The organism is Streptomyces sp. NBC_00223, from assembly GCF_036199905.1.
Taxonomy (GTDB): Bacteria; Actinomycetota; Actinomycetes; order Streptomycetales; family Streptomycetaceae; genus Actinacidiphila.
In genome coordinates this window covers 974407-1032077 of the sequence record NZ_CP108109.1, presented here as the reverse complement: position 1 = coordinate 1032077, position 57671 = coordinate 974407, and the positions used below count along the sequence as shown (strand labels likewise).

Here is a 57671-nt window from a genome sequence, read left to right as displayed (position 1 = left end):
CCGCCGGCGAGTCCTCCGCCTGCCCGGCGCTGGCCCTGGACTGGCCACATCACCACAGCCCTCGACCGCCCACCCAACTGCCCGACCCAGGCTGACCAGCGAATTCCCCGTTGCTCGTCCGAAGTGGTACTGCCGGTAGACGTTCACGTCCGCGACCAACCGGCGGGCGGGCGGTACGCGGGCAGCGGATTGCCCTTCAGTTGCCCGTAGAATTGCCGATGACGGTACACCGCAACTCGTACTCTCCATGAGGTGACTGGAGAGAACAGATCGTATCGGGAGATCGAGAAGGAACTCTGCGACATCTGGAAGGGTGTCCTCGGGGTCCCTGTCCAGCCGTACGACGACTTCTTCGATCACGGCGGGGATTCGCTGAGGGTGATCGACGTCGTTATTGCCGCACGGAGGCGCGGAATTCCGGTGCGCAGTTCGGCGGTGTTCCGGAACTCTTCGCCTGCACGACTCGCCGAGAGCCTGACCCTCGGCGTTCCGGATGTCCGGGCGCCGGTGCCGCGGGTGTTGCGGGCCGCAAGCGGCGGCGACCCCGGCAACGGTCCGGTGGTGCCGCTGGCCGTGGACGGGACTGCGGAACCGTTGTTCGTCGTGTTGTCTGAGCAATACGTCGAGGCGGAGCGTGAGGCCGCGCGGACCTGGGGCAACGGACGTGCGGTGTACGGGCTGTCGCTGCGGAGCAATTCGGGGGTAATGCCATGGTCGGCGACCATTCCGGACCTCGCCGAGGATCTGCTTGGTGCCCTGCTGGAGGTTCAGCCGCGGGGCCCGTATCTCCTGGCAGGAGTCGGCTCGGGGGCGGTGCTGGCCTTTGAGCTGGCTCGGTGGCTGCGGCGGCTCGGGCACGAGGTAGCCCGGCTGATGCTGGTGAAGCCACCTGCTTTGCCAGCCGAGCCCGTGAAGTTCGACGATGCGCTGGACCGGCGGCTGGCGCTGGTCGTGGCCCGGTTCGGTCTGGCCGGCGACGAGGAGGGCGAGCGGGTACTGGCGCTGCTGCGCGAGGCAGGCTGGTACGACGACGACACGACCCCGGGGGATCTGTCCCGCCTGCAGCGGATCGCAGCGGGCCTGGACTGGGCGCTGAGCCGTTACCGGCCGACGGCCCATGACGGTCCTTTGGTGCTCCTCGCCGACGAGCGGGACGCTGGCTCGGCCGGACTTGCCTGGAGCCGCTTGGCGTCCGATGTCCGGGCGCACCGGTTCGACTACGGCCTCGACTGGTTCGGCCCGCTGGTGGCTGATCCTGGAGTGACCGATGTCATGAAGTCGGAGTTGGTGAAGTGAAGAACGCGCAGCGGATCCCGGAAGGTCCGATACCTCGCTGCATCAACCGTCACGAGGCGGAGCACCTGCAGGGGGAGGCCATCGAGGACGGCGAAATGTTCGTGGTAACGTCCACGAACTTTTCGAGAACTCCTGGGACAACCGTTCCCGGCCATTCGGTGGGCACTGCCTTGGGACGCCGGGGACCCGCCCGTCACGCGCAGTACCCGGTAATGGGTGAGAGCAGGGAACTACCCGTCAGCCCGCTCGAGGAGGTCTGCAAAGACTTCCGTGGAATAAAGGGCGCAGGCCGGTCGGCCGGGGTGGTGGCGCCGTTCACCGGCCATGGCGTGCATGCCGTCGTGACGCAGTTCGCCGGGTGCCGGTGCACCGACGGATACACCCCGTCCGCATGGAGGAGGCCGTGAGAGGGGCGCTGGTCAACCGCAAGTGGGTGGTCCGGCCTCGGCCGGTCGCCACACCGGAAGTGCGCGTGATCTGCTTCCCCCACATCGGGGCCGGCGCCTCGGTTTTCACCGGCTGGGCCGACCGGCTGCCGGCCAGTGTCGAATTGTGCGCCGTACGCTTCCCCGCTCGGGAGAACCGGCTCGACGAGCCGCCGATCGAGGACATGCCCGAGCTGCTGGACACGCTGTGCAGTGTGCTGGCGCCGCTGATGCGCGACCGTTTCGTCCTGTTCGGGCACTGCTCCGGCAGTGTGGTGGCGTTCGAGCTGGCCCGCCGACTCCGCGAGACCGGCGGACCGCGGCCCGAGCTGCTGGCCGTCTCCGGGATCGAGGCACCCTCGGTCCGCTCCGTCGCCTCGCCGTTCCACCTGCTGCCCCGCGACGAGTTGTTCGCGAAAGTCGCGGAGTTCGGCGGGGTCGCGCCGGAAGTGCTCGGCGATCCCGACCTGATGGAGATGTTCGAGCCGGTGCTGCGGGCCGACTACCGGCTGATCGAGCGTACCGGCTACGTACCCGGACCACCGCTGGACGTGCCGATCGTCGTGGTCGGCGGCCTGCACGACCTCAACGTGAGCTACGAGGCGATAGCGGCCTGGCGCTGGGAGACCAGTCGGTCATTTTCGCTGTACATGTACCCGACCAGCCATTTCGTGCTGGACGAGTCCTCGTACCTCCTCGCGGATCTTCTGGGCGGCGAGCCGAGTCGGGACTGCGGGGGACCTCGATGACGACGCGGACAGGCCGTGCGCCCGCCCGTGGAAGGAAGACAGACGGATGACGATCATTCTCACTGACCAGGACGTCCGCCGGACGGTCGACGTGCAGGGCGCGCTCGATGCCCTGGAGTCCGCCTACCGGGAGGAATGGGCCGGCCGTACGGAGATCACCGAGCGGGTCAACCTGCGCTTCGAGGGCGGCTGGCTGCGGCTGATGGCAGCGGCCCTGCCGGGCCTGGGTGTGGTCGGCTACAAGGAGTTCCACCTGGTCGACGGCGTGGTCAGGTTCCAGGTGAACCTGTTCGACATCGTGACCGGCGAGTTCCTCGCCGCGGTCGACGGCAACTACCTGACGGTGCTGCGCACTGCGTCCACCGCCTGTCTGGCCGCGGCGAAACTGGCGCCGCACGCCCGGCGGATCGGTGTGATCGGCTCCGGCGCCGAGGCCCGCATGCAGGCCACCGTCATCAGCGGACTGCTGGACGTGGAGCGGATCCGGGTGCACAGCCCGCGTGCCGAGCGTCGCGAGGGCTTCGCCCGGGAGCTGAGCGAACGGCTCGGCATGCGGATCGACCCGGTCGCGGACGCGGCCGAGGCGGTCGCTGACGCCGACCTGGTCCTGGTCGCCACCAACACCGCCGGCAACGGGCCGGCGTTCTTCGCGGACCGGCTTCCCGCCCGCGTCCACATCAGCTCCACCGGTTCCACCCTGCCCGAGGAGCGCGAACTGGACACCGGCGTGTGGGCAACACCCGGACTCGTGGTCGTCGACCGGCTGCAGGCCCTGGAGGAATCCGGTGATGCCGTCGCCGCGCTCCGGGCCGGGACCCTGGACCGCGAGCGGGTGATCACCCTCGCCGAGCTGTGCGGCCGGACCTCCGACACCCCGCCACCGGCCCGCACCCTGTTCAAGTCCGTGGGCTCCCCGCTGCAGGACGTTGCGGTCGCTGCGTACGCCCACCGGCGCGCCCGCGCGGAGGGGCTGGGCACCGAGCTGTCCGGGTTCCCGTCCACGAAGGGCAGCGTGCCCGTCCCGGCCCTGTTCGGCGGCGCCCGGTGAGCCGCAGCAGCGCCCCCCGCACCGTCGAGGTGGACGACGGCGTCTACGCCTACATCCAGCCGGACGGGAGCTGGTTCCTCAACAACGCCGGCTTCCTGACCGGCCGCCAGGGCGTCACCGCCATCGACACCTGCGCCACCGAGGCCCGCACACACGCCTTCCTGGACGCGATCGGCGAGGTCACCCGCAGCCCGGTCCGCACCCTCGTCAACACGCACCACCACGCCGACCACACCTTCGGCAACCACCTCGTCCCCGGAGCCACCGTGGTCGGCCACGAACGCACCCGCGAGGAAGTGCTGGCCTTCGGCGAGCCGCGCAACCGCGGTATGTGGACCGAGATCGAGTACGGCGCGTTCACCCCTGCCCCGCCCTTCCTCACGTACCGGGACGGCGTCACCCTCTGGTCGGACGAGCTGCGCTGCGACATCACGCACGTCGGCCGGCCCGCGCACACCACCAACGATTCCGTCCTGCACCTCCCGGACCGCTCCGTGCTCTTCGCGGGCGACCTGCTCTTCAAGGGCGGCGCACCGTTCGTGCTCGCGGGGTCGCTCAGCGGCGCGATCGAGGTGCTGGAGCAGGTGGTGCGCCCGCTCGGCGCGCGCACCATCGTCCCCGGTCACGGGCCGGTCTGCGGACCCGAGGTGATCGACGAGGCCCTGGGCTACCTGCACTTCGTGCAGAAAACCGCCCGCGAAGCCCGCGACGCCGGACTCGGACCGCTGGAAGCGGCGCTCGAGACCGACCTCGGCGACTACCGCGAACTCCTCGATGTCGAACGGATCGTCGGCAACCTGCACCGCGCCTACGCCGAACTCGACGGCGCCGGCCCGGGCGCGCGGATCGACACCGCCGCCGCGTACCGCGACATGGTCGTCTACAACGGCGGCCGACCGCTCACCTGCCACGCCTGAGAAGCACCCGTGTCCGACCACTGCCCCCGGGAGGGGACCACCATGCCGCGACCCTGGCGCGTAGCCGTCGTCGGTGGCGGCCCGCGCGGCCTCGGCGTCATCGAGAGGCTCGCGGCCCGGCTCGGCGCCCACCCCGCAGGACCACCGGTCGAGCTGTACCTCATCGACGAAGTGGAAGTCGGGTGCGGCCGGATCTACCGCACCGACCAGCCGGAGTGGTTTGTGATGAACACCCCGGTCGGCCTGATCTCCGCGTTCTCCGGGCCGCCCGACGACGGGCCTGCCCGGGCGGGCGCCGGACCCTCCTTCGACCGGTGGTGGTCCGGGCCGGCCGGGCCTCCCGGCCACCCGGGTCCGCAGGGCTACGCACCGCGCGGCACCTACGGCCGCTACCTGCGCTTCGCCCTCGACGCGATCGAGGCCGGACTGCCCACCAGGGCCGGGCTGGAGCGCCTGCGCACCGCTGTCACCGACCTCGAACCTGTCGACGGCGGTTACCGCCTCACCCTGCGCGGGGGGCGCCGCCTCGACGCGGACCGGGTCGTCCTGGCGACCGGTCACGCAGCGCCCCCGCCCGCCGACGGCACGGAACGCGACCTGCTGGCCTTCGCCGTCGACCGTCCCGGGCTGAGCTGGACCCGCGGTGACTCGCCCGCCGAGATGCGCCTTGACGGCATCCCGCCCGGTGCGTCCGTCGGCGTCCTCGGCCTCGGCCTCTCGTTCTACGACGTGATGGCCGCTCTCACCGTCGGCCGCGGCGGCCGGTTCAGCCGCAGGGCCGACGGCAGCCTGCGCTATCGGCCGAGCGGCCGGGAACCCGTCGTGGCAGCCGGTTCCCGCAGCGGTCTGCCGCTGCTCGCCAAGGGCGACAACCACAGGTCTGCCGGGCAGCCGTTCCGGCCCGTCCTGTTCACCCCGGACCGGGTGCGCCGGCACGCGGCCGGGCGGGTCCTCGACTTCACCGCCGACGTCCTGCCCTGGCTGACCGCCGAGATCGAACTCGCCTACGAAGCCTGCGGACTGCGCCGCACCCGAGGCGCCGCGGTCGCCGAGGCGTTCACCGCCGAAGCGGCCGGCGCCGACGTCCTTCCCGACATCGCCGCGCTGGCCGCCCGGCACGGCAGCTGTCTCCCGCGGATCGACCTGCACGTCATGGCGCGCCCGTTCGATGGACAAGGCTTCGCCGACCCCGCCGCGTTCGCCCGGGCGCTCGCCGCGATATTGCGCGCCAGCGTCCGTGAGGCGGAGCGTGGAAACGTCGACTCGCCGTTGATGGCAGCCCTCGACGTGGTCCGCGACACGCGATGGGTGGTGCGCGAGTGCGTCGACTTCGGCGGACTCCACCCGGCCTCGCACCGCGATGCCTTCCTCGGGTCCTTCGTGCCGATCAGCAGTCTGCTGGTCGCCGGCCCGCCGCCGGTGCGGCTGCGGCAGGCGCTCGCCCTGATGGACGCCGGAGTGCTCCGGGTCGTCGGACCGGGGGTGCGCGTCGCGGCCGACCCCGGGCTCGGCTGCTTCACCGTCTCCTCGCCGCAGGTGGCCGGCTCGCTCGGACGCGTCGATCACGTGATCGACGCGCGGGTCCCCGTGCCGCACCTGGAGCGCGATCCGGCGGCACTCACCCGCAACCTGCGTGCCCGCGGCGTGTGGACCGAGTTCGTCAACCGGGACGCCGACCAGACCTTCCGCACCGGCGGGGTGGCCGTCACCCCCAGCCCGTTCCACCCGGTCGACCGCACCGGGCGTATCGACGCCGGCCTGTACGTCATCGGCGTGCCCACCGAGAACACCCGCTGGTTCACCCAGGTCGGCTTCGGGCGGCCCGGTCCGTGGGGCGACTTCGTCCGCGACGCCGACGCGATTGCCGCGCACGCGCTCCCCGGCCCCCGCCCCGGTGCCGAACCGTCAGTACCGGCGAGCGCAGCCCGCCCATAGCCGCATTCGTACCGACGCCGCCCTGCGACCACCAGGAGGGACCGCTGTGACCGTTTTCCTGACCCTGCCCACCGCCTGGCAGCCGGACACCGCCGCCGACGGGCCCCGCGGCGCAGCCGTCCCCCTCGACGACCTGGTCGAGGGCCTCGGCGCCCTGGCTGACGCTGCCGACGCGACCCGCTACGACCTGCTTCTCGCGGCGCACGTCAAGGTACTGACCGCCCTGACCGAGGACACCGGGACCTGCACCCGTGCCATCCCGCCCGGCGGCGGTCCCGCCGTGGCCGTCCCCATGGCAACGGCCGCGACGTGGTGCGAGCTGGTCCGGAGCACCTCCAAGGCTCTCCGCTCGGCCGACCCCGTTCGCCCCGGTCCCGGTGCACGGCGCGCCGACACGATCCTGTTCGGCGCCGGCGGCGGTGACGCCGGCGGGTACGGGTTGCATGCCGCACCGGTCGGCGCCGGGCTGCGGTTGGCCGCGGCCGCCGGGGCGATCACCGCCGAGCGGTTCGCCACCCTCGGCGCCATGTACCGCCTGGTGCTGGAAGCCATGGCGGCCGGCCCCGACGGTGACGCGCTCGCCGCCCCGCTGCCTGCCGCCGAACGCCAACTCGTGCTGCGTACCTGGGCCCGCGGAACCGACGCCCCCCGCGGGCCGGAGAGCGTCGACCGGCTGATCCGCGCCCAGGCCGCGCGCACCCCCGACGCTCCCGCGGTCCGCTGCGACCCCGGCGGCCTGACCTTCCGGCAGCTCGACGAACGCGCCGGTCGGCTCGCCCATCACCTGGCTGCCCTCGGCGCCGGACCGGATGACCTGGTCGGGGTCTGCCTGCGCCGCGGTCCGGACCTGCTGCCGGCCTTCCTCGGTGTGTGGCAGTCCGGCGCGGCCTGCCTCCCGCTCGACCCCGACCTGCCTCCGGAGCGGCTTCGCCTGATGGCCGAGTCTTCCGACTGCACCGTGGTGATCACCGACACCGCCCGGCTGCCGCTGCTCGACGGGGTGACCGGCCTGCGGCCCGTCCTGGTCGACGGGCACCGGGAGGAGATCGCCGCCCGGCCGTCCACCCCGCTCGCGCTGCCCGTACGGTCCGCAGACCTCGACCGCCTCGCCTACGTCATCTTCACCTCGGGCTCCACCGGGACCCCCAAGGGCGTCATGGTCGAGCACCGGGGGCTGGCCAACTACCTGCTGTGGACGGTGGCTGCCTACGCCGGCCGGGGGAGCGGCGGATCCGCCGCGTTCTCCTCGATCTCCTTCGACCTCGGCATCCCCAACCTCTTCACCCCGCTGCTGGCCGGCCAGACCGTCCACCTGCTGCCGGACCCGCTGCCCCCCGCCGAACTCGGCGAACGGCTCGTCGCCGGCGCGCCCTACAGCTTCCTGAAGATGACACCCGGTCAGCTCGACCTGCTGAGCCTGGACCTGACGCCCGAGGAGACCGGCGGCCTGGCAGGTCTGGTGATCGCCGCCGGCGACGCCTTCACCGCTGACCTCGCCGCCCGCTGGATCGAGGCAGCCGGGCCCGACGGGACCGCCGTCGCCACGGAGTACGGCCCCACCGAGATCACCGTCGGCAACTCCGGATCCGTGCTCACCCGGGTGCCCGCCAGAACCCTGGTGCCGCTCGGCGCCCCGATCCCCAACACGACCATGTACGTGCTCACCGGGCAGTTGGAGCCCGTGCCGGTCGGCGTTCCCGGCGAGGTCCACATCGGCGGGGCGGGAGTCGCCCGCGGATACCTGGGCCGGCCGCGCCTTACCGGGCAACGGTTCCTCGCCGACCCGTACGGCCCGCCCGGGTCCCGGCTGTATCGCACGGGCGACCGGGCCCGGTGGCTGACCGACGGCTCACTGGAGTTCCTCGGACGTGTGGACCACCAGATCAAGGTCCGCGGCTACCGGGTGGAGCCCGGCGAGGTCCAGGAGCAGCTGCGCAGCCATCCCGGCGTCGCCGAGGCGGTGGTGCTCGCGCACGGCGACGGCCGTGCCCAGGGCCTGGCGGCCTTCCTGCTGCCCGCGCCCGGCGCCGAGCCGACCGGCGCGGAGCTGCGGGCCCACCTCGACGGACGACTGCCCGGCTACATGATTCCGGCTCGTTTCGTGACGGTCGACCGCCTGCCGCTGACCGCGAACGGCAAGGTCGACGTCCGGGACCTGCGAAGCCGGCTCGAACAGTGATCCCACCGCGTAACCCGACGAGAGGCAGCAGCGTGACCGCCCCGACATCCGCCCCGGCCCCCGTCGACGTCCTCCGCCTGGAACTCGGCCCCCAGGAGCGAGCCGACGTCCGCGCTCTCGCCGAGGAGCTGACAGCCGCTCCGCCCGGTCTGCTGGACGACCCCGACTGGCTGGCCGAGGCCCGCCGGATCGCCTGCCGGCTACCGGTGCGACTCGCCGAGGCACTGCGCGCCCTGCGCCACGACCCCGGCGAGTCCGGCATCCTGTCTATCGCCGGACTGCCGGTCGACCTCGACACCCTGCCCGACACGCCAACGGTCCGGGACTCCGTACAGCGGGTGGCCGCCGTGCCCTCGGCGGTGGCCATGCTGCTTGGCCAGCACCTCGGCGAGGTCGTTGCCTACCGCAATGAGAAGCACGGCGCCCTGGTCCAGGATGTGGTGCCGGTCCGCTCGCTGGCCGCCTCGCAGAGCAACGCCGGCTCCGTCTCGCTGGAACTCCACACCGAGAACGCCTTCCACCCTTGCCGGCCCGACCTCGTCGGTCTGCTGTGCCTGCGCGCCGACCGCGACGGTGGGGCCGGCACCCTGGTATCCTCCGTCCGCCGGGCGCTGCCGCTGCTCGACGAGGAGGCCCTGGCCGTGCTCGGCAGCCCCCGCTTCGTCACCGAGGCCCCACCGTCCTTCGGCGCCGGCGGCGCCACCATGCCGCACCCGGTGCTCGGCGGCAGCGCCCACGATCCGGATTTGCGGGTCGACTTCAACGCCACCATCGCGCTCGACGACACCGCCCGCGCCGCCCTGGACCGCCTCTGCGAGGGCCTGACCAAGGTGTCCGCCCCGCTGGTCCTGGTACCCGGCGAGCTGGTCTTCCTCGACAACCGTCTGGTGGCCCACGGGCGCACCGACTTCACTCCGCGCTACGACGGCCGCGACCGCTGGCTGCACCGGGTGTACGTCCACCTCGACGCGCGGCGCGGCGCCGCCCACCGGACCGGACGCCGACCTGTCCTTGTCTGAGGAGCACCGGGCACAGGGCCGGTTGCCGGTGTCCTAGAAGACGAAGAAACTGGGGGTTTGGCATGAGTCACGGGGTCCGGACGACGATACTGTGCGAACTGGTCGCTAGAACCCTGGGATTGTCCCGGGTGACCGAGGAGGACGACTTCCTCGCGCTGGGCGGCGACTCCCTGACGGCCGTTCGGCTGGCCAACCTGATCCGGGCCGAAGTCGGCGCGGACATCACGGTGCGGGAGGTGATCGACCACCGGACGATCGGGGCCCTGCGTGCCGTGGTGGAACGGGCGCCCGCCGCAGCGGCGCCGGCCACCGCCGGTGACGGCGCGGGGCCGCGCCCGGCGCTCGCCCAGCGCAGCCTGCTCCTGCTGGCGCTGCTCGACGGCAATGCCGCCGCGCACACCGTCCCGCTCGCCTGGCACCTGTCCGGGCCGCTCGACCGGGCTGCGCTGCGCGCTGCTGCCGACGACCTGGCCGGGCGGCACGAGGTGCTGCGCACCCTCCACTCCGCCGTCGAGGGCGTCCCGGTTGCCAGGGGCGTCGACTTCAGGCCGGCCTTCCAGGTCGAGCAGATCGACGAGCGGGAGGCCGAGGAACGGCTGGACACCCTCACGGGGTACCGCTTCGACCTGGCCGTCGAGGCTCCGCTGCGGCTGTGGTTGCTCGCGCTCGGGCCTGCCGAACACCTGCTGCTCCTGCTCACCCACCGCGCCGCCGCCGACGAGGCGACCCTGGACGTGCTCACCCGCGACCTCGGCGCCGCGTACACCGCCCGCGTCGCCGGCCGACGTCTCCCCGGACCGGCTGCCCGGCCGGCCGGACAGGCCGACCTGGCCCTGCGCCAGGACGCGTTCCTGCAGGCCGGACCCGCCGCCGACCGGCTGCGGGCGAGGGCCGCGCTCCTCACCGGCATGCCCGACGAGCTGACCCTGCCCTACGACCGGCCGCGCTCCGCGGCGGGCAGCACCCGCGGCGCGGAGACCTTGCTGCGGGTGGACGCTGTCACCCACCGTGCGGTGCGCGAGCTGGCCGGGTCCGTCCGGGGCACCGTGTTCATGGTGGTCCAGGCGGCCGTCGCGGTGCTGCTGCACCGGCTCGGCGCCGGGGAGGACATCCCGCTCGGCACCCTGGCCGAGGGGCGTGGCGCGGCCGACCTGCACGAGACGGCCGGCCCGTTCTCCAATCCCCTGGTGCTGCGCACCGACCTGTCCGGCGCCCCGTCGTTCAGCGCGCTGCTGGCAAGGATCCGGCCGACCCTCCTGGATGCCATCGCCGACCTGGACATCCCCTTCGAGCTGCTGGTGGACGCCGTCAACCCGCCCCGGTCGCCGGCCCGGCACCCGCTGTTCCAGGTGCTGGTGACCGTCGGGTCCGCGGACCGGGCCAGGCTGCGGATGTCCGGCGTGCAGGCCCGTCCGCACCGCACCCCGCCGGCGCCCGTCCGGTACGACCTCGCCTTCGCCTTCACCGAGCGGTTCGCTCCCGGCGGCGCCCCGGACGGCATTGATCTGATGATCCGTCACCGGGCCGACCTGTTCGACGGGGCGACGGTGGCCGGGATCGGCGACCGGCTGCTGCGGGTGCTCGCCGCGACCACCGCCGACCCGGACCGCCCGGTCGGCGCCGTCGAGGTGCTCGCCCCGGCCGAGCGGCACCGCATCCTGGCCGAGTGGAGCAGCGCGCACCCCGCGTTCGAGGTACCTGCCACCACGCTGCCCGCGCTGCTGGAGGCACAGGCGGCCCGGTCCCCGGACCGGTCGGCCGTGCAGATGGGCGACACCGTGCTCACCTACGCCCAGCTGAACTCCCGGGCCAACCGCCTCGCCCGGTACCTGGTCGCCGAGGGCGTCGGCCCTGAGTCGGTGGTCGCACTGATGATGGAGCGCTCGGTCGACGTGATCGTGGCGCTGTGGGCCACACTCAAGGCCGGCGGTGCCTATCTGCCGATCGACCCCGCCTACCCGGGCGACCGGATCGCGTTCATGCGCACCGACGCCGCTCCGGTGCTCACCCTTACCGAGCCGGTCGGCGACGACCGGCTCGGGCACCTCCCGGCGACGGATCTGACCGACGCCGACCGGCTCGCCCCGCTGCGGCCCGGCCACCCTGTGTACGTCATCTACACCTCGGGTTCCACCGGCCGGCCCAAGGCCGTGATCATGCCGGGTTCCGCCATGGTCAGCCTGCTCGGCTGGTACGGGACCCATCTGACGCCCGGTCGGATGGCGCAGTACTCCTCGCTCAGTTTCGACACCTCGGCCTTCGAGGTGCTGTGGGCCACCACCAGCGGCGGCGCCCTGGTCGTCCCGCCGGAGGAGGCCCGCCGTGACGTGGACCTGTTCGCCTGCTGGCTGCGTGACCACGACGTGCACGACATGAACCTGCCCAACCTGGTGCTGGACGCGCTGTGCGAGTCCGCCGAGCGCACCGGTACTCGGCTGCCCGAACTGCGCATGATCGCCCAGGGCGGCGAAGCGCTGACCCTGTCCCCCCGCCTCAAGGCGTTCTTCGAAAACCCGCGGCGCCGCCTGGACAACTACTACGGCCCGACCGAGACCCACCTCGCCGTCGCCCACTCCTTCCCGGCCCGTGGCGCGGACTGGCCGGCCCGGGCACTGCTCGGCCGGCCGATCGGGAACATGCGTGGGTACGTGCTGGACGGCTGGCTGCGGCCGGTCCCGGCGGGGGTGGTCGGCGAGCTGTACCTGGCCGGCGCACAGCTCTCCCGCGGCTACCTCAACCGACCCGCCGCGACCGCCGAGCGCTTCGTCGCCAGTCCCTTCGACCGGCCGGGCAGCCGGATGTACCGCACCGGCGACCTGGTCCGCTGGACCGGTGACGGCTACCTGGTCTTCCTCGGCCGCGCCGACCAGCAGGTCAAGATCCGCGGCTACCGGATCGAACTCGGCGAGATCGAGTCCGTGCTGCGCCGCCACCCCGCGGTGGCCCAGGCGGTGGTGCTCGCCGCCCCGTCCCGGGCCGGGACGAAGCGGCTGGTCGCCTACGTGGTGCCGGCAGCCGGGCCGGTCGACGCGACGGCGCTGCGTGCACACGTGGCCGGGGCACTGCCCGACCACATGGTCCCGTGGGCGTTCGTGGGGCTCGAGCGGATGCCGCTCACCCCCAACCAGAAGCTGGACCGCGCGGCCCTGCCCGAGCAGTCCCGGGAGGCGGCCGGGCGGCCGCCGCGCACCGGCGCGGAGCGGACGCTGTGCCGGGTCTTCGGCGAAGTGCTGGGCGTTCCCGGGGTGGCGGCCGACGACAGCTTCTTCGCACTGGGCGGAAGCTCGCTGCGGGCCGCCGAACTGGCCGCCCGTCTCGCCACCGCCCTCGGCACCGAACCGCCGCTGCGGCTGCTGTTCGAGCAGCCGACCCCGGCCGGCCTGGCCGCTCACCTCTTCCCGGCCGAGCCGTCCGGTCCGGCCCCGGAGGCCGACCGGCGCTCCCGGTCGCACCGTCCCGAAATGCGGACGGAAACTTTGAGCAAGTTTTTCTCCGATCTCCTGGAATGTGGCAATGTGTCAGAACGGGACAATTTCTTCGCTTTGGGTGGCGATTCCCTCACCGCGACCCGGCTGCTCAACCGGATCAGGGACGAGTTCGAGGTCGAGGTCTCGCTGAAATCCCTGTTCGAAAACCCGACGCCTGCCGGAATGTCGGCCGTGCTGGACCAGGCCCGGCCTGCCCGTGCCCGGGCCGCCGTCGGAAGGCCGAAAGCGATCACGCGGCGGACTCATTCGTGAATGCGCCCGACGAATCCGATAAGCTGGGTCCCGGGTCGAGAGGCGCTGCAACGGGTTCTGTCCCGCCACGCTCGACCAGGGATTCCTTTCGGCCAAGGGCGCTTCCGATGGATTTTTTCTGTGGAGGTGGTCGAAGTGAAGGATTCTCGTGGGACCGGCGCTGCTGAGACGTTGCGGGGACTGATGAGCGAGCGGGTCCTGGTGCTGGACGGAGCCTGGGGCACGCTGTTGCAGCAGCTCGACCTTGGGCCGGCCGACTACCGGGGCGAGCTGATCGACGATCAGTGGCCGCAGGACGTGACGGGCGATCCGGACCTGCTGAATCTCACCCGTCCGGATCTGGTGCTGGACGTGCACCGGCGCTATCTCGCGGCGGGCGCGGACATCATCACCACCAATACGTTCACCGCGAACTCCCTGGGGCAGGCCGACTACGGCCTCACCCACCTGGTCCGCGAGATGAACGTGCGCGGTGCGCAGCTCGCCCGGCAGGCGGCCGACGAGGCCGGCGGCCGGTTCGTGGCAGGCTCGGTGGGTCCGCTGAACGTGACGCTCTCGCTGTCTCCGAACGTGGATGATCCGGCGTACCGGGCGGTTACGTTCGCGCAGGTCAAGGCGGCGTACGCCGAGCAGATGGCGGCTCTGGCCGAGGGCGGCGTGGACGTGCTGCAGATCGAGACGATCTTCGACACCCTCAATGCCAAGGCAGCGATCGCCGCAGCCCGCGAGGCCGCCCCCCACCTGCCGCTCTGGGTCTCGGTCACCATCGTGGACCTCAGCGGACGGACGCTGTCCGGCCAGACCGTGGAGGCCTTCTGGCGGTCCGTCGAGCGGGCCGAGCCGCTGATCGTCGGCGTGAACTGCGCCCTGGGCGCTGCCGAGGTGCGCCCGTACGTGGCGGAGCTGGCGCGGCTGGCCGGCGCGCACGTGGCCTGCCACCCGAACGCGGGCCTGCCGAACGCCTTCGGCGGCTACGACCAGACGGCGGAGGAGACCGGCCGGCTGATCGGCGAGTTCGCCGCGTCGGGTCTGGTGAACATCGTCGGTGGCTGCTGCGGCACTACTCCGGAGCACATCGAGCGGATCGCCGAGGCCGTCCGCGGTGTCGCACCACGCGTGGTGGCAGCGCCGCCGGCGGCGACCCGGTTCAGTGGTCTGGAGCCGTTCGAGATCGGCCCGGACACCGGGTTCGTGATGATCGGCGAGCGCACCAACGTCACCGGCTCGGCGAAGTTCCGCCGGCTGATCGAGGCCGAGGACTACCAGGCCGCGGTGGACGTGGCGCTCGACCAGGTCCGCGGGGGCGCCAACCTGCTCGACGTCAACATGGACGCCGACCTGCTCGACAGCGAGGAGGCGATGACCACCTTCCTCAACCTGATCGCGACGGAGCCGGAGGTGGCCCGGATCCCGATCATGATCGACAGCTCCCGGTGGAGCGTGATCGAGGCCGGCCTCGGCTGCGTCCAGGGCAAGGGCGTGGTCAACTCCATCAGTCTCAAGGAGGGCGAGGAACCCTTTCTGGCCCAGGCCCGGCAGATCCGTGACTTCGGCCTCGGGGCGGTGGTGATGGCCTTCGACGAGCAGGGCCAGGCCGACTCCACCGAGCGCAAGGTGGAGATCTGCGGGCGGGCCTACGATCTGCTGGTCGGCCGGGTCGGCTTCGCCCCCGAGGACATCATCTTCGACCCGAACGTGCTGGCCGTCGCCACCGGCATCCCCGAACACAACGGCTACGCCAAGGCGTTCATCGATGCGTTGCCGCTGATCAAGGAGCGCTGCCCCGGCGCTCGCACCAGCGGAGGCATCTCGAACCTGTCCTTCTCGTTCCGCGGCAACGACGTGGTCCGCGAGGCCATGCACTCGGCCTTCCTGTTCCACGTCGTCCGGGCAGGCCTGGACATGGGCATCGTGAACGCCGGCCAGCTGGCGGTCTACGAGGACATCCCGGCCGAGCTGCTGGAACTCATCGAGGACGTGCTCTTCGACCACCGACCTGACGCCACCGACCGGCTCGTGTCCTTCGCCTCCACCGTGACCGGTACCGCCAGCAAGCGCACCGTCGACCTGTCCTGGCGCCAGGGCTCGGTCCAGGAACGTCTCTCGCACGCGCTGGTGCACGGCGTCGTCGACTTCATCGAGGAGGACACGGAGGAGGCCCGGCACCTGCTCGGCCGCCCGCTCGACGTGATCGAGGGCCCCCTGATGGACGGCATGAAGATCGTCGGGGACCTGTTCGGCTCCGGGAAGATGTTCCTGCCCCAGGTGGTCAAGAGCGCCCGCGTGATGAAGCGCTCCGTCACCTACCTGGAGCCGTTCATGTCGGACGAGAAGACCGACCGGCCGGGCCGGGGCAAGGTGGTGCTCGCCACCGTCAAGGGCGATGTCCACGACATCGGCAAGAACATCGTCGGCGTCGTTCTCGGCTGCAACAACTACCAGGTGATCGACCTCGGCGTGATGGTCCCCGCGGCGAAGATCCTCGATACCGCGGCTGCCGAGGGCGCCGACGCGATCGGCCTGTCCGGGTTGATCACCCCGTCCCTGGACGAGATGGTCGGGGTCGCCGAGGAGATGCGCCGGCGCGGCCTGTCCGTCCCGCTGCTGATCGGCGGCGCCACCACCTCCAAGCAGCACACGGCGGTGCGGATCGCACCCGCCTACGACGGCTCGACCGTGCACGTGCTGGATGCGTCCCGGGTCGTCGGTGTGGTCAGCCACCTGCTCGATCCCGCCCGGGCGGCCGAACTGGACACCGACAACCGGGCCGATCAGCAGCGCCTGCGCGAACAGCACGAGAACCGCCGCCAGGTGGCCCGGCTCAGCCTTGCCCGGGCCCGTGCCAACCGTGAGGTGCCGGACTTCTCCGAGCTGCCGACGCCCGCCTTCACCGGCGTCCGGGCGATGGCGCCCGCCCTCGGCGAACTGCGCGAGCTGATCGACTGGCAGTTCCTGTTCCTGGCCTGGCAGCTCAAGGGCAAGTACCCGGCCATCCTCGACCAGCCGGTCGCCCGCGAGCTGTTCGACGACGCCCAGACCATGCTCGACAAGATCATCGCGGACGACGCCCTCCAGGCCCGGGGCGTCTACGGCTTCTGGCCCGCCCACTCCGACGGCGACGACCTCGTGGTCGACGGCGTCCGGCTGCCGATGCTCCGCCAGCAGACCGTCAAGCCCGACGGCCGGCCCAACCGCAGCCTGGCCGACTACGTCGCCCCGGCCGACGACCACCTGGGCGGCTTCGCGGTCGCCGTCCACGGCGCGGAGGAACTCGCCGACCGGTACCAGAGCGAAGGGGACGACTATCGGGCGATCATGGTCAAGGCACTCGCCGACCGGCTCGCGGAGGCATTCGCCGAGTTCATCCACCTGCGCGCCCGCCGCGACTGGTTCGAACCGGACGCCGACCCGCTGATCGGTGACCTGCACGCCGAACGGTTCCGCGGCATCCGCCCTGCCCTCGGCTACCCGGCCAGCCCCGACCACACCGAGAAGCGCGAACTCTTCGACCTGCTCGACGCCACGGCGCAGGGCATCGACCTCACCGAAACGTTCGCGATGACTCCCGCCGCCAGTGTGAGCGGCCTGATCTTCGCCCACCCCGCGGCCCGCTACTTCTCCATCGGCCGCATCGGTCCCGACCAGTTGGCCGACTACGCCGCCCGGCGCGGAGTGGACCTCGCCGAGGCCGAACGCCTGCTGCGGCCCCATGTGAGCTGACCCGACCGCGGTTGCCCGGGCGACGCCGGCCGCCGGCGCTCCGCGGCGCACAACCGCGGGGCCGTTGCGGTCGGCTGCGGAATCTGCCGCTCGCATGCCTCCGATGCTGCCGGTCGGCGGCGGGCGGGCCTCCTACGGTCGGTGACGTATCGCACAGGGCCGTTGCGAGCGGCGCAGCACACCGGAGGCAGGGTCAGTGAGCGCACTATTCGATGACGCGGACGGTGAGTTCCTCGTCCTGGTGAATGCGGAACGGCAGTACTCGCTGTGGCCGGCGGCCGTGGACGTCCCGGCGGGCTGGGAGCACGCGCACGGCGTGGACAGCCGCCAGAACTGCCTGGACTACGTCGAGGCGCACTGGACGGACATGCGCCCGGCGAGCCTGGCCACCGTCGACGGCGACGCACGGACGGGAGGCGGCGGTGGGTCCTGACAGCGCAGTTCCGCAGCGACCGCGCCGCCGTCCGCGGCGGACAGCATTCCGCACGGCGGCGGCCGGGACGGTTCGCCGTGGGCCGGGACCGGGACGGGCGGCGGGGCCGGCCGGTCGCGGCTGATGGCGGCGCGGTGTGCACGAACAGGATCCCGAGGAGCTGCAAAGTGAGCGGCGCTGTAGTGGTGTTGGCACGCGACCAGGTCGCCTCGTGCCTGGAGGGCCGGTCCGGGGACGTGCTGGCGGCGGTCCGTTCGGCGTACGAGGCGCACGCGGCGGGCGCGACCTCGGTGCCGCTGTCCGCCTTCCTCGCCGTCCCGTCCGATCCGAGCGCCAGGATCGTCGGCATGCCGGCGTACCTGGATGCGGGGGAGGAAGTGGCGGGCGTGAAGTGGAGTTCGTCCTTCCCCGGCAACGTGCGGGTGGGCAAGGACCGGGCATCCTCGGTCATCGTGCTGAACTCGCCCGCCGACGGGCGGGCGACCACCCTGATGGAGGCTTCCGCGGTCAACGTCCACCGTACCGGCGCGAGCGCCGCCCTCGCGGCCACGGCGCTGCACGGCGAGCAGGCCCCGGAGGTGGTCGGCGCGATCGGCTGCGGCCCGATCAACCTCTCGATCGTGCGCTACCTGCAAGCTGTGTACAGCCCGGTGCACCGGCTGCTGGTGTTCGATGTGATCGGGGAACGGGCACGTGTCTTCGCCGAGCAGGTGCACACCTTCGCCCCGGACCTGACGGTGGAGGCCGCCGCATCCGCCGAGGAGGTGCTGCGCGCGGCCCCGTTGGTGTCGATCGCCACCAACACCCGGGCGCCGCATCTCACTGACCTGTCGGGCTGCCCGGCCGGGGCGACTCTGCTGCACATGTCGGTGCGCGACATCCTGCCCGAGGAGATCGGACGGTACGACAACGTCGTGGACGACGTCGATCACGTGCTGCGCGTCAACACCTCGCTGCACCTGCTGGAACAGCGCCGCGGGCACAGAGAGTTCATCCGCACCACGCTCGGCGAGGTGCTGCGCGGTGACGCCCCGGCCCGCCGGCGCTCCGGGGAACTGCTGGTGTACTCGCAGTTCGGCCTCGGCATTCTCGATCTCGCGGTGGCAGAGCTGGTGCGGGTGACGGCAGAGAAGGCCGGCCTCGGCACCCTTGTCCCGGGTTTTCACGCCGGATGACGGCCCCGTCCCGGCGGCCCCGCGTTTGCCTCCGGTTTGCCGCCGGTGCTGCCCGTCCGGCTCGGGCGGCCCACCTATCGTAGGTGTCTCGCGGCCGAACCGCAGATATCCGGAACGATATTCCTCGCACCATCTCCCGGGTGAATTCCCGCCGTGCCGTTTCGGCCTCCCTCGCGGCGATCGCATTCCGCTGCGGCAAGACGAGTCAGTCAAGGAGTGAGCAATGCGAACGCAGTTGATCGGCAAGATCGACCTGGACCGGGCGAGGCTGGCGGAGGACCTGGAGCGCAGCCTCGGCATCAACTTCGCCGAGCCGTACGACGAGTTCGTCTGCGGGCGGCCGTGGAAGAGCGCGATGCTGATGACCCCGGGCGGCGGCGAGGGGTCCGTCCTGTCGCAGTTCGACCCCGCCGTCCCCGCGGACTTCACCAGCGACGGGGCGAAGCTGCCGTACGTCCAGGAACTGATCCGGAAGCACTTCGTCACCGAGCACATCACCTTCGCGCGGCTGGTGGCGCTCACCAACAGCGTGCTCGTCCCGCACTGCGACTACGTCGAACTGGCCGACGACCGGTCGAAGTCGCGGATCGCGCACCGGGTGCACATCGTGCTCGCCACCGGCGAGGACGCGATGTTCAACGAGTCCGACGCGGTCTACCGGATGAAGGAGGGCGAGGTCTGGTTCATCGACGTCACCAGGCCGCACAGCGCCGGTGTCGTCGGCGAGACCCGCCGCGTCCACCTGCTGGTCGACGTGGCCGACGTGCCCGCCGTCGACGACCTCTTCAGCTTCGGTCCGGAGCTGTCTGGCGGCATCCCGGACGCCAACCTCTGCGACCGGCCGGAGCTGGGTGCAACCGAGCGCGAGGATCTGCACGGTCTCGGGCGGGTGATCGACGAGGAGAACATCATGGAGGTGCTCGGCCTCGTCATCCGGAAGCACTACCGCACCGACGGCGGCCCGGACTTCGTCTGGAGCACGATGAGGGAGATCGCCCGGCTGAGCGACGACGAGCGGATCGTCAAGCGGGTGACGGACCTGTACCGCCACACCAATCTGCAGCGCATCGAGAAGTAGCGGACCGGGGGGAACGACGACTCCCGCACTCGGACAGCCCCACGGTGGTCGGGAACCCAGCGGGTGCCCGGCCACTGCCGCAGCCCCCGTGCCTCCGAACCGGGCGAGCGACAGGACTCATCAATGACCGTTCACCATCACCACATCGGTATACAGACTGCGGATCTGGACAACTGCCTGGCCTGGTATCTCGACTACTTCGGTGCCCGCGAGACCTGGACGCTCCACAGGTTCTCGGAGCTGACGCGCAGCCGGCTTCCGGGCATCACCCGGCTGACCGAGGTGCTGGTCGGGGACGCCCGGTTCCATCTGTTCGAGCGCACCGGCCAGGACGGGCGACCGCCCGGCGACAACACGGCCCGGTTCCAGCACACCTGTCTGGAGGCCGAGTCGCCCGAGCAGCTGCACAGCTGGCGCGAACGCTGGATCGAACTGCACGACAGCGGGCGCTACTCCTTCGCCAGATCCGAGGGCCCCACCCGGATCGACGTCGATGCCGACGGCGTCCAGAGCTTCTACACCTACGACGTCAACGGCCTCGAGTTCGAGTTCACCTACGTGCCGGACGCGTCGTGAGCATCAGCTTCGAGACCCTGTCGGCGCCCCTCCCGGCTCCTGCCAGGTGGACGTTCGGCGGCCGCCCCTACGGCCTCGAACCACTCATCCTCCCGACCGCCGCCGTCCCCGGCGAGGACCTTCAACGGCTGGGCCTGGAAACCGCCGACGGGACCGGCCCGGAGGCGCTTGCCCCCACCCTGCTCACCGGCGCCGCCCCGACCGTGCCCGGGTCCCGGGTCCCGGACGGCGACCCCCGGATCCCGTGGTTCCGCTGGATCACCGGTCATCAGATCTCCTTCGCCGTCTGGCGGCTGCTCGCCCAGGAGATCCGCACCGTCGCCCGCACGGAGGGCCACCGCCGGGCCGTCGCTGTCGACGCCGTCATCGCATATGTCCGCGGCTACTGCGCGATGCTGCTCTACACCGCCTCCTGCCCGCGCGAGGTGTACGAGGCGCTGATCCGTCCCTCCATGTTCCTGGCGCACCCCGGCTTCAGCGGCACCTGGGCCGCCGACTTCGCCGCCGTCCGCCCGGTCTTCCGCAGCCGCCAGCTCAGCTGGCTCGGCCGGGGCCCCGGCGCCGACGAGGTGCGCCGCACGGTCGCGGTCAGCCACCTGGTGCATGCCGGGGTGGCTGCCCGGCTCGTCCCCGAGGGCGGCTCGCTGCTCCAGGAGGCGCCCGTCGGCGCCCGCCGCCCCGCCCTGGCTGAAGTGCTGTACGACAGTTACTTCCTGACCACGCGGATGGCCGGCGCCGAGGCGCAAGTGGTCCCGCAGCTGCTCGGTCGCCTGGAGGCCGCCACCGCGGACCTCTGCGCATACGGCCTCGACCTCGGTGGCACCGGTGAGACCCTGCCGCCGGAGTTCCGGGACGAGTCGGTGCTCGCGATCGGGCGCGACCTGCCCGGCGTCCTGCGCCGGGTCGCCGAGCACGCCGCCGGGCCCGTCCCGAGCACCCTTGATCTGCAACCGCAAACGGTCTGAACGAGGAGAAGGAGGAGGAACGAACCGATGAGGTACGGTGTGCTGATCCTGCCCGACCGCCGCTGGGCCGTGTCGCAGGGGCGCTGGACCCGGGCCGAGGAACTCGGCTTCGACCATGCGTGGACCTACGACCACCTGATGTGGCGCTGGCTGCGCGACAAGCCGTGGTTCCCGGCGGTGCCCACACTGGCTGCCGCCGCCTGCGTGACCTCGCGGATCCGCCTCGGCACCATGGTCGCGAGCCCCTCCTTCCGACACCCCGTCACCTTCGCCAAGGAACTCATGGCGCTGGACGACCTCTCCGGGGGCCGGATCATCTGCGGTCTGGGCGCGGGGGCCGGGGCGTACGACGATGAGGCGACCGGCGGCGGCTCACCCGGCCCCGCCGAACGCGGGCGCCGCTTCGCGGAATTCACCGAACTGACCGACCGGCTGCTCCGCAACCCCGAGACCAGCCACCAGGGTGAGTTCTTCACTGCCCGGCAGGTGCACCTGCATCCCGGCTGCGTCCAGCGCCCCAGGCTGCCGTTCGCGGTCGCCGCGACCGGCCCGCGCGGCATGCGGGTGGCCGCCGAGCACGGCGACCTCTGGATAACCGCCGGCGAGGCCGGCAACTTCGAACGCCGGCCCTATGACCAGCTCCTGCCGTTGTTCCGCCGCCAGATGGACGCCCTCGACCGGGCCTGCGAACTGGCCGGCCGCGATCCGGCGACCCTCGGGCGGCTGCTGCTCACCGGCGGGATGGTCGACGGCACCACGGTGTCCGCCGATGACTTCTCCCGCGCCGCCGAGCTGTACGCCGGCATCGGCTTCACCGACATGGTCGTGCACTGGCCCCGCGAGGAGTTCCCCTACGAGGGCCGCGAGGAGGTCATGGACGAGATAGCCGCCCGGCTCCCGGGCGACCGCCCGGCCCCCGGGCTCCGGCCCGCCGCCGCAGCCCGCTGACGGGGCCGGGCGGACGGCCTTCGGTGTCCCGGGGCATCGAGGGGGGTGGCCGGTGCGGTCACGGGTACCGCCACCGGTCCAACCCGCCGACCCGCCCGGCGGCCGGCCGGTCCGCCGGCCCCCGCGGCGGTCAGCGGGCTGCTTCCGACGTGGTGAGGCTGCGCCGGTGCGGGCACTGCACCAGGATCGCCGAGGCGCTCTCCGCCCGGCTGCCGTCGCCCGCGCACCGCTCGCACCCGGTTCGCGGGGCCCGGGCGGCCGCGTCGACGTCCAGGACGTGCCGGACCACGTTCAGGATCACGAACTGCCCGCTCCCGTCCCCGGCGGCCTCCACCTTTCGGGCCAGGCCGCGGGCCTGCAGGGCGTGCAGGGTCTGAAAGGTTCCGTCCGGTGTGCCGGCCAGCAGTCTCAGGGCCTCGCGGGCGGTCCACGGCTCGGCGTGGGCGAGGTGACGCAGCGCCGCGGCTTCGGCTTCCGGCAGGGCGGCGACGATGTGCCGCAGCCAGTCGATCAACGATCCGTCCGGCTGGGCCGGGATGGTGCCGAGCATGCTGGTCAGCACGGCCGGCGAGCCGGCGATGATGGCCAGCAGGTCGGTGGGCTCGTGGACCTCCAGCCAGCTGGCGACAGTTGCCAGCGCGGCTGGGATGCCGTCCAGCAGGCGGCAGATGCCGTCGAGCGCGGCCGCCGCTGCGGCGTCGTCGGTGTCCTGGGCGTCTATCCGGGGGCAGCGCGAGCGCAGGAACTCGACCGCGGGACCGGCGTCGGCGCGGCCGGGGAGCAGGTCGGGGACGGCCAGCGGGCTGATCAGCAGCACCGGGTCGCCCGTCCCCTGCGTCGCGTCGAGCGTCTCGTACAGCACCCGCAGGCCGGGGCAGCGGTGCAGCAGGAGGCGCAGTTCCAGTTCGTCGTCCTCGTCGAGGTCGCGCGCGTCGACGGTGAGGAGCAGGTCGCCGGCGGCGACGGCGGCAGCCAGGTCGTCCTGGGTGGCACCGCAGCCCAGGGCGCCGGCGATCCGTTCGAGCAGCGTGCGGGGACGTCCGGCGCCCGGGGCGCTGTCCAGGCAGATCGCGGGCATCCGGCCGCTGCGGTGCAGGCCGGACGCGACCTCGTGGATGAGCCGGGTCTTCCCGACGCCGGGGATGCCCGACACCTTGACCAGCCGGTGGCCGGAGGACTCCGCAAGGGCGGCCAGCGCGGCTGACTCCTGGGCCCGGCCGATGATCGGGCCGAGCGGTGCGGACGGTGCGGTCAGTTTCTCGATGAGCAGTTCGCCGGCGAGGGGTCCGGCGGATGCCTCGAGCTCGGCCCGGCGGGCCTTGCTGAGCCGGAGGGCGTCGGCGAGCAGCCGGACGGTCTGGATCCGCGGGGCACGGGTGCGCTCGAGTTCGAGGTCGCGGATGGCCCGGAGGCTGACGGTGGAGAGTTCTGCGAGCTGGCGCTGCGTCATTCCGAGGCGATGCCGGGCGTTCCGGACGAGGACACTGAGCTTGGGATTCTGGATGTCGGTCGTGGATATTTTAAACACGCTCCAGATATTTCCGACCGGCCCGCTGGTACCGACAGGTCGCATTGACAGGGCAGGGGATTCAGTGCCCCCGTTCGCTCTGCCACGGTGCGAGCGCGGGGGACCGCGCCGCCGTGGTTGTCAAGAGAACTCCTCGGTGCCCGCAGCTCGTCCTGAGGGTGAGCCCCCAAAGGGGTCCGAGGCGGTCTGCGAAGGTTACGGTTGCGTCCCATATGAATCACAACATATATGGGCCGCCAGCGGAAGACTTGACTTTATGGTGGGAGAGGTGCCTGACCTGGGAGTCTGCGGGATTTCTCCGGCGAAAATGATTCCAGCCCCCTTTGTTTTGTCTGGTTTGACCCTGTCCGTGGTGTGTCGATCGGGGATGGGTTTCTCGCCCCCGATCGACATCCATATATTGGACAGTCCAATGCGCGTGCGCGCCGGGTAGCGTCGACAGGTGAGTCCGCGGTGCGTCTGCTCAAACTTTATCCGACTGCTCGGACATCGGCCGGTCATTTTCCACCCAGTCGGCCGAATGGAATTGGAGGCTCCGCTTTTATGTCCTGTCGGCGGCCGTTCGACTTTCTATCAGCGCGGCCAGGCCCTGGGGCGTCGGCCGGGCCACGAATTCCCGCACCGGCACCCTCACGGCGTACGCCCGGCGCACCCGCGCCAGCACCTGGGCCATGGACAGCGAATCACCGCCCAGGTGGAAGAAGGACACGTCCGCAGCCACCGACGGCAGCCCCAGCACGTCCCGGAACACCGCGGCCGCGAAGTCCGCGGGACCACCGGCCCCGTCGGGGGCGGCCGTCGGGGCCGGCGCGGGGCTGAGCAAGGGGGTCGCGACCGGGGACGGGGCGCCGGCCAGGTGCGCGGGCCAGTGCCGGACCCTCGCGAACGGGTAGGAAGGCAGGTGCACCTTGCCGCGCGGCTCGTGACGGTGCACCGCCGGCCAGTCGACCTCCGCGCCCGCCGTCCACACCGCCGCCAGCGCCCGCGCCATGGACAGGTCGGCCGCCTCGCCGGCTGCCGCGGCCGCCAGCGAGGTCACCACCAGTGGCCCGGGACCGGACTCCCCGGGTCGGCTCGCCGCGGCCGCCAGGTTCTCGTACGGCCCCACGCCCAGCAGCGTCGGCCGCGGCAGCAGCCGCAGCAATGAGATCGCATCGGCGAGGCGGACCGTACCGAGCAGGTGGTCCACCGCCCAGTACTCCGGATCGGTGGCCTGCTCCCCCGTGATCCAGCTGCCGGTGGCGCACGACACGAACGGGATCGTCGGCGGACGCAACTCGCACCTGGCGACCTCGGCGGTGTACTCCGCGCACATCGGCCGCAGCGCCTCGGAATGGAAGGCGCGGTCGGCCGCGACCCGCCGGGTCGAGACACCCTCCCCGTCGAGCACGGCGTGCAGCGCCTCGATCCGGTCGACCGTTCCCGAGACCACACAGCGGTCCGGTGCGGCGATCACCGCCAGGCTCAGCCCCGGGCCCAGCCGGGCGGCGAGCTCGGCCGGCCCGGTGGCGACCGCCAGCATCGCCCCCTCGGGGCACAGGCGCTCGGCCAGCCGGGCGCGTACCGTCAGCAGCCGCAGCGCGTCGCCCGGCGTCATGACGCCCGCCGCGGCCGCAGCCGCGTACTCGCCGAGGCTGTTGGCCGCCATCGCCGTGGGCTGCACACCCCAATGCCGCCACACCGCCGCCAGCGCGTACTCCTCGGCGAACAGCGCCGCGTGCGCGGTGCCCGGGTCCCGCGTCGCGGAACCGGCCGAGCCGTCCAGCGCGGCGCGCAGGTCGATACCGAGGCCGCCGGCGACCCCGGCGAGCCGATCCACCTCCGCCGCGAACGTCGGCTCCCGCTCCAGGAGCGCCGCCACCGCGCCGCGCCGCTGGGTGCCGAAACCGGGAAACACGAAGCACACGGAGGGCTCTCCCGCGGGCTCCCGCACCGAGCCCTCTTGGGGCCGGGTCCGCAGGCCGCTGAGATCCTCGCCCACCGTCGCCCAGCGATGGGCGAAGGCGGTGCGGCCCGTCTGCAGGGTGTGGGCGACCTCGGCCGGGTCGGCGTCGGGATGGGCGTCCGCCCAGCGGGCGAGAGCCTCGACCCGGTCCGCCAGCGCCTCCGGGCTGTTCGCGGACAGCGGCAGCACCTGCGGCCCGGACCCGGACGGACGGCATGCCCGCCCCGCAGACCGGTACTCCTCCAGCACCAGGTGCACGTTGGTCCCGCCTATACCGAACGAGCTGACCCCGGCGCGCCGCGGACCGTCCCGGCCGGGCCACGGCCTGGCCCGTACCGGGAAGTCGAACATCCCCGGCGGTGCGTCGAGTTCCGGGTTGGGCCCGGTGAAGTGCACCAGCGGCGGCAGCTCGGCGTGCCGCAGCGCCAGAGCCGTCTTGATCAACGCGGCGATGCCGGCCGCCGCACTGAGGTGGCCGATGTTCGCCTTCACACTGCCCAGGCTGAGCGGTGAGGTGCGGGGCGCCGAGCCGTACACCTGGCGCAGCGCGGCGATCTCCACCGGATCGCCGAGCGAGGTGCCGGTGCCGTGGGCCTCCACGTAGTCCACGCTCTCCGGAGCGCAGTCCGCGGCGGCGAGCGCGGCGCGGAGCACGCCGGCCTGGCCGCCCACACTGGGCGCGGTGAAACCGACCTTGTCGGAGCCGTCGTTGTTGACCGCGCTGCCCCGGATCACCGCGTGGACCGGGTCGCCGTCGGCGACGGCGTCCTCCAGCCGCCGCAGCACCACCGCGCCGACCCCGTCACCGCCGACGGTCCCCGCCGCGTGCCGGTCGAACGGCCGGCAGTGCCCGTCGGGCGCCAGGATGGACTCTGGGGTGTGCCGGTAACCGGTGATCAGCGGAAAGTGCACGGCCGTCGCTCCGGCGATCGCAACGTCGCACTCGCCGGCGAGCAGCGCCGAACACGCCAGGTGGACGGCTGTCAGCGCGCTGGAGCAGGCCGTGCCTACCGTCAGGCTGGGCCCGGTGAGGCCGAGCTTGTGGGACACCCGGGTCGACAGGTAGCTCAGGTCGTTGCCGATCGAGAACTGCATGTCCTGGAACTGGGCGCGCGGCCAGGGGGCGGCGTACTCGCCGTAGCCGGTGTTGTTGGCGCCGACGAACACGGCCACGGACAGCTGCGGACCGGGCGGGATCCCGGCGTCCTCCAGGGCCGCCCACGCGGTCTGCAGGAACAGCCGCTGCTGTGGATCGGTCAGCTCGGCGTCGCGCGGCGCGATGCCGAAGAACTCGTGGTCGAACAGATCGGCGTCGGCCAGGTAACCCTTGGCGGGCACGAACTCCGGGTCGTCAAGCAGGTCCCGGCCGAAGCCCGCTGCGGTGAGCGTCTCGTCGTCGAAGAAGGTGATCGACTCGACTCCGTCGCGGATGTTCGCCCAGAAGCGGTCCAGGTCGGCGGCGCCGGGGAACCGGCCGGCCATCCCGGTGATGGCCACCGCGAACTCGGACGGGTCTGCGTCCCGGGGCGCGGCGTCGGCGGGCTCAGTGCGGGTCATGGGAAACCTCCGGGACGGGCTCCGGGACAGGGGGAGCGGCGGTAGTCTGCGCCGGGCCGTCCTCGGTGAGCCGGGCCCGGCGGCGCAGCAGCCGGGAACGGTCCGGGCCTCGACCGGGCGGGGTGGCCGGTGCGGCCTGCGGCCCGGCTCCGTCGAGGTGCCGGGCCAGCCTCCGCACGGTCGGGTTCTGGAACAGGTCCACGTTGCGGAGCTTGGCCCCGAGGGTCCGCTCCAGCCGGGTCCTGGCCCGGACCAGCAGCAGCGAGTTGCCGCCGAGGTCGAAGAACCGGTCGTCGGGGCCGATCTCCGCCACCCCGAGCAATTCGGCCCAGACCGCTGCCACCGTCCGCTCGGTGTCGGTCAGGGGGCCGTGCGGTACGGGGCCGGCCGGTGCCTGGACGGTCGGGGCGGTGGGCTCCTCGCGGCGGATCGGCGCTTCGGGCCGCCCGTCGCCGGGCAGGAGGTGAGAGCCGATCGGCGCACCGGGCGCGGCCGCCGCCGCGGCGAGGAAGCGGACCAGCCGGTCGGCCAGGACCTGCACCGTCGGCGCGTCGTACAGTTCGGTGGCGTACTCGAGTTCACCGTCGAGTCCCGCCGGGGCGCCGGCCCCGTCCCGCCGCTCGGTGACCGACACGGTGAGGTCGAACTTGGCGGCGCCGGTGGGTACCGGCTCCAGGGCCGAGTCCAGGCCGGGCAGCCGGAGGTCTGCGGCCCGGTTGTTCTGCAGGACCAGGCTGACCTGGAACAGCGGGTGCCTGGCCCGCGAGCGCTGCGGCTGCAGGGCGTCGACCAGCCGCTCGAACGGCAGGTCCTGGTGGGCGAAAGCGGCCAGGTCGGCTTCCCGGACCCGGGCCAGCAGCTCGGCGAAGCCGGGGTCGCCGGACAGATCGGTGCGCAGTACCAGGGTGTTGAGGAAGCAGCCGACCAGCTCGTCCATGGCGTCGTCGGTGCGGCCCGCCACGGGCGCCCCGATCGGCACGTCCTCGCCCCCGCCGTAGCGGCCGAGGACTGCGGCCAGCGCCGCCTGCAGGACCATGAACAGGGTCACGCCGTGCTCGCGGGCCACGTCGAGCAGCGTGGCGTGCAGCTCCGGGGGGACGGCCAGGCGGACCGTGCCGCCGCCATGGCCGGGGGCGGCCGGCCGCCCCCGGTCCGGGCTGAGCGTCGCCTCGGCGGGCAGCCCGGCCAGTGCCTCGCGCCAGTACGACAGCTGCGCGGCGAGCAGGCTGTCCGGATCGTCCTGCGAACCGAGGACCCGGCGCTGCCACAGCGCGTAGTCGGCGTACTGCACGGGGAGCGGCGCCCACTCGGGGGGACCGCCGGCCAGGCGCGCGCTGTACGCTGTGGCGAGGTCGCGGACCAGCGGCCGCATCGACCAGCCGTCGCCGGCGATGTGGTGCACGGTCAGCAGCAGCGTGTGGTCCTCGGGTCCGGACTCCACCAGGGTGCAGGCGAGGGCCCGCTCGGTGAGGTCGAAGGCGCGCGCGGAGATCCGGGCGAGGACGGCCGGGAGGTCGGCGGCCGGGCAGTGCAGGGTCGGCAGCGTCAGCGGGAAGTCCGCCGTGTCGAGGACCACCTGCTCCGGGTCCCCATCGGTGGTCCGGTAGACCGTCCGCAGCACCTCGTGCCGTCCGATCACGTCCCGCAGCGCCGCGCCGAGCGCGCCGCGGTCGAGCGGCCCGCGCAGCCGCCAGGCGACCGGGATGTGGTAGGCGGTGCGGCCGTGGTCGATCTGGTCCAGCAGCCACAGCCGCAGCTGGGCGAAGGACAGCGGCAGCGCATCGGGGCGGTCCTGCGGGGCCAGCGCGGCACGCGGCGGCGCGCCGTCGTCGAGCCGCTCCGCCAGGGCGGCCGGCGTGGGCCACTGGAAGATGGTACGGATTGCCGGTTCCGTGCCCAGCACCGCCCTGATCCGGCTGATCAGACGGGTCGCGGCCAGCGAGTGGCCGCCGAGGGCGAAGAAGTCGTCGTGCGGGAGGACCTCGGGGACCTCCAGCACCTCGGCGAACAGAGCGCAGAGGATCTCCTCGCGCGGGGTGCGCGGTGCGCGGCGCTCCGTGCGTCCGACCGCCGCGGGGACATTGGTCCGGACCGTCCCCGGGGTCTTGCCGAGCAGGTCGAGTCCGCCGTCGTCGCGCCAGCGGGCCAGCTCGCCGGTGCGCCGGCCGTCGAGGTGCAGCTCGCCGGCCACGCCGAGCGGGACGGTCACGCCGTCCGCGTCCAGGACGGACACCATGGCGCCGACCGGCAGCACGTCGAGCCGGTCGAGCGGCAGGGCCGGGTCGGCGACGGCCTCCTCCAGGAGCCGCACCAGGCGCGCGGCCAGATCCTCCACGGTGGCCCGGTCGAACAGCGCGGGCGGGTACTCGACGGCGCCCTCCAGGCCGCCAGGGGCACCGTCGGGGGTGCGCGTCTGCGTGAGGACGAAGGTGAGGTCGAACTTCGAGGAGCCGGTGTGCAGCCGGTGCGGGACGGCGGTGATCCCGGGTAGGTGCAGGCCGGCGCCGGTCCCATCGGCGCCCTCCAGGGCGAGCATGGTCTGGAAGAGCGGGTGCCGGGCGGCGGAGCGTGCCGGGTTGAGGTGTTCCACCAGGCGGTCGAACGGCAGGTCCTGGTGGGTGAATGCGGCGAGGTCAATTTCCCGGACCCGGGCGAGGAGTTCGGCGAAGGTCGGGTTGCCGGAGGTGTCGGTGCGCAGCACCAGGGTGTTGACGAAGAACCCGACCACGTCGTGCAGGGCTTCTTCGGTACGGCCCGCGACGGGCGTGCCGATGGGGATGTCCTCGCCCGCGCCGGTGCGGGTGAGGACGGCGGCCAGCGCCGCCTGCACCGCCATGAACAAGGTCACGTCGTGCCGGCGGGCGAGGGCGGCGAGGGCGGTGTGCAGATCGGCACCGATCCGCAGGGCAGTGGTGGCGGCGGCCGCCGGCCCGGAACCGCGCGGCCGGTCGGCGGGCAGCGCCAGTTCGTCCGGCAGCCCGGCCAGCGTCCCCGCCCAGTGCGCGAGCTGGGCGGCGGCCGGGCCGTCCTCCCGGTCCTCGTCGAGGAGTTCGCGCTGCCAGAGGGTGTAGTCGGCGTACTGGACCGGCAGCGGCGCCCACTCCGGGGGGCGGCCGGTGAGTCGGGATGCGTAGGCGTCGGCGAGGTCGCGCTGCAGCGGGTCCAGCGACCAGCTGTCGCTGGCGATGTGGTGGAGCGTCAGGACGAGGGTGTGGTCGTCGGGGGCGCTCCGGAACAGGTGGGCGCGGATCGGCGCCTCGACGGACAGGTCGAAGGGTTCCCGAGCGGCGGCGGTGGCCCGCCCGGCCAGCTCGGCGGGCGGGCAGCTCTGCTCGGTCAGGCGGGGCCGGGCCTCCTCGGCGGGCAGCACCCGCTGCCAGGGCAGGCCGTCGGCCTCGGGGAAGACCGTGCGCAGCCCCTCGTGGCGGGCTGTCAGATCGGCCAGCGCGGCGCGCAGCGCGGCGACGTCCAGCGGGCCTCGGAGCCGCCAGGCCAACGGCGAGTTGTAGAGCGCCGCGTCGTCCGCCCTGGCGAGGAACCACATCCGCTGCTGCGCGGCGGACGCGGGCAGCCGGTCCGGGCGCGGCCTGGCCGTCAGCGGCGGCCGGGCGGTGCGGCCTGCCGCGAGGCGGGCGGCGATGCCGCGCACCGTGGGGAAGCGGAACACCGTGGCGAGGTCGGTCCCCGCGCCGAGGACGGTGCCGATCCGGCCGACCAGCCGGGCGGCGAGCAGCGAATGCCCGCCCAGGGCGAAGAAGTCGTCGTCGACCCCGACCGAGGGAACGCCGAGCACCTGGGCGAACAGGCCGCACAGCAGATCCTCGTGAGCCGTCGTCGGCCCGCCGTGTCCCGCGTCCTGCACGGGCGCGGGAAGGGCGCGCCGGTCGAGTTTGCCGTTGGCGGTGCGCGGCAGCTCGTCGAGGCGGACGACCGCGGCGGGAACCAGGTGGGCGGGCAGGGTGTCGGCCAGCGAGCGACGCAGTGCGGCGGTGTCGAATGCCACGTCGGGGCGGGGCACCGCGTAGGCGATCAGGCGGCGTTCGCCGGGGCTGTCCTCACGGACGACGACGGCGGTCTGGGCGACGCAGGGGTCTGCGGCGAGTGCGGCCTCGACCTCGGCGGGTTCGATCCGGAAACCGCGGAGCTTCACCTGCTCGTCGATCCGGCCGAGGTACTCCAGGACGCCGTCCGCGCGCAGCCGGGCGAGGTCCCCCGTGCGGTACATGCGCTGCCCGGGAGGGCCGTACGGGTCGGCGACGAAGCGTTCGGCGGTGAGCGCGGCGAGGCCGAGGTAACCAACGGCCAGGCCGGCTCCGGCCAGGTACAGTTCGCCGACCGCGCCGGGCGGCAGCAGCTCCAGACCGGGGCCCAGCACATGGGCGCGCTTGCCGGCGACGGGGGACCCGATCGGGACGGAAGCGCCTCCCAGGTCGGCCGGGCCGACGCGGTGGCAGGTGCTGAAACCCATGCTCTCGGCCGGGCCGTAGCCGTTGACCACGGTCATCGCGCGGTGCTCGCGCAGCGCCCTGGCAATGTGCGCGGGGGAGGCCGGCTCGCCGCCGGTCATCGCGTACCGCACGCCGCGGAAGGCGGCAGGGTGCTCGTCGACCAGGTAGTTGAACAGCGTTGCCGAGAGCTGCAGCATCGTCACGCCGTACTCCGCGACGAGCCGGACGATCGCGGCCGGGTCGGGCCGCTGGCCCGGCTGCAGCACACACAGCGCTCCGTGCACGAGCGCGCCGAACAACTCCAGGGCGAAGGCGTCCCAGGAGACCGGTGAGCACTGCAGGAACACCTCGTCGGGGCCGAAGCCGCAGTAGTCCTGCGCGAGGTAGGTGGCGGCCAGCGCGGAGTGCGGGCTGGCGATGCCCTTGGGCCGGCCGGTGGAGCCGGAGGTGAACATCACGCAAGCGATCGCGCCGGGGCCACCGGGCACGCCGAGGTCGTCACCGGGCAGGGCGGCGACGGTGTCCGCGTCGAGGTCCAGCGCCACCGTCGGGACCGGCTCGAACCGGTGGCCGAGGCGGCTGTCGGTGACGACCAGGGCGAGGCCGGTGTCGGCGGCCGCCCGGGACAGCCGTTCGGCGGGGAACCCGGGGTCGAGCAGGGTGTAGACGCCGCCGGCCTTGAGGGCGGCCAAGAGCGCCACGACCAGGTCGGGGCCGCGCTCCAGGTGGACACCGACCAGCGCGCCGGAGCGGACGCCGACGGCCCGCAGGTGCCGGGCGAGCCGGTTGGCGCGGGCGTTCAGCTCGCCGTAGTCAAGTCGTTGTCCGTCGAAGGCGAGCGCGGGCGCGTCCGGACGGGCGGCCGCCCGGTCCTCGACGTACTCGTGCAGCCGCCGCAGCGGTACTGCGGTGGTGACGGCGTCGAGCGAGGCCACCGCGCGGCGGTCCTCGGCGGTCAGCACGGCGAGGCTGCCGAGGCGGGCGGCCGGGTCGGTGACGGCCGAGTCGAGCAGCCGGACCAGTCGGCCGGCGAGCGCGGCCGCGGAGTCCCGCTCGTAGAGCTCGGCGGCGTACTCCAGCAAGCCGGTCAGGGCGCCCGAGGCCGGATCCGGCCGGAACATGAAGGTGAGGTCGAACTTGGCCGTGTCGGTCCCGAGTTCGAGCATCTCCAGCTCGGCCCCGGGCAGCGCCGGATCGGCCTCCTCGTTGTTCTGCAGCACCAGCATGGTCTGGAAGAGCGGGTGCCGGGCGGCGGAGCGTGCCGGGTTGAGGTGTTCCACCAGGCGGTCGAACGGCAGGTCCTGGTGGGTGAATGCGGCGAGGTCGGTTTCCCGGACCCGGGCGAGGAGTTCGGCGAAGGTCGGGTTGCCGGAGGTGTCGGTGCGCAGCACCAGGGTGTTGACGAAGAACCCGACCAGCTGGTCGAGGGCCTGGTCGGCGCGATTGGCGACGGCCGTGCCGAGCGGTATGTCGGTGCCGGCGCCGAGCCGGGTGAACAGCGCGCAGAGCGCGGCCTGCAGCACCATGAACAAGGTGACGTCGTGCCGACGGGCCAGCTCGTCCAGCCGGCGGTGCAGAGCCGGGCCGATCGTGAAGGGGACGAGACCGCCGGTGAAACCGGGCTCGGCCGGGCGGGGCCGGTCGGCGGGCAGCGCGAGTTCCTCGGGCAGGCCGGCGAGGGCCTGCCGCCAGTGGTCGAGCTGCCGGGCGGCCAGGCTGCCGGGGTCGTCCTCGCCGGACAGCAGTTCGCGCTGCCACAGGGCGTAGTCGGCGTACTGCACGGGCAGCGCCGGCCGGCGCCAGGGCTCCCCGGCCACCCGCGCCCCGTACGCCTCGAACACGTCGCGCAGCAGTGGCCCCACCGACCATCCGTCCGCGGCGATGTGGTGCATGCGCAGCAGCAGGGTGCGGTCCGCCGGGCCGGCCTCCAGCACGTCGGCGCGCAGCGGCAGGTCCGTCGCCAGGTCGAAGGGCTCCCTGGCGAGCTCGGCGGCCCGGCGGCGGACCTCGCCCCGGCTCCCGCATGCCACGATGCGCAGCGCCGGGCGTGCCTCCTCGGCGGGCACCACCTCCTGCCGGGCCTGCCCGTCCACGGCCGGATAGCGGGTACGGAGCGCCTCGTGGCGATCCGTCAGGTCGCCGAGAGCGGCGCGCAGCGCCTCGGTGTCGACGTCGCCGGCGATCCGGATCGCCCGGACCACGTGGTAGGCGGGGCTGCGCCAGCCCTCGAGGAACCACAGCCGTTGCTGGGCGTAGGACAGCGGTACACATTCGGGCCGCTCCGCCGGGACGAGGGGAGGAGCGGCCGGCCCGGCCGACAGCCCCTCCAGCCAGGAGTCCATGGCGGCGGGCGTCGGGGCGCGGAACACCGCGCCCAGATCGACGCCCGCGCCGAACGCCCGGCGGAGCCGCACGGCGAGGCGGGCGGCGAGCAGCGACTGGCCGCCGAGCTGGAAGAAGTCATGACCGGGGCCGACCTCGGGGAGACCGAGCACCTCGGCGAACAGCCCGCACAAGATCTCCTGGCGGGCCGTTCGCGGCCGGACCGCGGTGTCCCCGGCCCTGTCCCCGGCGGGCCGGCCGCCGAGGAGGGCAGGCGGCTCAGCGAGCGGCAGCTCCTCCGGACGCCCGTCCGGCTGCCACCGGACCCGGCGACCGGTGCCGGTCAGAGCGACCCCGGCGAGGTCCAGGCAGACGGCCCGGCCGTCGGCGTCCGGGACGTACAGCTCGCCGGGGACGCCGGCCGGCAGGAGGGCGCCGGCCCCGTCGAGCACGTACCCGGTGTCCGCGCCCCGGGCGAGCAGGCAACGCCGTTCCGCGTCGCCGAGCAGCCCGACCTCGGAGATCCGCAGGCCGGGATCGGCGGCGACGGCCCGGAGCATCCGCAGCAGCCGCTCGGCCAGTGCCCGGGCGGCGGGCTCGTCCCACAGGTCGACGGCGAACCGCAATTCCCCGGCCAGGCCGGTTGCCTCGCCGGAGGAGTCGCGGTGTTCGGTGAGGTCCACGTGCAGGTCGAATCTGGCGGCGTGGCGCTCGATCAACGGGCTCTTTTCCACCACCGTCTCGAGCCCGGCGAAGTCCGGCCGGTCGTGCAGGGCGCCCTGGACGGTGACCAGTGTCTGGAACAGCGGGTGCCGGCCGGGCACGCGCTGCGGGACGAGCGCCTCCACCACGGCGTCGAAGGGCAGTTCCCGGCGGTCGAGCGCGTCGAGGTCGAAGTCGCGGACCCGCTCCAGCAGCCGGCGGAGCGTCGGGTCGCCCGACAGGTCCGTGCGCAGCACCATGGTGTTGACGAAGAAGCCGACCAGGTCGTTCAGCGCCTCGTCGGACCGGCCGGCGACGGTGGTGCCCAGCGCGATGTCCTCCCCGGCGCCGAGCCGCCCGAAGAGGGCGGCGACCGCCGCCTGGACCGCCATGAACAGGGTGGCTCCGCAGGCGCGGACGACAGCCAACAGCTCGCGGTGCAGGGCTGCGTCGACGGTGAACGGCACGCTGCCGCCCCGGTGGGTCGGCTCGGCCGGCCGCGGTCGGACGGCGGGCAGCTCCATCTCCTCCGGCATCCCGGTCAGCGCGGACCGCCACCACGCTGTTTGTTCGGCCATCAGCGACTCCGGGTCACCGGCAGAGCCGAGCAGATCACGCTGCCACTGCGCGAAGTCCGCGAACTGCACGGGCAGCGGTCCGCCCGCCGGTGGACGGCCGGCCCGGCGGGCGCTGTAGGCCCGGGCCAGATCGCGCAGCAGCGGACCCACCGACCAGCCGTCCACCGCGATGTGGTGCATCACCAGGAGCAGGGTGTGCCGGTCGGCGCCCAGCGGCAGGAGCAGGGCCCGCAGCGGGACATCCCGGGCCAGGTCGAACTCCCGCCGTACGGCCCGCTCCAGCGCCGCCGCAAGCCCGCTGTCCGTGCCGACCGGCTCACCGACCTCCAGGAAGTCCGCCCCCGCCGCCGGGACGACCAGCTGGTGGGGGCGGCCGTCCAGGTCGGGGTAGACCGTCCGCAGCACCTCGTGCCGCTCCAGCAGGTCGGTGAGCGCGGCGCGCAGGGCGGGCACGTCGAGCGGACCGCGCAGGTCGAGGTGCAGGGCAGTGTTGTAGACCCAGCCCGTTCCCTGGAAGCGGTCCAGCAACCACAGCCGCTGCTGGCCGTAGGACAGGGGGATCATGGGTCTCCTAGGGGCCGTGGGTTCCCGCCGGGATCCGGCCGGCGCTGCGGACGTACCCACGCTAGGAGCCCGGTGACCGGTCCAGCGGCGTTTGCTGCGGCGGAACACCGGCACCTGCCGGGCAGCGCTCAGGACGTGGGACGACCCGGCTCCCACACGTCCGCCGGGCCCAGTGCAGTGGCCTCGTACCGTCCCATCGCGCTTATCAGCAGGCGTAGTTCGAAGGCGATACAGTCCAGCAGTCCGGCCAGGCCGCGGTGCGGGACCTCGTCGGCGGCGAGCAGCGCGGCCCGGCCCAGGCCCACGGCGCGAGCACCGAGCGCCAGGCACTTCGCGGCCCGCACGCCCTCCCACACACCGCCGCTGACCAGCAGGCAGGCGTCGCCGGGGTCGATCCGGCGCAGGCACTCGCCGAGCGGCAGGCCGACCTGGTCGAGGAAGGCCGACGGAGCCCAGCCGGTGCCCGCGCCGGGGCCGTCCACGGTGACGGCGTCCGCGCCCGCCGCCCACGCCACCTCGGCGGCCCGTCCGACATCGCGACCCGGATGGAACTTCACCCAGACCCGCACCCGCGGGTAGTTGTTGCGCATGAACCGGATCTGCTGGCGGAGGATCTCCTCGGTGAAGGTGCCGGCGCTGCTGCACCGCAGCACCAGGTCCGACCCAGGCAGGTCGACCATGGAGTAGCGGTCGGCGAGGCGGGCGGCCTCCTCGCGGTCGACGACAGTCATCCCGCCGAGGCCGGGCTTGGCGCCCTGGCCGACCTTCAACTCGAAGGCCAGCCGCCCGCTGTCCAGCAGCGGCTGGGCCGCCGGATCGCTGTGCACCAGGTTCCACACCTCGGCGTCGGCGTCCTGGGTGCTCTGCTGGACGACCACTCCGCCGAACTCCGGCGGCGCGGCCGCGGTGTATTCCCGCAGCCGTTCGGACAGGCTCGCTGCGGCCTGCCGGAAGCCGTGCACCGGCACGACGCTCTCCCCGACCACGATCGGCACCCCGAGCTGCCCGGCCTGCCGGGTGACCGCCAGACCGAGATCGGCGCCGGACGCTGCCCGGGTGGAGCCGAACGCCGAGACGTAGACCGGCAGCGGGCTGCGCAGGCCACCTATCCAGCTCTCCAGCCGGACGTCGTCCGGCGTCGGCTCGCGGCCGAGGTCGATCAGCTTCGCCAGCCGGTCGGGCATCAGCACCGGGGGGACCAGCCGCAGCGCGTCGACACTGTCGGCGGCCACCGGCAGCCGGGCCGCACCGGCGCCGAACAGCGTGTGCCCGTAACCGTCGAGCTGCGGGAACGCGGCAGCCAGGCCGCGCCGAGCACGGTCACGGACGGCCTCCGCGGGGAAGCCGGGGGCGCTGAACCTCACGGCGCCGCCACCCCGGGCAACTTGGGGTACGCGGTCGCCTCCCACAGCGAAGCGGCGCCGATCAGGTAGCGGGTGAGCCGCTGCACGCCGAGGCCGAACCCGGCGCTGGCCGGGATGCCCGCTCGGACGACGTCCAGGTACCAGCCGTACTTGGCCGGGTTCTCGCCGCTCTCCCGGATCCGGGCGACCAGCCGCGGATAGTCCGACTCGCGCTGGCTGCCGCTGATGATCTCGCCGTAGCCCTCGGGGGCGAGCAGGTCGAAGTTGCGCAGCGTACCGGCTCGTCCGGGGTCCTCGGAGTCGTAGAAGCCGCGCGAGCCCTTCGGGTAATCAGTGACGAAGAACGGCACGGTCGCCTTCCGGGCGAGCAGTTCCTCACCCGCCCAGTCGATCTCGCCGTCCGGGTTGTGCGGATGGCCGGCCCCGCTCAGCTCCGCGATCGCCTCACTGTGGGTGAGCCGTCGGAACCGCGAGGTGTACGCCTCCCGGAGGGTGTGCGGGTCACGGCCCAACCGGGACAGCTCGTCCCCGCAGTCGGCAGCGACCTGCCGGACGATGTGCGTGACCAGCTCCTCGGCGACCCGCATGGCGTCGTCCCGGGCGGCCCCGGCGATCTCCACGTCGATCTGGTGGAACTCGGCGAGATGACGGCCGGTGAACCGGGTCTCCGGGGGCTCCAGCCTGACGTTCGGCGCGACGTAGTACATCCGGTCGAAGGCCAGCAAGGACGCCTGTTTGTACAGAATGGCGCTGGTCATCAGCTTGTAGCGATGGCCGTAGTAGTCGATGTCGATCTGCTTGGAGCCGCGGCCACCGGGATCGGTGACGGGCCCGATCACCGGCGGCAGCAGTTCGGTGAATCCCCCGCCGTCGAGGTACTCGCGGGCGGCTCGCAGGAGGCGGTGCTGGACCCGCAGGGCAAGCCTGGTCTCCGGGCGCTCCAGGTGCTGGCGCGTGGTGGGGGTGCCGGTCATGGGTACTCCAGTCAGTCAGATCGGACACCGGCCGGGCGCGCGCCTCTCGCGGCCGCGCGGTCGAACCGGTTCTGTACGTGGCTGAGCGAGGCGAGCAGGAGCCGCGAGGTCATCTCGGTGCCCCGGCCGCTCTCCGCCGACGGGGGAAGGGGCATCGCGCCGACCCGGGACCAGCGCAGCCACCCGGCGGAGTCCAGGTAGCTGCGGCTTGCACCGCGGTTGTCGGGGTGGAGGCAGTACGGCACGTCGAGGTGGCCGCGGGCGAAGGCCTCCAGCAGGGCCTCGCCCGGATCGTCGGCCAGCGACAGCACGTGCTCGACCAGGAGGCTCGCCTCGGCCAGCACCTCGTTGTCCTCCTCGACGGGCGGCGCCGGCCGGGTGGCGGCGGCGGCCAGCGCGGCGGTCTCCAGCGCCTGCACGTTCTCAGCGATGGTCGGGATGCGGTGCGCCTCCGCCACGGTCTTGACGATCAGCCGGGCCGCACCCGTGCGCACCGCCAGCCGCGCGGCCTCCTCCAGCAGGGCGAGCGCGCCGGGCCGGGTCCGCGGGTACACGCCCATGTAGGTGTAGACGACGATGTGCCAGTCGGTGTCGCCCAGCAGTCGCCCCGCGAGCCCGCGCAACGCGGCGACCGCCTGCCGGTCCTGTTCGGCGTCGGTCTGCTGTGCGTAGCTGAGCGACAGCGAGCGGATCCCGTGCCAGCGGAAGAACAGCGCCTCCAGCACGCTGAGGGCGACCAGCAGGCTCGGCGGGCACATCTGGCCGGTCATGCAGCCGCCGAAGGTCTCCAGATGCGGTTCGACACCGCGCTCGCGGACCCGGTCCAGCAGGGCGCAGCCCTCGGCCCAGTTCCGGACCGACGTGCGCAGCGGCGTGCGCCCGTACGGCAGGCAGTAGGACACCGGTCCGCCCTCGGTGGCGTCGAGACCGGCGTCGGTGAGGGCGGTGACGATGTCCTGGGGCAGGGCCGATCCGTGCCGGACCTGTACCGGGAAGCCCTGGGCCAGGACGCCGTCCAGCATCGCCAGGTTGGTGGCGTGGCCGTGCGCGACGAGCGGGTAGCCGTTGAGGACGCCGCCGCGGTCCAGCAGCCTCCGCACCTCCAGGTGCCGGCCCAGCCGGGTGTAGCTGTCGAGCGTGACGGTGCCGACCGTCATGGCGGCGCAGTCCCGGACCGCCAGCAGGCCGGCCCGCATCCGGACCGGGTCCGCGAAGCCCATCCGCGGCTGGACTACCAGGCAGCCCTCCTGCTGGGCGCGGGCGACGAATCCACCGAACGGGCCGGCCGGGAACCGGGTCACGGCGCTTCCCCCGTGCCGACCGCCGCCATGGCGAAGGCCCGGAGCGGCTCCAGGCCCTCGGCCTCGTCGACGACGAGATCGAAACCTGCGGCGAGCAGCTCGGCCGCCGACCTCGCGCGGTCGCCGGCCCCGGTGTCCAGCTTGCCGCCGATGACGGCGGGCAGCGCCGCGAGTTCCGGGCGGGCACGGACCCGGCTGATGAGCCGCTGCCCCTCGTCCCGGCCATGGCCGTTCACGCTGCTGACCACGAGCAGGTCGGGCCGTACTGCCAGGCAGCGGTGCACCAGGAGGCCGTCGGGCACGCAGGGACCGAGATTGACGACATGGTGGCCCCATTCGGTCAGCAGCAGTTCCAGGTAGACCAGGTTCCAGACGTGGGCGTCGGAGGCGGTGGTGGTGACCACGGTGGTGGGAGGGCGGCACGACGGCCCGGGGCGTTCTGCATGGGCCGGCCGGGTCAGCCGGTGGTCGTCGGGGTGCCCGGGGCGGAGGGTCCTGCGCATCGGCCGTCTCTCTCCGTGGATGCCGTGCGTCGGCGGCACGGGCAAGGTCACAAGCCAGCCCCTGGAATGTACGAGGCCGGGAAAGGGGGGATCGGCAGTCGCTGCGGCAACCTGGCGGCAGATACCCGCCCTCTCCCCCCGACGGCAACTCACGTGCGCTGAACTGGGATTGAGCACGTCCAGCCAGGATGCGCCGCACGGTAGGGTAGACGGATCCGTCGGTCGGGGGCCGGGGTTCGAGGGGAGTCGGGCAGCCATGACACCACCAGGAGTGACCACCAGCCGGACGCAACGGCGGGGCGGGCGGTGACCGCGGGGACCGGCGAACTCCGGGAAGAGGACCAGGGACACGGGTCGGGGCCGGGCCCCGCCGGGATCCTCGGCGACCGTGATTTCCGTCTGCTGTGGGTGGGCGAGACCACCAGCAAGCTGGGCAGCAGCGTGTCGGCGATCGCGGTTCCGCTGGTGGCGATCGCCGTGCTGCACGCGAGCGTCTTCCAAGTCAGTGCGCTGACCGCGCTGACCTGGCTGCCCTGGCTGCTGATCGGACTGCCGGCCGGTGCCTGGGTCGACCGGTTGCCCGGCCGCCGGGTCATGCTGGTCTGCAACCTGGTCTCGACGCTGGCCTTCGTCAGTGTCCCGCTCGCGGCCTGGGCCGGGATGCTGACGATCGGCCAGCTCATGCTGGCGGCGTTGCTGGCCGGGTCCGCCGCGGTGTTCTTCGAGACCGCCTACCAGGTGTACCTGCCGTCGCTGGTCGACCCCGGCCGGCTGACCGAGGCCAATGCCAGACTGCAGAGCGGCGCCGCTGCGGCGGGAGTGCTCGGACCGGGCGTCGGCGGCCTGATCGCCCAGGCCGTCGGGGCGGTGGCCGGCCCGCTCGCGGACGCCGTGTCGTTCGTGGTGTCCTCGCTGTGCCTGCTCGCGATCCGCGGTTCCGGCGAGCCCGTCGAGTCCGCGCGGCGCACCACCCGGCTGCGGCAGGAGATCACCGAGGGCCTGCGCTTCGTCGGCCGTGACCCGTACCTGCGGGTGATGACCATCAGCGGTGCGGTGGCCAACCTGGCGCTGATGGGCTACCAGGCGCTGCTCATGGTCTTCATGGTGCGCGTGATCGGCATCAGTGCCGGTACGGCGGGCGTACTCGCGGCCTGCGCACAGATCGGGGCAGTCTTCGGCGCGGTCGGGGCGACGCTTGTGACCCGCCGGTTCGGGAGCGCCCGCGGTTTCCTGGTCGCCCAGTCCTTCGGGGCGTTCGCCCTGCTCATCCCGCTGGGTGGACGCGGCGCCCGGCTGGCCTTTCTGCTGGTCGGTGCGCTGCTGGTGGCGTTCGGCGTGGTCATGGCGGCGGTGATCAAGGCCAGCTTCCGGCAGGCATACTGCCCGCGGCCGATGCTGGGGCGGGTCACCGTCAGCATGCAGTTCCTCAACTACGGGTCAATACCGCTGGGTGCGCTGCTGGGCGGCGTGCTGAGCGGTGCCCTGGGGGTTCGCCCCACCATGTGGATCATGACGGCGGCATTCGCGCTGTCGGTGACCATCCTGCTGTTCAGTCCGATTCCCGGCCGCCGCGACCTGCCCTCGGCGCCGCCGGACCTGCCGTGAGCGTGTGCACCTCTCCGAACGGGCAGTACGGCGCGGGCAGCCTGCCCTTCAGCACGTCCCGGGCCATCGCGTCGAGTCCGTGCCGGCCGGGGAAGGCCGGGACGGGCCATTCCAAGGTCAGTGTGTTCAGCCCCTCGGCCGTGGTTCCGGCGCTCAGTTCGAGGTCGAAGGCCGCCCAGGTGTCGTCGCAGGGCGCTGAGGCGAGCGGGTCGCCGTTCAGCAGAACCGTCACCTCGGCGCCCGGGCCGGCCGGATACGGGAGCCGGCAGGTCAGCGCGAGCCGCACGGGCTCGGCCCGCTCCGTGACGAACACGAAATCGGAACGGGCGCCGAAGGCCTGGTAGAAGTCACGGTCGTGCCGGGTCGGGCTCGGGAGCAGCCACTCCGTCTCGTACGGTTGGCGGGCCGCGGAGCAGTAGTAGTGGTCCAGCAGATCAACCTCCTGACGGGCAGCGCTGTGCTCCTCGATCCGCTGTCTGTCGAGTTCCGGCTCCAGATCGGTGCCGACCCCGGCCAGGACCTCGGTGATCGCGTCGGACAGCAGCGGATCGAGCTGCTGGTGGCCGTATCCGAACAAGTAGTGGTGCAGTTGGTCGGAGCCGTACTCCAGGAGGTCTTCTGCGGCCGGGCAGAGCAGCTTGGGAGCACGCGTGGCCTGCAGGTCCAGGAACGCCGTCAGCACGGGTTCGAGGTGGTCCGAGAGCAGGACGGCCTCGGCGAGCAGCGCCCCGACGCGTTCGCGCGGTTGCCACCAGTGCGCGTTGTGGACGGCGGCGAGAAACCGGGCCTCGGCCTCCGCCGCGACGGACGGCAGGGGAGCCAGTACGAGCAGACCCGGCCAGGACCGGTCCGGACCGGACGGCGACCGCAGCAGGAAGGCGGCCGCGCCGGCCATGACGACCCGGATGCCCTCCGAGGTCAGGTGGCAGTAGTCCAGGAACAGCCGGCTGCCGGGCACCGTCTCGCCGGTGTGCGCGGCGAACAGCTCGCGACAGTCGAGCACGTCGGCGCCGTGCCGCGCGGCCGTGTCTCGGATCGCGTCCTGGACCAGGGTCGGGCAGCGCGGCGCTGCGGTCACCGCCGGGTCCCACACGTACGCGTCGCGGGCCGCCTCCAAGTGGCCGCGGGCCGCGGCCGGGTCGCCAGCGGCGAGCGCGGCGTCGGCGAGCAGCCGGTGCGCGGCGGCGCCGGTGCCCCGGTCGAGGGCGAGCATGGCGTGCGCCTCCTGCGCGGCGGCGGCCGGATCGCCGGCCGCGGCTGCGGCGAGCCCCCGCCCGTGGTGGGCGCGCCAGCGGGCATTACCGTCCCCGGGGAGGTGGGACGCCCCGGTCAGCGGGTCCTGCCAGTCGGCGAGGCCGAACTCGGGGACGATCCACAGCACCGGGACGCCCTTGGCGGCGTAGCGGGCGCTGATCGCGGCGACGGTCCGTTCGGCGCGCTCGCGCAGTGTGCGGTGCGCGTGGTCGCGGTATCCGGGGATGCCGTCCGCATCGAGGGCGGCGGCGAGCAGTGCGGCTTCGGAGGCTTCGCCGGACGCCGTCCAGCGCCAGTTGTTGCCGCCGAACACCACCACCGCGTCCGGCTCCAGCGACTCGGCGGCGAGCGCGAGTCCGTCGACCTCCAGGCCGAGGGAAGTGCGGGCCAGGTCGATCACCTCGAACTCGTCCGGCCGGGCCGCGTCGAGGACGGCGGCGAGCACCCCGGCCGGTGTGTAGGCCGGGTCGTAGAGGTAGCCGCGGGCCACCGACTCGCCGATCAGCACGACCCGGCGGCGCGTCCCCTTGGCCGGAAGCCTGCCGACCGAGGCCCAGTGCCGCCATTGGTCGCGCAGCGCCTCGTCCCGGACCCAGGCCGTTGCCCGCCCCCCGTCCTCGGCCCGCCAGATCCCGACCCGGCGCACGCCGTCGGCCCCGGCGGCCTTCGCGCCGGTCTCGGCCCCGGGTGCCCGGGCGGCCGTGTCGTGGCCGGCCCGGGTCAGGGACGGCCACAGCGTCTCCAGGAGCCGGGCCAGGTCTGCACCGTCCTCGGTGGCGAGGACGCGGGCCAGGCGGTCGGCCAGCGGCTTCAGGGACTCGTTCACAGCCGGACGCTCCTCAGATCAGGGTGTAGACGAGGTGCTCGACGGCCTCGCCGGTGTCCGCCCGGCCCATCGGCACGGGCATCGCGTCGTCCAGTTCCCACAGGGCGCGGACAGCGCTGCGGTCCAGGACGAAGTCCTCGAGGACAAGCACGTCGATCTCGCTGCGGACGAAGCACCGCAGGGCGTCCAGCGGCGAGCAGACCACTGGTTCACCGCGGACGTTGAACGAGGTGTTGACCAGCACCGGGCAGCCGGTCCGCCGGTCGAAGGCCTCCAGCAGCCCCGCGAACCGCGGGCTGACGCGCCGGTTCACGGTCTGCACCCGGGCCGAGCCGTCGACGTGCGTGATGGACGGCAGGTCCAGCGGGGAGGTGACCGCGCAGGTCTCCAGCATGAAGGCTGACGGGTGGTCGAGGTCGAAGTGCTCGGCGGCCCTGGACTCCAGCACGGCGGGCGCGAACGGCCGGAACGACTCGCGCATCTTGACCAGCCGGTTGATCCGGTCACGCATACCGGGGTGCCTGGCGTCGGCGAGGATCGAGCGGGCGCCCAGGGAACGCGGTCCGAACTCCATCCGGCCCTGGAACCAGCCGACCACCTTGCCGTCGGACAGTTCGCTCGCCACGTGCTCGAGGAGATCGGCCTCGCGGCCCTGGAAGTCCAGGAACTCGGCGGAGGCCGCCGCCAGCAGACCGTGCACCTCCCGCGAGGTGGCTGCTGGCCCTAGGTAGGTGTGCTCCAAGCGCTGCTGCCGGGGTCGCTCGCCGGTCAGCCGGGCATGTGCGACCGCGGCGGCGCCGACCGCGCCGCCCGCGTCCCCGGCGGCCGGCTGGACGAACAGCCGCTCGAACGGGCCTTCGCGCAGAATCCGGCTGTTGGCGACGACATTCAGCGCCACGCCGCCGGCCATGCACAGGTCCTCCACGGGCACCTGCGTGTGCAGGTAACGCACCTTCTCCAGCAACACCTCCTCCAGCACCGCCTGAACGCTGCGTGCCACGTCCAGGTGGAAGCGGCCCAGTTCGGACTCCGGCTCGCGCGGCGGCTGCCCGAGCAGCTCGGCGAGCGCCGGGGAGTACATCGTCTCGCCGTCCAGGAAGCCGAAGTACGCCAGGTCCAACCGGTACTGACCACCCGGCAGCACCTCGACCAGCCGGGCGATCCGGTCGGCGTAGCGGGGCTCGCCGTACGGTGCCAGACCCATCACCTTGTACTCGCCCTCGTTGACCTCGAAGCCGAGGTAACCGGTGACGGCGCTGTACAGGAAGCCCAGCGAGTGGGGGAAGTCGACCTGCTCGAAGCGCTCGATCGCGGGACCGCGGCCCACCCCGTACGTGGTGGTCGGCCAGTCGCCCACCCCGTCCACGGTGAGGATCGCCGCCTCCTCGAAACCGGAGCAGAAGAAGCTGCTCGCCGCGTGTGACAGGTGGTGGTCGACGATCTCGATCGGACCGCGGTAGCCGGAGATCCGGCGGATCGACTCCTGCGGGAGCGGGGCGGTCGCCCGGTCGAAGACCTCCCGCCGCCGCCCGGCGGACAGGCCCGGCCCGGTCGCCGACCACAGCTGGCGGCCCAGCTTCTGCACCGGGTCCTCGTAGTAGCCGGCGCAGTCCACGTCGCCGAGGGACAGGCCCGCCTCGGCGAGGCAGTAGCGCAGTGCGTGACGGGGGAAGGACCGGTCGTTCTTGATCCGCGTGAAGCGCTCCTCCTGGGCGGCGGCGACCAGCACGCCGTCCTGGAACAGGCAGCAGGAGGAGTCGTGGTAGCCCGCTGCGATCCCGAGCACATTGACCCGGGGACTGCGGGGACGCCGGGACAGGCGGGTGGGTGGCACGGACACGCGCAACTCCAAAAAAATACAGGGTCAGGGGGTCTCGGTCAGGGTGGTGCCGACGAGTCCGGCGAGTTCCGCCCAGTGGTCGAGGAAATAGAAGTGGCCGCCCGGGAGGAACCGCGAACGGAATGGCCCGGTGGTCCGCTCACGCCACGCCTCGACCGCCGTCACCGGCACCCGCGGATCGTCGCAGCCGCCCAGCGCGGTGATCGGCACGTCCAGCACCGGGCCGGGCTCCAGCGGATGGCTCTCCCAGAGCCGGAAGTCCGCCCGCAGGGTGACCAGCAGGTCCCGCATCACGGCGGGGTCGGAGGCGATCTCCGGAGCGAAACCGCCGAGCGCGGACAGCTCCGCAGCGAACCGTTCCTCGGGCAGACCGGCCAGCTGCGGCGCCCCGCCTGCCGCACCCGGCGCGGCCTGCCCGGACAGGAACAGGTGGGCCGCCCGGGCGGCGCCCCGGGCGTGCAGCGCCTTCGCCAGCTCGAACGCGAGGATCGCGCCGCCCGAGTGCCCGAAGAAGGCGAACGGCCCGTTCAGCACCGGGCGCAGCGCCTGGACGAGGATCGCCACCAGCCGGGTCGCGTCCTGGGGCGGCGCTTCGGTGATCCGGTTCTGCCGACCCGGCAGCTGGACCGCCACCAGTTCGACCGACGGGGGCAGCATCGCGGCCCAGTCGGCGAACGCCCCGGCCCCGGCCCCGGCGTGCGGGAAACAGATCAACCGGTACGCGCAGTCCCGTCGCCGGGCGCGCCAGAAGAAGGGCGTCTCCACGACCAGGCCACCGGTCGCGCCACCGGTCTCCAGCTGCATCTGCCACCATCCATGGGCCCGTACCGGTCGGCTTCCGGTCGACAACGCTAGGGCTCGGACCAGGACGGCAGCGGCACCTCCGGCGGCGGAACACCGGCACCGGAGCCCGGGCCCGGCGCGTGCGGTCCGGCAAGCCGCCTCCGAACCGCCCGCGGCGGCGCCGGTCCGCGGCCGGACGCTGCTCCTACGCTGCTGTGGTCCGATCGGCCAAGGGGAAAGTGCGGCTGCGATGTTCAGGAACCTCAGGAGGGGGGCGGCCGCCGACGGGCCGCCCGCGACCGGATTCACCTGTTTCTTCCTCCACCACGCGGGAGGCTCCTCGGCGGCCTTCACCCACTTCGCCGACCTTTTCCCGGCCCACTGGCGGCTGCTTGCCGCCGATCTACCCGGGCGTGGGGTGTCCGCCGGACGACCTCTGTGCCGCAGCACCGACGAGGTGGTGGACGCGCTGCTGCCGGCCTTCCTCGAACAGGCCCGGGGGCCGTTCGCGGTGTTCGGGCACAGCATGGGCGGCCTGGTCGGCTACGAGCTGGTCCGTGCGCTCGAACACCACCGGCGGCCGCCGGCGTGGCTGGGCGTGTCCGCGATGGTGGCGCCCCGGCAGGTCACCTCGCGATTCGCCGGGCGTCGCGACCTGTGGTCGCAGGACCGGCTGATCTCCTTCGTCAAGGACCTCGGTGGCACGCCCGCGGAGATGCTCGACGATCCCGACATCCTGGAGTACCTGGTGGAGATCCTGCGCGAGGACCTCGCCGTGGTCGATACCTACGTCTTCCGGGAAGGGCCGCCGCTCGACACCCCGCTGTCGGTGTTCCACGGCCTCGCGGACCTCACCACCAAGGACCAGACCATCGCCGACTGGCGGCCCTACGCCGCCGGTCCGTCGGACATCCACGCCTACCCGGGCGGCCACTTCTACCTGTTCGACCAGCCGGAGGAGGTCGCCGGGCGGATCACCACCGACATCGGGCGGGCCCTGGCCCGGGGCGCCAGGTGACCGGGCCCGGGCCGCTCGGCGGGGCCGGACTGGACCGGATCACCGAGGCGGTGCTGGGCGTCGCAGGCGTCGAGGACGCGGCGGCTGCCGTCCGCAGCACGGTGCGCGTCGCGGTCCCGCCGCGACCCGCAGCCCCGGCGGCCGCCGCAGCCGCAGCCCCCGTGCCGCCGGACGCCCCGGCCGCCGAACTCGACGGAGGCCCGCTGCTCCCCGGCCCCGACGACCCGGCCACCCTTCAGGAAGCGCTCCGCCGCGCCGCCGAACTCGCCCCCGACCGGGGCACGGTGTACATCCGCCAGGGCGTACCCGACGAACTCCAGACGTACCCGCGCCTGCTCGCCGACGCCCAGCGGGTGCTGGGCGGGCTGCGCGGGGCCGGACTTCTCCCCGGCGATGCGGCGCTGTTCCAGTTCGCCGACAACCGGTCGTACCTCACTGCCTTCTGGGCCTGCGTGCTGGGCGGGTTCGTGCCCACTCCGGTGGCCGTCGCCACCACGTACCGCGTCCCGAACGACACCAACCGCCGCCTGGGCAATGTGTGGCGGCTGCTGGACCGCCCCGTCCTGCTCACCGACGGCGCCACTGCTCCCGGCCTGGCCGGTGTGCGCGAGCTGTGGGACGAGCCGGACGTGCGCATCCTGGTGGCCGACGAACTGCTGGCCCATCCGCAGGACACCGACTGGTATCCGGCGGACGGCGACTCGCCGGTGCTCAACCTGCTGACCTCGGGCAGCACCGGGGTGCCCAAGTGCGTGCGGCACACCCACGCGAGCGTGACCGCCCGGTCCCTGGCCTACGCCCGCTCCAGCGGTCTCGGCGAGGACGAGGTGAGCCTGCTGTGGATGCCGCTCGACCACGTCACGGTCGTCCACTGCAACGTCCGCGACGTGTTCCTGCGCTGCCTCCACGTCAACGCCACGGTCGGGCACTTCCTCGCCGACCCCCTGCTGTGGCTGGAATGGGCCGACCGCTACCGGGCGACCAACACCTGGGCCCCCAACTTCGCCTTCGCCATGGTCAACGACCAACTGGACCGGCAGCCCGGCCGGTCCGACCCCTGGGACCTGTCGGCGCTGCGCACCGTCCTCAACGGCGGCGAGCCCGTGGTCGCTGCGACCAGCCATCGCTTCCTCGATCTGCTGGCCCGCAACGGGCTGCCCGCCGACGCCATGGTCCCGGTCTGGGGCATGGCCGAGACCTGCTCCGGAGTCACCTACGGCCGCCAGAGCCGTCAGGACCGGACGGCGGGTGTGGTCTGTGCCGATCCGGACTCGCTCGGCGGGCCGGTGCGCCCCCTCGCCGCCGCTGACCCGCGGGCAGTCGCGATGTCCACGGTCGGGCGTCCGATCCCCGGGGTGCAGGCCCGGATCGTCGACGAGGCCGGCACGGTGCTCCGCGAGGGCGAGATCGGCGAACTCCAGTTGCGCGGCGCCACCATGATGAGCGGCTACCACGCCAACCCGGCGGCGAACGCGGAGGCATTCACCGCCGACGGCTGGTTCCGCACCGGCGACCTCGGCTTCGTGCTCGGCGGCGAACTTGTGATCGCCGGCCGGCGCAAGGACCAGATCGTCGTACGCGGCGTCAATTACCTGGCCCACGAGATCGAGAGCGTCGTCGAACGGGTCGACGGGGTGCGGGTCACCTTCAGCGCGGCCGTCGGTGTGCGCGAGCCCGGCACCGGATCGGACCGGCTCGCGGTGCTGTTCGTTCCGTCCGGCTGGGAGCCGGACACGCTGGCCCGTACCGTGGACGCGATCCGTGCGGCGGTCGTCCGGGAGATCGGACCGGCCCTCGACCTGGTGGTGCCGCTCACCGAGGCGGAGTTCGCGAAGACCAGCAGCGGCAAGGTGCAGCGCTCGGCCCTCGGCGCCAAACTGCAGACCGGGGCGTTGGCGCGCCGGGTGGCCGATGGTGCGGTCCGGGGCCCCGCGGACGTCCGGCCCGCCACCCGGGTGTGGACGCCGCTGGACGGACCGGCCCCCGTCACCCCCGGCGGCGTGCTGCTGGTCATCGCAGAGGAGACGGACCTGGCTGCGCTGCTGCCCGGCGGCCGGGTCGTCGCCGTGCACCAGGGCGACAGCCTGTCGCGGACCGGCCCGGGCCGGTACCTGGCCGACACCCGTGACCGGCAGCAACTCACGTCTCTGATACAAGAGGTGACGAGACGTCATGGCAAGATCGGCACGGTGGTGCTGGCCCGTCCGCTGTCGGCGCCGGGCAGTCCCGGTGACCGGCTGGACACCGCCACCGCCGGGTTCCGCGCCCTGCTCGGCGCGCTTGCCGACCACCCCGCCGGGTTGCTGATCCTCACCCGGGGCGCGGTCCACGCCGTCCCGGGCGACCGGGTCGATCTGGGGGTGTGTGCCGTGCCGGCCCTGGTGCGCACCGCCGCCGCCGAACAGCCCGGGCGACTGGTCCGCCAGGCCGACCTGCCGGCCGACGCGGCAGCATGGCGGGAAGCACTGCGGGCCGAACTCGCCGACCGGTCCACCCGCGGTGTGGTGGCCGTCCGCGACGGCGCGCGGCTGCGGCCCGTGCTCCGGCCGGTGGAACTCCCGGAGCCCGACCGCGCACCCGTGACGGCCGGCGGCCTGTACCTGGTCACGGGCGGCCTCGGCGGTCTCGCGCACGACCTCGCCGGCTACCTGCTGGCCGGCTACGGACTGCGGCTGCTGCTGGTGGGCCGATCGCCCGCGACCGGCACGCGCGCCGAGCGGCTGGCCGAACTGCGGGCCCTCGGTGAGGTGCACTACGAACAGGCCGACGTGGCCGACGCCGCCGCGCTCGCCGCGGCGGTCGCCCGCGCCGAGGAGCAGTGGGGACGTCCGCTGGACGGAGTGCTGCACCTGGCCGGCGAGGACCCGACGGGGCACTGGGAACGCCCCGAACGGCACACGCTGGCCGAGGAGTCCGAGGAGGCGTTCGCCCGGCACTACCGGGCCAAGGTGGCGGGTACCACCGCGGTGGCGGAGCTGCTGGAGCACCGGCCGCACGCCGCGCTGCTGCTCTTCGGATCGGTGAACGGGGAGTTCGGCGGGGCCTACTTCGGCGCCTACGCCGCCGCGAACGGCTTTCTCGCCGGGTTCGCCGACCACTGGCGGCACGAGCGCGGGCGCGCGGTGCACTGTCTGTCCTGGAGCATGTGGACCGGCATCGGGATGAACCGAGACCAGTCGACCGCGCCCGCCGCGAGCCGGGGCTTCACTGCCCTGCGGCCCGAGGACGGTCTGCGGCTGTTCCTCGCCGCCGTGGCCTCTCCCGAGCACCACCTGCTGCTCGGCCTCGACCTGGCGCACCCCGCAGTGCGCGCCGAGGTCGACCCGGCCAGCCTGCACGCCGAGGAACTCGTTGTCGGCTGGACCGGCCGCGGGGTCGACGCCGGCGCTGTGGAACGCGCCGTCGCGGACGCCGCCCCGGCATGCCGGATCCCGCTGCGGCCCGTTGAACTGGAACGGCTTCCCCTCCGCCCCGACGGGACGGCCGACACCGACGCGCTGCTGCAGTACGCCCTGCCCGGCCGCCGGCCGAGGCCGTTCGTCCCGCCGAGGTCCCCGCTCGAGGAACGGCTCGCCGCTCTGTGGGCCGAGGTGCTCGCCCGGCCGAGGGTCGGCCGTGACGACTCCTTCTTCGACCTCGGCGGGAGCTCCCTGCTGGCGACCCGGCTGCTCGCCCGGGTCGATGAGCAGTTCGGCGCCCGGCTGGCCGTCCACGACCTCTACGAGGGCCCGACGGTCGCCGCGATGGCGGAGGCGGTGGCCCGCGGCACCGTCTCATGAGCGACCGCGGCCCGGAAGCCCCATGAGATCCAGGAAGGCTGCCCCCGGACTGCCCCCGGACTGCCCCCGGGGCCGCCCGCCCGCCGCCCGGCCCGCTTCTAGGCTGGGTCGATCGAGCGACCGGTGCGATCCGGGCGGCGTCCCGGGCCCTGGCTGCCGACTTCCCGCAACCCACCCGTCCCGCTGGAATCGAGGTCAGGTTTTGCCGTCCAGAACGCTGTACGACTGGTTTTCCCAGGCCGCCGAACGGTACCCCGGGGAGGTCGCGCTCGAGGTCGCGGACACCGCCCTCACCTTCGACGAACTCCTGGAGCTGAGCGACCGGATCGCCGCCCGGCTGCTGGCCGCGCACGGCGGACGCCCGGAGGCGGTGGGCCTGCTCGCCGTCCGCAGCGTCGCCGCGTTCGCGGGCTACCTGGCAGCGCTGCGGTTGCGTACTCCCGTGGTCCCGCTCAACCCGTCCTTCCCGGCGAACCGCAACGTCATGATTGCCCGGGCGGCAGGCGTGGCGGCGGTGCTGGTCGGCGCAGAGGCGGGCGAGGCGTACGCCCGGAACTACCCGCCCGGCGTGACGACCGTGCTGCGGCTCGACGACGACGCACTCGTCGGGGAGATCAGCGGAGCCGCCCGGCCCGCCCTGCCCCCCTACACCTCCGCGGTCGACGAGGTCGCGTACATCGTCTTCACCTCCGGTTCCACCGGCGTCCCCAAGGGCGTGCCGATCACCCACCGCAACGTCGACCGCTACATCGACAGCCAGATCGAACGTTACGAGCCGGGGCCGGGCAGCCGCTTCTCGCAGACCTTCGAGCTGACCTTCGACCCGTCGATCTTCGACATGTTCGTCTGCTGGGGGTCCGGCGCCACCCTGGTGGTGCCCACCGCGGCGGACCTGCTCTCCCCGGCGGACTACGCACGCGACCAGGGCCTCACCCATTGGTTCTCGGCGCCCTCGACCATCCTGGTCGCCCACCAGTCGGACGAACTGCCGCCGAACAGCCTGCCCGAGATCCGCTGGAGCCGGTTCAGCGGCGAGGCCCTGACCCTTCGGCAGGCCCGGCTGTGGCGTGCCGCCGCGCCCGGCTCGGTCATCGAGAACGTGTACGGGCCCACCGAGCTGACCATGACCTGCAGCGGCTACCGGTTGCCCGCCGATGCCGGCGAGTGGCCGGCCACCGCCAATGACACCGTCCCGATCGGCACGGTCTACCCGTATCTGGAGTCGGTGATCCTCGACCCCGACGGCAGACCGGCCGAGGACGGCGAGCTGTGCGTGCGCGGTGTGCAGCGCTTCGCCGGCTACCTCGACCCGAGCAGCAACGCCGGGCGCTTCATGGAGTACGACGGCATCCGCCCGGCCGCCGTCTACCGCGGCGGGACCCCGCTCACCGAAGAGCACTGGTACCGCACCGGCGACCGGGTCGTCCTGCTCGGCCAGGACATCCTTCACCTCGGCCGCCTCGACGCCCAGATCAAATTGCGCGGCTTCCGGGTCGAACTCGGCGAGGTGGAGACCGTCCTCAACCGGCACCCGGCGGTGGTCGAGTCCGCGGCGGTCGTCATCACCAGCGACGACGTGTCCGACCTCGCTGTCGCCTACGCCGGTACCTGCACCCACCCCCGCGAACTGATCGCTTTCATCCGGGAGTCGCTGCCCCTGTTCATGGTGCCACGCACCTTCCTGCACCTGGACCGGTTGCCGCTGAACATCAACGGCAAGGTCGACAAGCACCGCATCACGGCGGACATCCAGGAACGGCTGCTCGCCGGCCCGGCGAGCTGACGCCGGCCGCACCGGCACCACGACCGTGCGCCCGCACACTCACAAGGGGGAACCTCCATGCATGACCCGCGTGCCGCAGCGCTGAAGGACCTACGGGCGGTGCTGTCCGACGAGGACATCCGCGGTGCCGAGAACTGTGCCCGGCGGATGTGCGACAGCCTGCCGCACCAAGGTGACCTGCGCCGCAACCTCATCCTGGTGGCCTACGGCGGCGGCAAGGACAGCTCCTACACGCTGGCCTTCGCCCGCACCGTCCAACTCCTCACCCTGGAACGGGCCGGCACCACCTTCCGCCTGCGGGTCGCGACCAATCGGCATTCCGGGATGCCGCGCGCCGTCATGGAGAACATCGATCGCACCTACACCGCGCTGCGCCTGCACGACGACCCCGACGCCGAGCTGCTGCTCATCGACGGCCGGACGGTCCGCCCCTTCGCCATGGACACGCCGCTCCCGCCCGAGGTCGTCCGCCGCAACCGCACCGACGTCCTGATGACCGGTCACCGTACCGCCGGTGACGGCCGCAGCACCTTCTGCAACGCCTGCAACCTCAGCATGATGAATTCCTTCGGTGTCGCCGCCGGCCATGGCGAGGGCGTGGACCTGATCATCACCGGGGACTCCCCGCAGGAACAGCGCGACTACTACCTCTGGGTCTCCCGCATCGCCCGGCGCTTCCACCTGCAGCCGCCCGTCGCCGACCGAGGGGGTGTCAAGGGTTTCCTGTCCTCCCTCGACGGCATCGCCGGCAACTACTTCCAGGACATCCACGGCGAGGACGCCGACGTCGAAGGACACCGGGTCGCCTCCGAGGTACCACGCTCCGTCGCCTTCTTCTCGATCTTCGACCACACCGACTACGCTTCCGGCCGGCACTGGCCCCTGCTCACCGATCTGATCGGCTTCAACTTCGACGACCTCGCTTTCAGCTTCACCGAGTCCGATTGCGCCAACCCGGCGCTGATGGCCCACATGCGAGCCCTCAAGTGCGAGCGTCGTTACGGGCGCAGCTACGCGGAGGGCATCCTCGAGTACCTCGGCTTCGCCCTCGACCTCATGCGCAAGAAGGAGTTCCCCGACCACCTGATCGACCTGATGCGCCGCCGCTACACCGGCGAGGACGCCGTGCGGCGGATGCGCGCCGCGATGGACGCCTACGCCCTCGATGCCTACGCTCTGACCGCAGAACACCTCGTTGCCGTCACCTACGCCCCGTTCGCCGAGAAGGGGGCGAACCTCGCCGGCTACCTCACCGCGGAGCAGCCCGACATGGCGGACGCCCTCGACGACCTGCACGCCCTGCTCGCCGGCGACGACGCCCATCCGGGCCTCGCCCACCGGCTGGAGACCGTCAGTGGCCTGACCCTTGCCCAGCTCCGCACTCTCTACGGCAAGCCCCTGCGCCTGCCCGTCACCACTGCCGCCGAAGGCGTCATGATCGACGCCATCCTCGACGGCGACCCCCACAAGGCCGTCATCCCCACCCGTCACACCCCGAACGGCCCTGTCGTCCCCGAACTCCTCTCCGGCCGCTGACCCCTGTCCGGCGGCCGTACTGCTGCCGGTGGTCATACGTCCCGATGCACGGACAGACGACCGGCAGCCGCTGGCGCGGGTTGAGCACAAGGCGACAGATCCTGCTCTCCCGCGCTCACCTGTGCGAGTCAGATCCCTACGACTCAGCGGGACCTCCGGATCACGAAGACGGGCGTAGCCCTTCGACGAACTGCCGCGGCTCCTCGATGTCCTGCTCGGTCGCATGTCCCCGATCGTGCCGACCAGATCGCTAACCGCTATCCCGCGGATCGCGGAGCGGCAGACCCTCCGCCTTCGACACGACGACCTATCGCCACCTCAACGTCATCGATCCCTGCTCCAACCGCCTCAAGCAATGGCGCTGCCTGGCAACCCGTTACGACAAGACCCGCGAGTCGTCCACGGGCACGTCCAGCGCTGCGCCCAGAACGGCCGCGAAGAATAGGCAGATGTGGCACAGCGGTGCGTCGTACGGGCTGGGTGCCTGCTCCAGGCGGACGCTCTGGAGGCCGGGCGGCAGACGGTGTTCGTCCGGGATGCGGACGACGGGACGTTCGTCGCCGTGCCGTGCGCAGGGCCGGACCGTTTCACCGAGGCGGTGGCGCTCTTCCGGGACGGCTGCCGCATCGCCTTCCTCACCAGGCCCGTCACGGCTCCGGCGCGGAGTATCTGGTGGTGCGCACCCTGGCCGACGGAACCGGGACCCGGTTCGACGCTTGGACCGACGGCTCGGACCTGTGGGCCGCGTTCTCCCCGGACGGTCGTTCCCTGGCCGTGCTGTCCGCCGACACGGCGCGGGCGTCCGACGGGACCGTGGAGGACCTGCTGACCGTCGGCGTCATCGACCTCGCCACCGGCGACCGGCGGCGCCTTTGGTCCGGGCCGGGCCGGGCGCCCGCCGAGCGGGTGATCAGCTGGTCCCCGGGCGGCGGCCACCTGTCGGTGCTCCACGAGAACCTCGACGAGGAGTTCACCGTCACGGTCCTGGACACCGGAAGCGGGATCCGCGTCTCCCACTTCACCGAGCGGGAGGTTCTCAGTTGCCCGCAGGGAGCCTGGTGCAGCGACCGGGAACTCGTGATGTTCCCCGAGCACCCGGACGGCGACGAGGGGCCCGGGACACCCACCCTGGCCGGGGACGTGGTGAGCGGCACGGCCCGGCAGTTGGAGCGGGCCGGAGCACTGCCCGCCAGCTGCTTCGCCGTCGCCGGCGGCCAGCAGATCGGACCCTTTCCGCCGTACGGCATCGGCACCGCCACCCTCGACGGATGCGGGCCGCGACTGCTGCTGACCACCCGCCGATGACCCCGGTCCGCGTCATCGACATCGCCCCGGACGCCGCCCCTCTGCCCTGACGGCATGGCACAGCACACGGGGGCCGGGCCCTGCTCGGCCGGACCGCAGGTCGATTGCCGTGTCGTCTCTTGGACTGTTCCCCGGCGGTGCCCAGCACGGGGACCTCTTCGGAGTACAGCGTGTTCGGGATGCGCTGAGCCTGGTCGACGAGTACATGTCGGAACAAGTCGACCGGCCGACCGGAACCGAATACCGCGCTCGATCGAATGTCACATTCCTCGTCACGGAGATGCAGGTCAAGACGGGCAAGAGCACGGTGGTACCACGTATCGTGGTTTTCGCCAACCAGAAAATCAGTCAGAAATTCGTAGACAAATTCACCGAGATGGACGTCAAGGTATTCCACTCGGGATACGCCAGCAAGTCTCCGGACAAGATCGACCATGCGGAAAGCGGCGGGGCTAAATTCTTGGGTGACACCGAGCGGCAAACGGAGGAGTTGGGTGGACCGGTCGCAGGGGTTCGTAGTGCTGTGACCAATGTCAGGGTTTGTTCGACGATCTGCGCGCAGAATCTCGGCAGAATTCTTGGAAACACCTCGAAGTCGGCAACCAAGACGCTGTACAAGTCCTACGGAACGATTCGTGGCAGAGTCATCACGCAAAGAGATATCCAGACGTGGCGGACGGGGCGAGGCTACCGTTCGGTGAGCACGACCGGTGCCATCATCGACGGCATCGACGAGGTTGAATTCACCGGGCCATTCGGTGGTGGAATCTACCTGCCGGACGAGGCCGAAGAAGCAGAGTGACGACGACTCGCCGTCCGTGAATCCCAAGTGCTAGCATCCAGGGGACGCAGGAGCCGTGGCGCGTGCTTGCTTCCGGAAAGTGAATACCCGATCGAGCGATGGTGGATGCTGGAATGCGTGTGGAGCGGACTGCGGAGGGATTGAGAATCCTCGATGCGGAAGTCGACAGTGGCGTCTACGATCTCGTTCTCGAACGGGGACCGGATGGTGGGGTATTCCTCGTCTCCATGGGGGAGAACTGCACCTCGCTCACCCGGTGGGACGTTGGGACCGGTGGTCTGCTCTGGCGGGTGCGCGACTCGTTCCCGCCCTTGAATTCTTTGACGACGGCTGTGCTGCCCGACGGGCGGGTCATCCTGGCGGGTGGGGAGTTCATGGATTTCCTGCGGTGGGACGCCGGCACCGGAGATCTGCTGTCGACGTACGAGTACGGCGGCAGCGTCTGGGCCGCTGCCTCGGGTCGGCTGTCCACGGGCGAGAGCCTGCTGGTCGGCGGCGGTGATCTGTGTGATGTGCTGCGCTGGGACGCCGTCACCGGTACGGCGTTGCCGGCCCTGGAGGGCCACGACGACATCGTGCGCGCGGTGGCTGTTCTGCCGGCGCACGGGGATTCCGCGGTGATCGTGTCGGGCGACGCGATGGGGGTGATCCGTCGCTGGGACGCTGTGTCCGGACTGCCTGTCGGAGATCCGGTGGACGCGCACGACGACATCGTCTACTCCCTGAAGTCCGTACGGCTGCCGGACGGCAGGACCGTCCTGGTGTCCGCCGACCGTCTCGGTGTGATGCGGCGCTGGGACACGGAGACGTGGGAGCAGATCGGTCCGCAGGTCGAACTCGGCGAGGAGAACATCTCGTCCCTCGACACGGCGGTTTTCGACGGGCGCGCGCGAGTGTTCACCGCCGGCGCGGACCGCCGGGTCCGGGAATGGGACGCCGCCACCGGCGAGCTCTCAGCAGATCTGGGACAGGGCGACAAGGTGGCCGCACTGGTACGACCCGATGGGACGCTTCTCGTTGCTTCCGCAGACCTCACCGACATCGTCATCACCACGGTCACGGCTCGGAACGCGGCCCGCTGATCGCCGGCCCCGGCCTTGCCGGGTCGTGTCCGGTGGCAGAAGAGTGTGTTCGCCGCCGACCAGGACTTC

33 protein-coding genes and 2 pseudogenes (1 of these 35 running past the window's edge) are annotated in these 57671 nt (G+C 72.6%); 25 read left to right on the top strand and 10 right to left on the bottom strand.

Annotated elements, in window-relative coordinates:
* From OHA30_RS33900 to OHA30_RS04105, 17 genes and pseudogenes are all read left to right on the top strand, one after another.
* A pseudogene (locus OHA30_RS33900) lies at nt 1-95 on the top strand (IS1380 family transposase); its annotated part reaches 50 nt to the left of the window's first position; the annotation flags it as partial.
* 157 nt (nt 96-252) lie between these two features.
* The gene (locus OHA30_RS04175; protein ID WP_328912431.1) at nt 253-1296 is read left to right on the top strand and encodes a thioesterase domain-containing protein; all 1044 of its coding nucleotides are present in this window, start codon (nt 253-255) and stop codon (nt 1294-1296) included.
* Between the two features lie 391 nt (nt 1297-1687).
* Nucleotides 1688-2470 (top strand): thioesterase II family protein, encoded by a 783-nt coding sequence (locus OHA30_RS04170; RefSeq protein ID WP_328912430.1) that lies wholly within the window; start codon nt 1688-1690, stop codon nt 2468-2470.
* Nucleotides 2471-2516: 46 nt separating this feature from the next.
* Nucleotides 2517-3518 (top strand): ornithine cyclodeaminase family protein, encoded by a 1002-nt coding sequence (locus tag OHA30_RS04165; protein WP_328912429.1) that lies wholly within the window; start codon nt 2517-2519, stop codon nt 3516-3518.
* Nucleotides 3515-4435 (top strand): MBL fold metallo-hydrolase, encoded by a 921-nt coding sequence (locus tag OHA30_RS04160; protein ID WP_328912428.1) that lies wholly within the window; start codon nt 3515-3517, stop codon nt 4433-4435. The genes OHA30_RS04165 and OHA30_RS04160 overlap by 4 nt, the downstream gene beginning before the upstream one ends.
* A gap of 42 nt (nt 4436-4477) precedes the next feature.
* Nucleotides 4478-6370, top strand: a complete 1893-nt coding sequence (locus tag OHA30_RS04155) for an FAD/NAD(P)-binding protein (protein ID WP_328912427.1) — start codon at nt 4478-4480, stop codon at nt 6368-6370.
* A 292-nt stretch (nt 6371-6662) separates the two neighbouring features.
* Nucleotides 6663-8276: pseudogene (locus OHA30_RS04150) on the top strand (amino acid adenylation domain-containing protein); the annotation flags it as partial.
* A complete protein-coding gene (locus tag OHA30_RS33895) occupies nt 8274-8549 on the top strand; it encodes an AMP-binding enzyme (RefSeq protein WP_443045124.1) in 276 nt (91 codons plus the stop codon). The pseudogene OHA30_RS04150 and the gene OHA30_RS33895, both read left to right, overlap by 3 nt.
* 32 nt (nt 8550-8581) lie before the next feature.
* Nucleotides 8582-9568, top strand: a complete 987-nt coding sequence (locus OHA30_RS04145; protein ID WP_328912425.1) for a TauD/TfdA family dioxygenase — start codon at nt 8582-8584, stop codon at nt 9566-9568.
* Between the two features lie 62 nt (nt 9569-9630).
* Nucleotides 9631-13308, top strand: coding sequence for an amino acid adenylation domain-containing protein (locus OHA30_RS04140; RefSeq protein WP_328912424.1), 3678 nt, complete (start codon nt 9631-9633; stop codon nt 13306-13308).
* Nucleotides 13309-17028 carry a methionine synthase gene (gene metH, locus OHA30_RS04135; protein ID WP_443045035.1) on the top strand — a complete coding sequence of 1240 codons (3720 nt, stop codon included), beginning with the start codon at nt 13309-13311 and terminating at the stop codon, nt 17026-17028.
* A gap of 196 nt (nt 17029-17224) precedes the next feature.
* Entirely contained in the window at nt 17225-17461 is a 237-nt protein-coding gene (locus OHA30_RS04130) for an MbtH family protein (protein ID WP_328912422.1), read from the top strand.
* A 167-nt stretch (nt 17462-17628) separates the two neighbouring features.
* Nucleotides 17629-18636 (top strand): 2,3-diaminopropionate biosynthesis protein SbnB, encoded by a 1008-nt coding sequence (gene sbnB / locus OHA30_RS04125; protein WP_328912421.1) that lies wholly within the window; start codon nt 17629-17631, stop codon nt 18634-18636.
* A 223-nt stretch (nt 18637-18859) separates the two neighbouring features.
* Nucleotides 18860-19714, top strand: a complete 855-nt coding sequence (locus OHA30_RS04120; protein WP_328912420.1) for an aspartyl/asparaginyl beta-hydroxylase domain-containing protein — start codon at nt 18860-18862, stop codon at nt 19712-19714.
* 123 nt (nt 19715-19837) lie between these two features.
* Nucleotides 19838-20290 carry a VOC family protein gene (locus tag OHA30_RS04115; RefSeq protein ID WP_328912419.1) on the top strand — a complete coding sequence of 151 codons (453 nt, stop codon included), beginning with the start codon at nt 19838-19840 and terminating at the stop codon, nt 20288-20290.
* A complete protein-coding gene (locus tag OHA30_RS04110; RefSeq protein ID WP_328912418.1) occupies nt 20287-21255 on the top strand; it encodes a hypothetical protein in 969 nt (322 codons plus the stop codon). The genes OHA30_RS04115 and OHA30_RS04110 overlap by 4 nt, the downstream gene beginning before the upstream one ends.
* A gap of 27 nt (nt 21256-21282) precedes the next feature.
* Nucleotides 21283-22203, top strand: a complete 921-nt coding sequence (locus tag OHA30_RS04105; protein ID WP_328912417.1) for an LLM class flavin-dependent oxidoreductase — start codon at nt 21283-21285, stop codon at nt 22201-22203.
* A 130-nt stretch (nt 22204-22333) separates the two neighbouring features.
* Here OHA30_RS04105 and OHA30_RS04100 read toward each other — a convergent pair whose 3' ends face one another.
* The 7 genes from OHA30_RS04100 to OHA30_RS04070 form a co-directional block, all read right to left on the bottom strand.
* Complete coding sequence (locus OHA30_RS04100; RefSeq protein ID WP_328912416.1) at nt 22334-23776, bottom strand: helix-turn-helix transcriptional regulator; 1443 nt, start codon at nt 23774-23776, stop codon at nt 22334-22336.
* Between the two features lie 496 nt (nt 23777-24272).
* On the bottom strand, nt 24273-27233 hold the full coding sequence (locus OHA30_RS04095; protein ID WP_328912415.1) for a type I polyketide synthase: 2961 nt from the start codon (nt 27231-27233) through the stop codon (nt 24273-24275).
* Nucleotides 27220-35847, bottom strand: coding sequence for a non-ribosomal peptide synthetase (locus OHA30_RS04090; RefSeq protein ID WP_328912414.1), 8628 nt, complete (start codon nt 35845-35847; stop codon nt 27220-27222). The genes OHA30_RS04095 and OHA30_RS04090 overlap by 14 nt, the downstream gene beginning before the upstream one ends.
* Before the next feature lie 128 nt (nt 35848-35975).
* Nucleotides 35976-37211: a glutamate synthase-related protein gene (locus tag OHA30_RS04085; RefSeq protein ID WP_328912413.1), complete on the bottom strand. Its 1236-nt coding sequence runs from the start codon at nt 37209-37211 to the stop codon at nt 35976-35978.
* On the bottom strand, nt 37208-38185 hold the full coding sequence (locus OHA30_RS04080) for an asparagine synthetase A (protein WP_328912412.1): 978 nt from the start codon (nt 38183-38185) through the stop codon (nt 37208-37210). The genes OHA30_RS04085 and OHA30_RS04080 overlap by 4 nt, the downstream gene beginning before the upstream one ends.
* An 11-nt stretch (nt 38186-38196) precedes the next feature.
* Entirely contained in the window at nt 38197-39486 is a 1290-nt protein-coding gene (locus OHA30_RS04075) for a methylaspartate mutase (protein ID WP_328912411.1), read from the bottom strand.
* The gene (locus tag OHA30_RS04070; protein ID WP_328912410.1) at nt 39483-39989 is read right to left on the bottom strand and encodes a cobalamin-dependent protein; all 507 of its coding nucleotides are present in this window, start codon (nt 39987-39989) and stop codon (nt 39483-39485) included. Before OHA30_RS04070 ends, OHA30_RS04075 begins: the two co-directional genes overlap by 4 nt.
* A 306-nt stretch (nt 39990-40295) precedes the next feature.
* Here OHA30_RS04070 and OHA30_RS04065 point away from each other — a divergent pair, with 306 nt between their 5' ends.
* Nucleotides 40296-41594, top strand: a complete 1299-nt coding sequence (locus tag OHA30_RS04065; RefSeq protein ID WP_328912409.1) for an MFS transporter — start codon at nt 40296-40298, stop codon at nt 41592-41594.
* Here the strand turns inward: OHA30_RS04065 and OHA30_RS04060 are convergent.
* Genes OHA30_RS04060 through OHA30_RS04050 form a run of 3 tightly spaced genes read right to left on the bottom strand, consistent with a single transcriptional unit; the run spans nt 41539 to nt 46318 of the window.
* Nucleotides 41539-43674, bottom strand: coding sequence for a hypothetical protein (locus OHA30_RS04060; protein WP_328912408.1), 2136 nt, complete (start codon nt 43672-43674; stop codon nt 41539-41541). The genes OHA30_RS04065 and OHA30_RS04060 overlap by 56 nt on opposite strands.
* A gap of 13 nt (nt 43675-43687) precedes the next feature.
* On the bottom strand, nt 43688-45514 hold the full coding sequence (locus tag OHA30_RS04055) for a carbamoyltransferase family protein (RefSeq protein WP_328912407.1): 1827 nt from the start codon (nt 45512-45514) through the stop codon (nt 43688-43690).
* A 24-nt stretch (nt 45515-45538) separates the two neighbouring features.
* The gene (locus OHA30_RS04050; protein WP_328912406.1) at nt 45539-46318 is read right to left on the bottom strand and encodes a thioesterase II family protein; all 780 of its coding nucleotides are present in this window, start codon (nt 46316-46318) and stop codon (nt 45539-45541) included.
* A gap of 229 nt (nt 46319-46547) precedes the next feature.
* On the opposite strand from OHA30_RS04050, the gene OHA30_RS04045 reads away from it, so the two are divergent.
* The 7 genes from OHA30_RS04045 to OHA30_RS04015 all read left to right on the top strand — a co-directional run bounded on the left by OHA30_RS04045 (nt 46548) and on the right by OHA30_RS04015 (nt 57602).
* Nucleotides 46548-47315 carry a thioesterase II family protein gene (locus tag OHA30_RS04045; protein ID WP_328912405.1) on the top strand — a complete coding sequence of 256 codons (768 nt, stop codon included), beginning with the start codon at nt 46548-46550 and terminating at the stop codon, nt 47313-47315.
* A complete protein-coding gene (locus OHA30_RS04040) occupies nt 47312-51094 on the top strand; it encodes an SDR family NAD(P)-dependent oxidoreductase (RefSeq protein WP_328912404.1) in 3783 nt (1260 codons plus the stop codon). Before OHA30_RS04045 ends, OHA30_RS04040 begins: the two co-directional genes overlap by 4 nt.
* Nucleotides 51095-51296: 202 nt before the next feature.
* Entirely contained in the window at nt 51297-52877 is a 1581-nt protein-coding gene (locus tag OHA30_RS04035; protein ID WP_328912403.1) for an AMP-binding protein, read from the top strand.
* A 57-nt stretch (nt 52878-52934) separates the two neighbouring features.
* A complete protein-coding gene (locus OHA30_RS04030; RefSeq protein ID WP_328912402.1) occupies nt 52935-54413 on the top strand; it encodes a PqqD family protein in 1479 nt (492 codons plus the stop codon).
* Nucleotides 54414-55085: 672 nt separating this feature from the next.
* Complete coding sequence (locus OHA30_RS04025) at nt 55086-55718, top strand: hypothetical protein (RefSeq protein WP_328912401.1); 633 nt, start codon at nt 55086-55088, stop codon at nt 55716-55718.
* Nucleotides 55719-55827: 109 nt separating this feature from the next.
* Nucleotides 55828-56520, top strand: coding sequence for a hypothetical protein (locus OHA30_RS04020; protein WP_328912400.1), 693 nt, complete (start codon nt 55828-55830; stop codon nt 56518-56520).
* Between the two features lie 227 nt (nt 56521-56747).
* Nucleotides 56748-57602: a WD40 repeat domain-containing protein gene (locus tag OHA30_RS04015; protein WP_328912399.1), complete on the top strand. Its 855-nt coding sequence runs from the start codon at nt 56748-56750 to the stop codon at nt 57600-57602.
* The last annotated feature ends 69 nt before the right edge of the window (nt 57603-57671 follow it).

What these genes read in the sequence shown, in the direction of transcription:
- OHA30_RS04030 (WP_328912402.1), top strand. Translation starts at nt 52,935, where the DNA reads ATGCATGACCCGCGTGCCGCAGCGCTGAAGGACCTACGGGCGGTGCTG.
- OHA30_RS04140 (WP_328912424.1), top strand. Translation starts at nt 9,631, where the DNA reads ATGAGTCACGGGGTCCGGACGACGATACTGTGCGAACTGGTCGCTAGA.
- OHA30_RS04045 (WP_328912405.1), top strand. Translation starts at nt 46,548, where the DNA reads ATGTTCAGGAACCTCAGGAGGGGGGCGGCCGCCGACGGGCCGCCCGCG.
- OHA30_RS04080 (WP_328912412.1), bottom strand. Translation starts at nt 38,185, where the DNA reads ATGACCGGCACCCCCACCACGCGCCAGCACCTGGAGCGCCCGGAGACC.
- OHA30_RS04170 (WP_328912430.1), top strand. Translation starts at nt 1,688, where the DNA reads ATGGAGGAGGCCGTGAGAGGGGCGCTGGTCAACCGCAAGTGGGTGGTC.
- OHA30_RS04070 (WP_328912410.1), bottom strand. Translation starts at nt 39,989, where the DNA reads ATGCGCAGGACCCTCCGCCCCGGGCACCCCGACGACCACCGGCTGACC.
- metH (WP_443045035.1), top strand. Translation starts at nt 13,309, where the DNA reads ATGCGCCCGACGAATCCGATAAGCTGGGTCCCGGGTCGAGAGGCGCTG.
- OHA30_RS04050 (WP_328912406.1), bottom strand. Translation starts at nt 46,318, where the DNA reads ATGCAGCTGGAGACCGGTGGCGCGACCGGTGGCCTGGTCGTGGAGACG.
- OHA30_RS04155 (WP_328912427.1), top strand. Translation starts at nt 4,478, where the DNA reads ATGCCGCGACCCTGGCGCGTAGCCGTCGTCGGTGGCGGCCCGCGCGGC.
- OHA30_RS04095 (WP_328912415.1), bottom strand. Translation starts at nt 27,233, where the DNA reads ATGACCCGCACTGAGCCCGCCGACGCCGCGCCCCGGGACGCAGACCCG.
- OHA30_RS04165 (WP_328912429.1), top strand. Translation starts at nt 2,517, where the DNA reads ATGACGATCATTCTCACTGACCAGGACGTCCGCCGGACGGTCGACGTG.
- OHA30_RS04105 (WP_328912417.1), top strand. Translation starts at nt 21,283, where the DNA reads ATGAGGTACGGTGTGCTGATCCTGCCCGACCGCCGCTGGGCCGTGTCG.
- OHA30_RS04115 (WP_328912419.1), top strand. Translation starts at nt 19,838, where the DNA reads ATGACCGTTCACCATCACCACATCGGTATACAGACTGCGGATCTGGAC.
- OHA30_RS04090 (WP_328912414.1), bottom strand. Translation starts at nt 35,847, where the DNA reads ATGATCCCCCTGTCCTACGGCCAGCAGCGGCTGTGGTTGCTGGACCGC.
- OHA30_RS04015 (WP_328912399.1), top strand. Translation starts at nt 56,748, where the DNA reads ATGGGGGAGAACTGCACCTCGCTCACCCGGTGGGACGTTGGGACCGGT.
- OHA30_RS04100 (WP_328912416.1), bottom strand. Translation starts at nt 23,776, where the DNA reads ATGCGACCTGTCGGTACCAGCGGGCCGGTCGGAAATATCTGGAGCGTG.
- OHA30_RS04120 (WP_328912420.1), top strand. Translation starts at nt 18,860, where the DNA reads ATGCGAACGCAGTTGATCGGCAAGATCGACCTGGACCGGGCGAGGCTG.